Origin of the sequence: Legionella qingyii, assembly GCF_003990155.1 — a bacterium.
In the GTDB taxonomy this organism is placed as follows: domain Bacteria; phylum Pseudomonadota; class Gammaproteobacteria; order Legionellales; family Legionellaceae; genus Legionella; species Legionella qingyii.
Genome location: NZ_RZGX01000022.1, coordinates 1 through 57,671, shown reverse-complemented (window position 1 = coordinate 57,671; position 57,671 = coordinate 1). Strand labels below are relative to the sequence as shown.

Sequence of the window (57,671 nt, the reverse complement as noted above, 5' to 3'; positions counted from 1 at the left end):
TTATGACTGAGTATGGTTCAACTCATGTGGTGACATTTCACTCATCAGTTAAAAAAGCTCATGCATTCAAAGAAAGACATAAGAGGGACTATATTAATACTTTTTCTTATCATGTGAATGGGGGACAAAGCACTAACGAGCGTAAAGTTATTATGAATGACTTTGTTAGATCACCTAAATCGATAATGACGAATGCACGTTGCTTAACTGAAGGTGTTGATGTTCCATCAATTGATGCTGTTTATTTCTGCGATCCTAAAAACTCAAAGACTGATATTATTCAAGCTACTGGCCGGGCACTTAGACGTGCTGATTTTAAGAATAAAAAATTTGGTTATATTATTGTTCCTATTTTTCATCAAACAACCGAAGAGATAGAGGATGTTATTACAAGCAGCCCCTTTAAAAATTTAATGAGTATTATCAGGGCTCTTTCATCACACGATGAAAGATTAATTGATGAGATTAAGAAAATTAAGTTTAGTAAGGGAAAAAATATTGCTGTATCTGAACATATCGTTATTTCCGAGCAACTTAAGTTTATTAAGTTAGATGGTTTTCAAGAGAAGTTATTAGAAAGTCTATACTTACAAATAATTAATAAATCCCCCATTGTTTATAGAAGTTTTCAAGAGGCAAGAAAGTTTACCCAATCGCTTAATTTAAAAGGACAACATGATTGGGTCGATTATTGTAGGAATGGCTTGAAACCTGTTGATATTCCGTCTAATCCTGATCAAGTCTATAAAAATCATGGATGGAACGGGATAGGTGACTGGTTGGGAACCGGTAATGTAGCAAATAGCCAAAAAAACTTTCTTTCATTTGATTTAGCTAGAGCTTTTGTTCATACCTTAGGTTTAAAAAGTGCTAGAGCTTGGTCAATGTATTGCAAAAGCGGAAATAAGCCTCCAAATATACCCACAGCACCTGAAAAAACCTATGAGCATAACGGATGGATATCCTGGGGAGATTGGCTTGGCACAGGAAGTGTATCTCTTCAAAAGAAACAGTTTCGATCATTTGAAGAGGCAAGAAGATTTGTGCGCTCTTTAAAATTGAGAAGTCATGCTGAATGGTTGAAATTCCGTGAGAGCGGTCAAAAACCAGACGATATCCCAGTAAACCCTAATAATACTTATAAAGATGATGGTTGGGTATCATGGCCTGATTGGCTTGGTACTAACAAGAAACAACGAAGCAAAATTTTTCTTCCATTTGAATTGGCCAGAATGTATTCCCGCGCATTAAGTCTAAAAAGTCGAGCTGAATGGAACGTATATAGTAAGAGTATTCAAAGACCAGAAAATATTCCATCGAGTCCTGATAAGTTTTACAAAGATAATGGTTGGGTATCATGGTCTGATTGGCTTGGTACGGAGAATATTTCGTCGAAAAAAAGAGTCTATTGGGATTTTACTTTAGCAAGAGAATTCGTTCATTCACTTCAGTTGAAGAAATTTACAGAATGGAGAGTTTATTCTCAAAGTGGGCAACGCCCAAATTATATTCCTTCAAGTCCTGACGAAGTATATAGAAATAAAGGATGGGAATCTTTTTCCGATTGGTTGGGAACGTAATACTTAATAATTCTGTTTCAATTTGGTGATATAAAATTTTTATTTGAACATTTTATTCTTTGAGATAGATAACGTACCTTATCTATCTCATAGAGAGAATTCTCAATAATAAGAACCCATGTATTGTGTTTGCATAAAGTGAAATAAGGTGGAGTTTGGGATAGATAAGATTTTTATATATCTTCTTATATTTTGAGTTTGCGTGGACAAATAGAGATGACCACGCAAATTTAGTAAAAACGCTATTTAGTGAGTGCTAATAATAATCTCTGCATTTGTTTAGAATCCCAAATATTATTTAAACTAATAATATTTCGAGTTCGAATTTGATCAGCTAAGTCTTTTTTCTCAGGCGTCCATTCTTCAAAAACATATTTATCTAAGGCGATTGGAATTAAGATAGCGCTGGCTCCTTCTCTTGCTTCTCTTTCTAAAATTCTTTCCAGTTCATTAAGAACCCCATTTCTATGTAAAGAACTTTTAGAGCACAGCAATATAACCCGATCTGCTTCATTAATCATGTTACTCATCATTCTATGAAGCTTTTCACCTGGCAATGAATGCTCAGGATAAAACCAGGTTTTCACGCCATTTTGTATTAGAAAATCATTAAGTTTATCTGCTATATCTTCATCTAAGCCCCCATATGATATTGCAACTGAGTGATAATTAACTTTGTCGTTTTGTGCTGGTAACATGGGAGTAGGAGGTTGTAATTCATCAGTACTACGGTTCATTGGAATTCCAATATTCTTTATCATAGAGGAGATGCTATCAATGTGTAGTTTCCTTTTATTACAAAGACGTAACACAATCTCTTTAAGCGAAACATTGTACTCATTTAAATCATGATTTAAATAGTTGATGTGTTGTTTAATCCAGTTTATATAGTTTTCAAGGGTCTGTTTTGTTTGATCTGGATTAAATGTATCAATAACTACCTCAAAACTTAGGGTTTCATTACTAATTTGTATTTGAGGCAACGAGGCTAACATATTGGTATTGGGAGCCATATTCAGAAGTGTAAGATCTCCAGTGCAGGGAACTTTATAAATTAAAATTTCTTGTTGATGCGACTTATTTTGAAAAGGGCTCATTCCAAATCTCATTGCTGATATAGGATCTAATTCATGCGGCGAGATTTCTTTTTGGGCATGAGTTATAGAGTGACGATCCCATTCAGGTGTAAGTAGCTTAATAGTATTTTTTTCAATACAGGCATTGATGTAAGCATGTTCGTTTGACATCTGTTGTTCTGTTGCGGTGTCAATTTCTAGAGAAATAAGTCTTGTTTGTTCACGAAGATACTGACTCAAGTATAGAGCCATAGGAGCCCTGACTAAACTTCCATTTCTAACATTAATCATTTCAGAAAAATCCTTACTTACTTTAATCCTGAGCTCCCTCCAAATAAATGAAGAGAAACTTGATTTTTTTGATTATAGGGTATGATATTCGCGCAATTTTCTTTTATTAACATAGGTATTAAGGCCAATATGATTGGTATATCCCAGAAATAAAGCTATTTTTCTAACCGATAAGCCAAGAATTAATAATTCTTTGATTTTATCAGTATCTTTATCAAACTTACTTTTCTGAATAGTACCCTTTGGCTTACCCAATTTAATACCTTGGGATTTTTTATTTGCTAGAGCCTCTTTAGTTCTGAGGCTGATAAGGTCACGTTCAAGTTCAGCAAAAAGTGAGAACAATGTAATCATAATTTTAGAATTCATGTCATATTGCTTCATATCAAGGTTTTGCTTTATAACAATTACTCGTACTTGTTTTATTATTAATTCATTAATTAATCCAATAACTTCAGCTGTACTTCTACCCAATCGACTTAATTCTGTAACTATAAGAGTATCTGCATCTTTCAAAACGGCGAGCATCTCATCAATTCGTCGTTCTTTACTTGTTTTTCTACTTGAAATAGTCATCTGGATAAAATCATCCACTTCGAGTTTATTTTTTTTGGCAAACTCAAATATTTCAAGTTTTTGATTGTTTAAATCTTGTTTATCAGTTGATGCGCGAATATAAGCAATTGTTTTGGCCATATTTTACTCAAAAAATTGTCCGTTAAGTTTTAACATTCAATTACAAGATTAATTATACAGTTTATTATAAAAATATAAAGTGTAATACATTAACATTTTATATTAATTAAAACGGTCGTTATTACTTATACAAAAAAACAAGTTAGTGGGGCACCGAATATCCCTTAATAACGTCTCCTAAATCGATTTGAAGATAGAGGTGTCCCTTTAATATGAAAATGCGATTTAGGAGACATGGAATGAGATTCAATTTTTACCTCTAATAACTTATAAGTTAATAGACAAACTTTATATTTAATTTTATTTGATGAAGCTCATTTAAGATTTTTCGAAATTTGACGACAATACTTTAAAGACAACTTTTGCTATTTTTTGAAACTTTCACCTTAGCTAAATGAGAGATTATTGGTCTTATCTTTGATTTAATGCTCTGTATGAATAAGTACCTATTTTCCAAAAAATTTAAATACCTATATGACAATAGATAATAAGGATTATTATGAGTTGGAATGATAATTTAGATGATAAGGGCTTGGAAATAGCAAGTTCACAATCCACGCGGATTAGAATTATGGCTGGGCCAGGAACTGGCAAATCTTATATCATGAAAAAAAGAATTATGAGGTTAATTGAGAATGAAAAAATTAACCCAGAAAAAATTCTCGCAGTCACTTTTACAAGAACAGCAGCTAACGATTTAAAAAAAGAATTGCAATTAGGGATTGTTGGAGCAGAAAAAATTCACGCCATGACACTACATTCTTTTTGTTTTGGCCTGCTAAACCAAAAAGAAGTGTTTGATGGCCTACAAAGAACTCCTCGTCCTCTTAAAACTTTTAACTCAAAAGGGTCTCCACAATTTGAACTAAGTCCATTGCTTGCTGATTTAGATTTAGTTCATGATTTTGGCAATAAAAGAGAAAAATTTAAAAGAATCAAGGCTTTTGAGGCGGCTTGGGCACGAACACAAGAAGAAAAATTGTGGCTTAAGGATGAGGAAGATAGATTATTCCAACACGAGATAGAGCAATGGCTTAAGGTGCATAAGTCCATGCTTATTGGTGAGTTAGTACCACTTACTTTGCGATATTTACAAAATAATCCCGCTAGTAATATTTTTGATAAATACTCTCATATAGTTGTTGATGAATATCAAGACCTAAATAAAGCTGAGCAAACACTTATAGATCTATTAGGTGAGAGAATTAGCATCAGTATTGTGGGTGATATAGATCAATCAATTTATAGTTTTCGTTACGCTAATTTTAATGGTATTGAGGATTTTTCATCAAGACACAAGAGTGTTGAGGATAAAACGCTTAACAAATGTAGACGGTGTGATAAAAAAATCGTGGATCTTGCTGATTCATTAATCCGTTATAACCATCCAACAGGAACTTCAAATAAATTAAATTCAGATCCTGATAAGGAAGATGGAGAAGTCCGTATTGTTCAATGGAAAAATGCAGTTGAAGAAGCAGATGGCATTGCACATTTTATCAAATCATTAATTGATCAATCACGATATAAAGCAGGAGATATACTTATACTCTCTCCTCGTAGATTATTAGGATATAGGTTAAGAAATGCCATTCAAGCACTGAATATCTCTGTGCATAGTTTTTTCCATGAAGAAGCTGTCGAAGATATTAAAGCCCAAAAGGCTATTACCTTGCTAAATCTTCTTGCTAATCCAGATGATGCTGTTTCTCTCCGTTTTTGGCTAGGAATGAATAGCTCTACTTGGCTGTCTAATCAGTATAAAGTACTTGTAGAAATAGGTGAGCAAGAAGGGAAAAGTGTCCGTGAAGTATTAGATGAATGCATAAACGGTCGAAATATTAATAAAATTTCTCAAATTAAAAAGGCTTATATTAGTTTTCTATCTGCAAAATCCGATGTTTCAAATCTCTCCGTCACTCAGTTAATTGATTATCTTTTTCCAGACAAAGAAGAAGGAACATTGATATTGAGAGAAGCTTCACTTTTATTTTTAAATTCTAACCCTCTCGCGATAATAAAAGATCTGTGGGATTGTTTAGAAAATTTGATTACTCAGCCAGAGATGCCAGAAGAAGGTGATTTTGTTCGTATAATGAGTTTACATAAATCAAAAGGACTTACTTCAAAGGTAACTATTGTAACCAGTTGCGTACAAGGGTTAATCCCTAATATTGATAATGAGTTGGAAGGTTATGAAAAAGAAGAGTTTTTGCGTGAGCAAAGAAGATTGTTTTATGTAGCCTTAACACGGGCTAAGGAATATTTAGTAGTATCATCGTTTAATACAATCGAAACCAAATTAGCTTATACTTTAGGCGCTAAATTTTCTCATAGAGGATCTTTACCAGAGACTATTGCAAGCGTTTTTATACAGCAATTAGAGGGTCGGCCGGGATTCTGACGGAAAGGTCCGTTTGATGTTCTATTTTAATTCAATTTGTATTCAACCATTAATTTGTCTCTATCCATGCTCAATGGAAATACACCATACCTATTAATATGCCCACCATGATAGGGAGATAGACCATTTCGCATATTTTCTGTAACCTCAAGACCTTCTTCAGTTAATTCATTAATAACATTTGTCATGTTTGCCACAACATGTAACATGACAGCATTCGCAACAAGTCGACCAAAATTAATAGTCTTTTTCTGGTTAACTCGCAAATTATCTTCAATTGTTCCATCCCGGCCAAAGGAAACCCAGTCAATGAAATTGTTAAATTCCTCACTTTTACAAGTAGCGGCCTGAATTAAACGCCTTAAATCAATATCATTGATATAATTGAGTAAAAACATGGTTCTAACAACACGCCCCAACTCACGAAATGCCTGGTAAATTTTATTTTTTCGGCTTTGAGTGCATAATTTTCGTAAAATTGTAGAGGCTTTTATATTACCACTCCGAATGGACATTACGACGCGTAGCATGTCGTGGTAATGCGCCTCTATCAATTCCCAATCAATCTTATCATTAGTAAAAATACTGTCGATATGTTCAAATATAACACCATCACTCATAATGGGCCTGTAGTATTTTAAATGCTTAAAATTTCTAATTCTCGGCATAAGCTGTATAGCGAGAAGGTAAGCAAAAGCAAATACCACTTCGCTTTGTGCACCAGTATCTCCATGGATTGTAGTAGGTTGAATATCAGATTCATTTTCAATAATACCATCAAAAATGTATGTTGCCTCATAAACTCCACAGGGAATAAAATTGCTGAACAGCGCAATATATTGATCCGAAACATGGTAATAACCTATCCCACCGTACTGGCCATAACGAATGTGGTGCTCAGCAAGTAAATTGTTTGTGTAGACATTCCAATAAGTACCATCGACAGATCCAGTTTCACCAGTTCCCCATGATTTTGGCAGATCAAATTGATTGTAGGCATTAATTATTTTTTCAGTTGCCTTACTTAACCTATAGTCTGTGATGTGGTGGTTAAATAGCCAGGCAATTTGTTTACGACTGTACTTTTGTAAGCATCGCTCTGCTTGAACTGGACCCACGTTACACCCATAGGAAAAAGAAGTGGCAACAAACCTCATATCATAGTCTTTAATTTTAGAATCAAAACCAGACAATGGTTTAAAGTCTTTACTGATACTGAGCCATTGTTCAATATCAATAAACACATCTACAATATTTGTCAGCGGCAATCGAGTAGAAACTTGTTCAACAAAAGACATTATTGCCTTATCTTCTTTTTTACTGATGGCACGTTTTAAAACAGGTTCGCAGTTTTCAATACTTAGGTATTCATTAGCCAAAAAGCCATCATTTGTTTTTTTTGCTGCTGCATAATGTTGAATTTGGAGTGCGGCAATAAAATCAGAAGATTTACTCGGTTGTTTAATTAAATTACAATACTCTTCAAGTTGTGTGTCAAAATCATCCCATGAAATAAGGGGCTTATTAGGATCATCATAGTTGTTAGCACCTGGTAAAAACATATCAGCACAATTAATTTCATCAGCTAATGCATTAAATACTGCCAATTCAAAATTCTTTTTATTTACTTCCATAATTTCATCGTGCCTTTTTTGGCTTGTAACAAAACTGAACCATTTCTCACTAAGCCAGCTTAACTGATCAAAATCATGGGCGATGATTGACAATGTTTTTTGCTTACTATGACGATTTTTAATAATAAAAGTAACCGCCAATTCTAAGGACTTGTCCTTTGAGGCTGATTGCAAGCTAATCTGTTCAAGCAGCTGAAACAGAACGTAACGTTTATTTTGATAAAGCTTTAACATAAAAGGCAAGTAGTTATCACTCGCATAAGCTAAATACTTCTCACATTGATAAATAATTCCATTTTTATCTTCGGGTAAGCTGCTTTCAATAGCGGCTAGTCTCTCGGAAGGAGTACCTAGGTTATTAGATGCAAGCAAAACTCCAAGTAAAGTATTAACCAAACAATCAGTCTCAGTTTTCTTAGATAGCGTATATTCATCTAGTGCTACCTTTGCCTCATGCCTCATTTTCCGCATCCAACGAATCATAACCATAGCGATATCATCTAATCCTTGAGCAAGTTTAAAATGGAGTAACGTTGCTGCTAATGCATATCGTTTTTCTGGCTTAATATTTTTCATATCAGAGCTATCAAGGGCTCTCGCTTCATCTACGAATTGTTCGAGTCGATGGGCTGGGAGCTCATGAGTTGACGCAGGAGCTTCGGCCTTCCATTTTTTTAACAGTTCTAAATTAGTGACAAATAATTTAACATTATTTGTGGTTGGGCTTTTCATTTCCTGTTTTAAAAAGTCCCAGCCAGTTGTTGCTTTATCAGGAGCAAGTGATGTATCAAATAGGCTATCAAGAAGAGTTTTAGATTTATCATCAAGATTACTAGTTATTTCCTCACAGAGTCTGGTGTTAACAATAACTCTAGCTGCTCGAGCTAGCCGCTCTAATGTACTAAACCCAGGTAACTCGAAGCGCTCCTTAACTAAGGTTTCAATCATATCGTTAATAATATCGGCGAGACTTTCTTTAAATGATGCTGATTTTAGCGCGCACTCCTTTAAATAAATTCGCTGTTTTGTTCTATCATCTGAGATATCAAGATATTTTAAAATGATCTTTCGATGCCGCTTTTTCGCAGAAGAAGAATAGGTGTTTAAATCGAGGAGATTTTGAATTCCCATTGCTTGACTAATATAATTAACAATGACCTCTGGTATTTTTTGAATGTTAATCACATAACCGAGGCATTGGAAACATTTTAGTGTCAATATGAATCCTAACTTATAAACGTCCGACAATGACGACTTGGTACTATCTTCCATTAAAAATATTTCGTCATAGGTTGGCTTAAAATTTTTCTCAAGTTCATCTGGGCTCGGATTAGGTTTTAATCGAGGATAAGCTGTCTCATGGATTGCAGTCATGTCTAATTTTGGTTATCTTATAAGCGGCCGAAAACAGTAGTTTATGGCCATGTAAAAATCAAGACTTTTGATCCTTATATTTAAAGGCTTTGCGATAGACGAATTTCAAGGGGTTTTTGGCCAGGTATGAAAGTAGGAATTTATGCCCGAGTTTCAACGCATGATCAACATACGCTCGATTTGCAAATTGAGGCAATGAAAAAATATGTCAAAGCACGCGATTGGCAAATTGAAACTGAAATAGCTGAAATTGGCTCTGGTGCAAAAGAAAGGCCAAAGCGCGATGAACTTCTTAATCAGGCAAGGCGGCGGCAGGTCGATGTCATTATTGTTTGGAAACTTGATCGATGGGGCCGCTCTGTTAATGATCTTTTTCACACACTAAATGAACTCAATGGTCTTGGCGTTGGTTTTATTTCGCTAACAGAAGCTTTGGATTTAACTACACCAACAGGTCGAGCAATGGCAGGATTGCTGTCAATATTTGCAGAATTTGAGCGGGAAATTTTACGCGAGCGTGTTAAAGTAGGTATTGCTCATGCTAGAAGTAAAGGTAAATCACATGGACGGCCTGCAACAACAAAAAAATATTCAGATGAAGTTATTAGATTATTTAAATCAGGTCTTAATCCATCTGAAATTGCAAGGACGATTGGCATTGGACGCACATCGGTCAGGAGAATACTAGGCCTAATAAATGATAAATAGAAGTTATTCTTCTATCATTCATGTTAATTTATAAAAGCCAAATATGGCGCATTATAGACACTATTCTATTTACGCGAGGCACCCTACTAATTTATATACATTAGTGATAGATTACTTTACGTCCACGCCCTGAAGAGTGGAAGTATCTAATTATGTAAGGAAGCAAAATGAAATTATCAACTTATGGCATGTGGGAAAATCCTCGCCTTGATTTAGTGAATGCTCTTTTTAAAGATTTAGAGCTTAATTGTAGTATGGAACAAATTGATAAAGCTTTACTTGAACCTGTGATAACAAAAATTATTGATACATCCTATAGCTATCAACAAAAACTGCAAATAGAACAACCCCAACTTAGCTTAAAAGAAAAAACTCTAGCCACTTATAAGGTAGCCTTATCCACAATGTTATCAACTTTAGCGGAATCGTTGGACCGACCTGAAGAGCTGTTACACTCTTATGTCGAAAAATTTATTTCTGAATCTTTGGCTTTGTCTAACCAAAATATTGATTATTTAATGCAGTTGGCAACAATAAGTAGGCAAATCAAAATAAATGGAGTTACCGAGCTTTATGGGGATAATTTTTCTATGTCTTATCCCATATTAGCGCAAACATTACCTTTTAATGATGTTCAATTAATTGAAAAAGCGACAAAAGCCGTAACGGAGGCAATTCATAAGGATTGTCCTACTGAAATTTATCCAATAATGGCAGAACATATAAAATATATGAATGAAATTACTGCTCAAAAATTGGCTGACCCGCAATTTGCAGAAAAGTTCAAAAGTGAAACAGGTATGACAATGGAAGAGTTTAAATCTCAAATACGATTGAGTAAATTCACAGAAATACCGTCAGTAAGTTTGGTAGGGCACTTTAAAATGAGAAGCCAATTAAAAGAAACAGTTGAGGAAAAACCAGCAACAACTTTCTCAGGCCCCTAGTCAGACTAAATACTTAACCTCGTTTACTTTGGCAAAACGAGGTTAAGTATTATAAGGATAAAATATCAATCTTGGTTTCCGCATTAAATATTGAATCGAAATTAAACAATAAACGGCCCTTTTCGTCAGAATCCCGGCCGACCCTCAATTAGGTCAAAATTGTCCTTCCACCAAATTAGGATCGAAATGGCAATTAGATGGCTTTGGATGAATGATTGAAAAATTTTGTGCTTAGCCCGCAAAAAACGCAGTAACCGAGTATTTAAATTATAAGGAAAGAATCCAATAATTTTTGAGTAATGAAAATTCTAGGCTCATATATTTATTTAACCCTGAAAATTTAACTTAGTTTTTTAACCAAATTTTCTTGAGTTTCTGGTGGACGACAGAGAAGAGCGAACCAGTAAATAATCCTCCCCATTTTTTTACTTCACATTTAACTACATAAGATCTCTCATGAAAGAAAAGGGGACTGAAAGATTTTCGAAGTCATATATATTAAAGTATGAAATTCTCATTTCATCGCTATTTGACTATTTTTTTAGTACACTTCATTATTAAATGTTAATACATCTAATTAATAAGTTAGATTAATAAACTTTATTAACAATAAATTTGATTGTCCTATTTAGGAAATATTTATATCTATTCTTAGAAACGTAGAGTAATTATGTTCGCATTATCTCCTTCTCTCGAAATTGGCTCCTATGAATATCTTTTAAATGAGAGAGTATCTTCCTATAAGCAACTTGTTGATTTAATTGAAAAATCACATGCAACTAGCTTGAGTGATTTAGTTGAAAAGGATATTGCACAAAAGTATTTAAATCTTGTTTTGGAAAAATTTAATAAAGCCCCTATTCCTAATCTAAACGTATTTATTAGAGGTACTATAGATTATTTATCTAAATTGAATGATGCTGAATATCCTCTTCCTCTATTATATTATCAAGGTAATCTTGATTATCTATATACTAGGGGAGTTGCTGTTGTAGGATCGAGAAAGCCCTCTGAGACTGGTATAAAAAGAACACAGAAATTAGTTAAAGAGTTAGTATCTGAGGATTTAACAGTAATTTCTGGATTGGCGTCGGGAATAGATACTGCAGCCCACAAAACATCTATAGAGTTAAAAGGTAGAACTATCGCTGTAATAGGCACACCAATTACTCATTTTTATCCCCCTGAAAATAGATCTCTTCAACAATTGATTGCACAGGATCATTTGTTAATCTCGCAAGTTCCAATTATTAGATATGAGAATGGAAATCCTAAAAGTAATCGCTTTAATTTTCCAGAAAGAAATAAAACTATGTCTGCAATCAGTGAGGCAACAATCATTGTAGAAGCGGGAAATACTTCGGGCTCATTAACACAAGCAACAGCAGCAATTAAACAAAAAAGAAAATTATTTATTCTTAACAATAATTTTGAAAATAAAAACTTAACATGGCCTGAAAAATTTGAGAAATTAGGCGCCATTCGTGTTAAAAGCACCAACGATATATTGGATCATTTACTTTGATGTATAAAATACTTGCTTTAGAAAATTGGGAATTAGAGAGAAATCGCTTTGCCCTAGAAGAAAAGGATAAATGTTATTATTATATGACATATGATTCATGGTCTAGTATATTTGATAATGAACAAAAACAGATCGTTTCGAATTTAAAAATTTCCCCCCAAGATATTCGTAAGAATCCCCTGAGAGAAAAGTACAAAACAAAGAGTATAGCGACTATTTCTGAATGGTTAATACAGACAATTAAGAAACATCCTGAATTAACTAATTTTTTATGGATCCCTGCTCCTCCATCAAAAGCACCTGGGGATGAAAATCATGATAATAGGTTAGTTAGAATATTAGAGTTGGTTAGTGCTGCTATTCCTGAATTTATTTTTTTTGACGCACTTTATGTTAAAAAATCTGTGGACGAAAGCCATAAGACAAATGAGAGAGATGTGCAGAAAAAGCTACAGAATTTAGGAATTGACGAGAATTTTATCAATAAACTTAAAAATAAAAGTGTTGTTATTTTTGATGATGTATTAACTACCGGCACAACATTTAAAGCTGCACAAATAAAAATTCATGAGATTGATAATGCCTTAAAAGTTATTGGTATTTTTATTGCCAAAGCAATAGCCACTTCGAATAGTATTATGTAATGTTTATTCTATTAGCCACGGTGAATTAAATATTTTCTAACCACGTGAGGACTAAATCTGGATAAAACCACTAATAATTACTATAAAATCTGATTAATCTCAAAATCAATTATAAAGTAGCTCTTGCTCATACCTAATAAGTAGTACTATTTCTGCTTTTGTTATATTATTGCCCACATGATAAAAATTCAGGCATAAAACAATCGAAAATGATTTTCTTAATAACAATCCTGCCTGTTGAAACAAGCTTTAATAACGCGCGCAAAATAAATACAACTTAATAATAAAAACCAAAAGAATATTAATTATGAAGTTCAACTCTTGAAACGCCGGTTTTTGATCTCGGCACTGGAAAATGGCAATAAAATGGTGGATTTTAGGTTCGCTAGTTGTTTTTTTGATTTTTAATGTCATTAAACAAACTCTGCTGTACATCGTTTATGGTAAAAAATTTACTTTAGGTTGGTGAAACGATTCATGAAAAATAAATTCATTTATATAGTTCTTAGCTTGATATTTGCACTATTTATAACAATTATCTGGCTTTATCAGTTCGGACCACTTTTAACTACTAATGCATCAGTATTTTTAGATACAAGTTTTGGTATGTCTCTTTCCGAAGTTCAGCGAGCGCTGAAAAAAAACAATGTTGAATTGGTTGATGGGACTACTTTTGAACACCTTAAATCAACTCCGGAAAGAAATATTTTTTGGGGTAAATATCAAGTACCTTTATTCCATGATAGTGAGTTTAAGAGAACACTATGGTACATGCCATCAATCGAAATGTATAATTCTAGAGTAGTTGCAGAATTTGAATTTATTGAAGATAAGCTTACTAGTATAGAAATTCAAATTTTTCCAATTTCTGATAAAAACGTCGTCCATATCATTGATGCAATTACTGAGTCACTGAAAAGTAGATATGAATTTAACGATAAAAAATTTAATCAATGGATGAAAATTATAAAGAACCGTTATAAAACTCTTAAGTTATCAAGTAATACAACCATAGATCGTTCTGGGGCTAAGCGACCCATAGATCTTCTTGCCGACCGCCCTGAGCTGAATAAAAATGTAAAATTAGCATATAATCTGATATTAAAAAATAAATTATCACGATTGAATTTGTGGCTCAATTTATCAGATCAGTATAATCCAATAATAAAAGTTAGCATTTTTCCTACTAAAACAAATAAATACAAAATCAAACAAAGAGAAAAAAATGCATTTAGTTAACTAGCTGTTGTTGATCGCACTTATGATTTTACTTCAATCAAGAAAATATCGATGGTCTGATGGAAAAGTAATTTACCTAAATGTTGGTACACCATTGTTAATAAGAGCAACTACGTCTAGAAAAAGATTGATTGATTTAGAGTTAGTTTGGCATTCAAATTAACAATTAATAGAAACCTATTCTTTTATATTAGACAAATAAACAGAGTAATTTCGGGCTCTTTCAGTTAAACCATCTAAATTCATATGCGACAATTTTTGAACAATAGATTTTTTTTCTAAATTTTGATCTAGTTGAGGCTTTACCCAAAGCATAAATAAGTCATCTTCTGATAATAGGTTATTTACATCATTTCCTTCATCAAGAAGCAGCTCAATAGCGCAGGATACAAGCCATTTTGACGGATTGCTCTCGCCACTAGCCATACTCTCAAGAGCTTTAGGCGAGTAGCTTTTATCTTTTCCAAAAAGAGATTTTGCCTTTTCATATAATTTTTCTGATCTATTATGAACATGCAATAATTCTGCAAATACACCTTGTATTTGGGAGCTGTAATCAATTTTCTTATACTCAGCTATGTTTGCCTTTTCTAATATTGAAAAAGCCTCTGTTTTGCTCTCATTGCTTAATTTTGCGGTACTGATTTTCATTTGTTGGATGATATTCAGAATAATAGGGTCATAAACGTTAAGCTCCACGTTTTCCTTATTGCAAATAATACTTAATTCATTGAGAGCGTGGATTAAGCTTATAGGAAGCCTTAATCTGAATTCAGTGAGCACATCATTGATTTCTGGCTTTATATGTTTGTTCACAGCATCAATATTGTGAATAAACTGTTTCAATTCTGTTTGTTGCGCTACTGTTAACGCCTCCCAATTTTCAAAGGCATTTGTATTGTCCAAACTAAAAGATCCATAAATAGTCTTCAAATCAGGCGACTTAACATAAACTCGCGCAGGCCGACGTAAATTATGTTTTATTTCAAATGCTAATAATTTTTTCATTAAAGTATTCATCTTTTTTATTACTTAATGATGATGCTAGAGAATCAAATCAAAAAAGTCAAATAAAAAGATATAATAAAAACATCTAATTATTAGATATAATTAATTGACAATTTCTTGGGAATTTGCGATACTTATCTTGTCCATTAGGGACATCAATAACCAAAGGAAATCATTATGAAAAATTTTATTAGTATGGATGTGTTACGTTTTAAAGCCCCTTCCATTTTTACTCAAGCAAAAGCTGAATACACCAGTGAGAAATACCAGCATATTTCTACGAGCAATGTAATTGATGGGTTAATTGCAAAAGGTTTTTATCCCACTTGGGCAGCTCAAAGTAATTGCCGTTTAGAATCTAAAAAACCATTTACTAAGCACATGATTCGTTTTCGTCATTGCAATACAGCCCCGTCATTTTCAATGCTTTTCCCAGAATTGGTTTTAGTCAACTCTCACGATGGATTATCCTCGTATCGACTAAATGCTGGATTATTTCGTTTGGTCTGCAGTAATGGTTTAGTCGCTGGTCATTCCTATGAAGAAATTAGAGTGCGTCACCAAGGGGATATTGTGGGTAACGTCATTGAAGGCACTTATCAAGTCGTGGAAGAAACACAAAAGATGATTGATGCAGCAGAAAAAATGTCACAAATTAAGCTGAGCAATGATGAGAAATTATATTTTGCCGAAGCTGCTCACTCACTAAGATTTGACGATAACCCTATGGGGCAGATCGTAACACCTGATAAATTTCTTAAAGTGCGCAGAAGCGCAGAAGCCAACGCAAGCGATCTGTTTTCTGTATTCAATGTTGTTCAAGAAAATGTGATAAAAGGCGGATTAACTGGCTATGCAAGAGAACGGGGACAGTTTAAAAGAGTTCGTACCCGTGAAGTTAAGGGAATTGATCAAAATATTAAACTCAACAAAGCTCTATGGACTCTCGCTGAAAAAATGCTGCAATTAAAGCAATAAAATAACTACCATAAAACGCCTTGAGAATGCCCAAGGCGTTTCTTATCTTAAAAGTGCAACATAATAATGCTTGTATCAATTTCAACTTTTATTTTTTTCAGGTTGGTTTACGTTCCGTAATTCAAGGCATCATATTCTTTTTTAATATTATAAATTCTTAACACAGTTACTATCTATTCCAATAATCAAATGAATTAAATTGATTATTGGAATGCATATTGCTAAAGCCGGAAGGATTATTAATATGATGATGTATTGAGTGGTTGAAATTAAAACCAAATGGACTCCCTCCCGCATCATACGAACCTATCATGGGCAAACCAGTAACAGGATTTACTCTAAAAGTATCATGTGGATTATTATTAATTAATTGCTGGTGGTTAATAGAAAGATGCTCACTCTGATTTAATACACCATGCCCTTTAATATTAGGTAAAATATGTCGTTTAAAAAATTCATTTTCCATGTAATTAAAATTAGCATCTTTTGATGTAATGGCTTTTTGATATTCGAGATAACCTGGCGGTGGTTCTAATACAAAATCCTTAATTCGAATAAGCAATTGTATTAGTTTTTTTATATGGTCAATTAACACATCCTTTTGAAAAAATAGTTTCATTTTTTTATCCCACTTTACAATTAATCCCTTCACAAACGCGCAAAGCTTCGCGCTCTTTATTTATTCTCTAGTCCAATATTCTAACCATACTAATAGTAGTACTTCATAAGGATTGTGCCTAGTTGTATTTTCTGACTCTACACACACCACGCAATGTAATTGCTTTAAAGAATTTGCACATAACCATATGATTTATATATAAATAATTCAATAATCCTTTAATAACTAGTAATTTAAAGTTCAACCCCAATGTATACAATTGTATACATGAACCCCTAATAAATCAAAGGGTATCAAATTAAAAATACAGTTGTATACATAAATAATACTATTGTATACTTATATTGATTCAATAAATGAGCCCCTGTATGAAAGAAAATGATGTTATTACCTTGCGTATTTCAGAATATGAGCGAGAGTACTTAAATAAAATTGCACATCAATTTGATTTACAAAAGCGTGGCTCATCAGACATTTCGCCTGCAAAAGCATTAAAATTTCTTTTAGAATTTTGCTTACATAATGAGATTTCACCACAGAGAAAAAATGAAAATCCATTACAAGATATAAGAAAAATGATTGAACAAATTCATGCATCCATACCCCATTTGATGTATCACAATCATTATCAAAGTTTAGTGATTTCATCCAAAATTAATGACGATTCTTTGAAAGAAATAAAGCAAAAAACCATCGAATATTTAAACGATAACTTCTCGGGATTTCAAAATAACTCTTACAAAGAAGTTCGATTTAAAATGAACGGAATAGGCCTTAAAACAGTACCTATAGAAGAAGGTGTGTCGTTATGGAAATAACTATTGATATTGGCGCAGATACGCGACATTCGTTGAATAAAATAGCAAAAATGAATAGTACTGAATTAAACGTAACTGCAGCAGAAATGCTGTCATTTGGTGCACGTATTTATCTACAATCTTTAGAAAAAAAGACAGATGAATCGACTCAATTACTACTCGAAAACAGTGTTCGTTCAGTACAAATTATTACTGAAGTTTTATACAGCGTATACAACAAGGAATTGTCAAAAATTGGGGCTTATGATGCAGAAACCGCATTAGCAATGATTGAACGAATGCTTCCAAATTTATTAAAGAGTATTTCTTAAATCTCACGCTCCATTTCTCGATTAGGCAGTGGTTTATTAAAAGTACGATTACATTCTACAAACTCCCTCTGATGCACACGCTCTTTAATTCCATTAATTAACCCTTGATTGAGCCGTATAAACTCATTGTCATTTTGTGTATTTAGTTTGCGATCGTGCTTTATCAACGACTGGATATTCTTGTCTTGATTGATTTTTTTGAGCTCTAGTTCTTTGTTTTCTAAAGCACATTGTTTTTTAAATTCATCTAAGCTCATGAGCCGGCTTAATTGTTTTTTAAGCTCCTCCCTTCCTTCTTTAACAAGCACATCATTTAAATCGGTATTTTCTTTTTTAGGGATCATAAGGGATACCTGGATACCATAGTCATGTAATTTTTCAGCGGCTTTTATAATCGTATTAGTTTGTTCATTTTTTGCATATTTATAGGTATCTTTTCCATCATTATCCAGACAAATAACCACATGTTTAGGACTATCTTTTGGATCAATATTTGAAAAATTGGCTTTCCCCAAGACAGCATAGACACGCGCATGTTCATTGGCTTGAAGGATGCTTAATCCTGTCTCTACACCTTCGGTAAAATACGCAATATCGCCTTTGCCTTGATGATTTAAATTGACAAAATAATTATTGATTAAGCCAAATGTTTGTTTTACAGAATCACATGACTTATCTTTATTAGCAGAATTAGGATCTAATTTGGTGATCTGAACATGGTGTATATTGCCCTGCTCGTCTTTACTAAACGCCAATAGCGCGGGAACATGCTTTTGCCCATCCTGAGTCTTGGTGTATACAGAACGACAAAACCGTAAATCTGCATGCTCATAATGAGCCAGTCCACGATGAATAATTAAGTACTTTTCGGCGATGGTGCCTCGAATAGGTTGTGATTGTTGAAATAACCTTTGAGCCAGTTGACGTTTCCCTTCTTTGACTTCCCTCTCTTTTTTCTCATCCAATTTTTGCGGTACTTTACGTTCGTATTCAGGAATATAATGAATGTATTGCGCTGCATGCTCTAGGGTTTCCTTAAAATCGGACAAACCCTTCTCACGTTCAATAAGATGAAATAAATTACCCGACTCCCCTGTCTCAAAATGATGCCAAAGGCCTGAATCAAGATCAATTTTCAAGCTTCCTTTGGCTCCATATCGATATTCAAATTGGGTTGATAATCGATAATTCGGCTCTCCTAAAAGGCTTTTTACTAAAGAATCAGATACGTTCAATAATCCTTTATACAGTTCATCCGCGTTAATAGACGGCTTTTGAAAGGACTCATATTTTTTTACGGGTCGAGAATCGTTTCGCTGTGCCCTAGCTTCATCCAAAATGGGTTCTTGAGCACGATCCATGAGCTGCGTACTGATTCGTTGCTGTTTCTGTTGCTTCAAGTGGTAAGCCTCTTCAGTCAATACAGCAGAGGTTTTATCTGCATCACGTTGTTTTAAGGGATCCTCAAGTCTATTGACCAACCCTTCAAAATTATCGGTATAAAAGGTTGCTTGATGACTGGCGCGAGTTGCATCAATTTCATGAGATCGGTGGGTGGTTACCACAAGTCGATCTTCCAATTCCAAGGCAATCATGAACTTGGATGTAGCGCCCTGGCTAGAATAGGCTGTATTTGTATAAGCGTAATCCCAATGAAGATCTGCTTGTTCCTTTAAATTAAGCGTGACCTGATTTTTATGGTTGCTTAAACCTACTGACTCACCAAAAACCTGTGTGACCGTATATTCTTCATTGGCAATAATGCCGCGAGCATCATCATTTCGTTTTAATCGAATCCGATCCCCTGAGGCTAAAGGCCGTTCGTGCAATTTGTAAAAGGAAGGCATTGTTTTGGGTAAAATAGAAGCACTGATTGTAAACGCAACCTGCGACTCATCAACACAGAACAATTTATTTGATTCACTATCAATGGCTTTGATAGTGAAATACTCATCCTTTTTAGCCACTGAATAGTTTTTACCAAACCGAATGACATCACCTGGTTCAAAAGAATGCGCCTTTACTTGGTCCGCTTGATCCAGGCTGATTGGAAATAAGCGCTTACACAGTACATCTTGACTGTGTAATTGATGTTGTTTGCGCAAACCATCACGGAGTAACACTTCAATGGGTGTTCTGTCCTCATGAGCATGGGCAACTATTAGTGTATTTTTTTGACACTCAGGGGTTCGGCTGAGAAAATCGTCAGCGATAGCGCGATAAATGGATGTGTAGTCCTTTTTTCCTTCCTCATCAATACAATTAATTTCAACCAGTGATGAATGGTTCAATCCATGTATCGGTGTTTTTCGCTGTACATACTCTTCCGGAGCGATGTTTTTTATGAGCTCAAAAGCCTGACCAATTTCTCTACGTGATGCAAACTCTGCTGCTTTTTTTAATTCAGGATTCGGATTTTGGCGCACAATTTCCGTCATAAACGCTGTTTTTTGCGATTGGCTTTTGATGGTAAGCTCATGAGGAATCCCTGAAGCCAGCGATTGCAACTGTGTAATATCCCCTGTAAATACCATACGAGATTGGGTGTCAATGCACTTTTGCTGCAAAGCATGGTACTTCTCATTATCAATCATGGAACTTTCATCCACAATGACTAAGTGATTAGCACCTAACCCACCGTCATTGCGTAAAAAACTATCCACGGTCTGCGCCTTGATGCCATTCACATTAAGCTCTTCTACAGCCTTATGCGTCGGTGCAACTCCAAGGACTTGAAACTGATTGCTTTGCGCAATGTCTTTCACATGCCGCATCATCGTGGTCTTGCCCACACCAGCAAGCCCTTGAATGGATACAAAGCGGTCGGAGGTACTCACCACCAATGTGATGGCATCTTTTTGCCCCTGCGTTAGGGTTTCAGGTAAAGATAGTAGCTTTTGTACAGACGGCTCAATAGGCTGTACCGTATTTTGCTCTTGGTAATTAGCCTTAAGTATCGCCGCTTCAATGTGTAACGCTTCTTTAGTCGTCCAATAGGTATCCAAATACACCAAAGAATCGGCCATTCTCGCTTTCAGTAATGGGGCAATGTCTTCGAAATCTGCTTCTCCTAATGCATGCATTAACGCATGGGTCATTAAATCACTGTGTTTAAAGGCTGCATTGCGTTCGGTGCATTTAGCAAGCGCATACGTGAGCGCTGTAGCTGCAATGCCCTCTTTGTCTTCTGATTTAAGCTCAAGATGGTGACTTAACAAGTTGATTTCTCGTGCCAAAGCCTTATTGGCATAGGCTATATCACGGTAGACTAAATCGGGCTTTTTTTGTTGCACCTCATAGGCAGTCCATTTCAATTGCTCACGCTCTAAAAAACGCTGCGCCTTTGGTTCGTCATCCGTAAATAAGAGTACCTGTTGCGCGTTTTCACCAATTTCTCCGATGAGGTTACGATTGAGCTGGTACGGTTTTGCCGCCACAAGCACTTGAGTGGTTTCTGGTTTTATCTCATGCGGTTTTTTACAATAATCATAATTAAAATGGTGTTCGGACAGCACTTTATTAGTCAAAAATATGGTGTTGGACTCATGGCGTACATAAATGCCTTCTTCAGTAATTTTTGACACAACAAAGGAACTTTTGGGCGCATATTTAACGCGCTGATGGTATAAAGACTGTTCATTGATTAACCGCTCCCCAACAGCGACTTCCAATATTTTTTCTCGTGAGACACGATAGTCTTCTTTGGTATCATAAGCAAACAAGCTTGTCTTGCCCTGGGCATTTTCTAACTGCAGCCCATTGGCATCAACACCACATACCTTATAATGTTTCGGTGCTCGCCCTTCGTTATAAAACGTAATGTTATCGCCCACTTTATAAGAGTGGGCGTATCCTTTTTCCATTTGAGTTAAGGAAACTGTCGCAAGAACCGCTACCTTTTTCACTTGCCTGGATAACTGCCCTTGCTGCACCAGCCCTTCTCGTATCTGGCGCGTTATGGCCTCTTTTTGTTTGCTATTCAAAACAACCAGCGCACTTTTTTGTTGCTGTTCTGGCGACAACTGAAGCCAAGCGGCACTCATGGATTCATTGACTTGTTTCCCAACTGAGAGCTTCAGTTCTCCTTTAATAGGAGTTGTTAACGATTGATACGAATGAATGCCCTGCTCTTTTAAAACCTTAATGGGATTTCCTGCACTAAAACCCAAGGTTCCTGCCGCGTTATTCAATAAAATGAGTTTACTTTGACTTGCTTGAGTAATATCGCTTAACGCAGATAAATCATCAAAAGAAAGTTTTTGCGCATCATGAACAATCACTAAATCTTGCTTTGCTTTCGTAAACGGTGACGTTTTGATGCGTTTTCCATAATGATATTGAAACCCAGATACCGTATGCACAATATCGTCTTTAAACAAATTTTTAATCCTGGAAATGAATCCTGTATCTAAATGTTTGATGTCTGGTCGAAGTTGCTGTGTTTTTAGGCTACCAGGATGCAACACATAGGAATTGAGTTGGTTGGCTTCTGCAAGATGCACCATGTCTTGAATCAGCTCTTTCTCGCACCGAAAACCGGCTACATCAATGATTTGAATGCGCTCGTCATTTTTAAATACCGAAGAGCTGAGCCCTTGATTAGGCACTTTAATCGAAAAACTTGCTTTTAATTCGTTGGTGGTTTTTGTAATAAAATTCCTTTCGCGGGCAAGAAGAGACGCCGTTGTATAATACTCCAGGGATTTCCCCTGGATAGTCTCTGTAGATAGCAGAGATTCAATTTCCTGTTCAATGTCCTCATGCCCCACAAGACCTGCTGAAAAAGTCATAGCCTGGCGCACCAAAGCCCCATGCTGGATTTGAGTGGAATATTCTGACAAATGAACCAGTGCATCATTCACGGCCTTTTGCGCATCAGGGCTTAAAGGAGTAATGTGCGTGTTTTTAACCGCTCCTCGTCCAATATTTAATTTGGAGTCCTGGATTATCCCCCTCAAATCAATACCAAGCTCTTTAATTTCTTCTACCCACTGTTGATGCAGTGCTTGGCTGTCTATTTCCATTTTTGGGTTGCGCGTCGATAAATTAGATTTCTCGGCAGCCTTTGCACTGTTTGTGCCGCGTTCCTTCATATCATCAAGAATCTGTACACGCCTTTTGGATGTAGCAGTAATAGCTTCATCACTAAAACCTACCACTTCAAAATTACCGTACCTGTCTTTAATGCGAATATCATAGCCCAGCTCCTTAACTTTTTTCGCTAAAGAGGACATGTACACCAATCCCAAATAATGCTGATTGGAATAAATTAATTCACGAAAACCATGATCCAGATGTTCTTTATCATTTTTTGCTCGCGAGGATAAAGAACGCCATAATCCATCCGAACGTTCGGTCATGTTGAGTATGGGTACATGCGTGTGCAAATCAGGATCTAATTCACGTGACGTTGTATGGACAAACATAGCTGCTACTAAATTACGGGTTTTTTCAAAGGTGGTTTCACCATTAAATGTAATGCGTGCTTCTGCGGCGAGTTGTTCAATGCGACCAAAGGTAATGTTCACAGATTCTTGATGGGCTTGAAGCAAGCGCTCGTCCTGTCCCACCAAGGCTAAAATGGATACGGACTTAGGTGCAGATAAAGTCACATCGGTTCCAGGACGATGCTGACGCTCGCCCTTATCGATAATACCCAGTAATTGCCCACTGGGTAATTGTCCGTCTAGTAATTGCAGAAATTGCGACGGCTCAATTTGGCCGGACAACTGTAACTTTTGTGCGCCATTGCCTATCCATCGTGAAAGACTATTAAGCGAATCCCGATCGCTTAAATAATAATTATCTTGATCAGTGTAATAATGCACCGCGTCTTTGGCTGTACTTATTTTATTTAAGGTCAGCATCATACCTCCCTGGATGACTTAAAAAATTTCTTTTATAACAATGGACGCCTCACGCAATTCAATCGTATCGGTGTCGTTTTTATTCGCTGCAGATTGATCTTTGGGTTCCGCATATGGTGATTCAGGAGGCACTAAATCCTTATCTGATACCTCATGCGCCAGTGTTTCAAATTGATGGATTTTTTTAACGTCATCATTTCTTTGAGGATTATTTTGAACCATCAATGCACGGTGATTTACTTTTTCCAATGCATCAAAATTGATAGTTCGCTCAATAAGAGGTACGCAAATTTCTTTACGCTCAATGTATTGGTTTTTCAAACGGGTAATGGGATGATTGCCTACCAACCGAACATAGCACTCCATATCATCAAGAGTCATAATATCGCCCTCTTCGACCGTATTTCGCTTGGTACGTTGCGAGCCCACCGTATTCCCATCACGAACAGAATCAGGACCATAAGACTGACTTTCTTTCATCTCATTAATCACTTGTGGGCCTAAGTCTTCGGAAACCCACTTAGCGACTTTCGATTTTGGACTCCTAAAATAAATGGAAGTATTGAGTAGATCCGCAATGGCTCCGGCTTCATGGGTTCCATAAATAAAATCTAATTGCGCAATGGATTGAATGCCGATGGCAACACACCCACCAAATTTACGAATGTCTGCCAGAGTGTCTGAAATGGTTTCTAAACGATGCAGGCTCGCTAATTCATCCATGACAAGCCATATACGCCCTTTATTATTAGCCACCAAGGATTGCACTCCTTGCATAGCAAGTCCTAACCATAAAGAGATTAAAGGCTTTATTTCTTTATGGTATTTGGAGCGTGACGTAATAAATAACCACCCTTTATTGTACTTTTTAGGATCGGCTGTATTTTCAATCCACTCTTTAATCGAAAAATCTTCTTTACCCGACTTTTCAAGTCCCTCAAGAAAGCGCAGCGCCTTTGTGTACGTAGCCAGAACCGATTTGATGGAAATGGCCGTTTTTTCAATTTCCTTACTCACCAGATTTTCAGATTCAGTCCCTTTGAGAATATTCCTGATTTCCTCCAAGGAAGTAGTAAGTAATAATTGAAGAAGAAACACGGGATCTTTTTCTGCATAATCCCTGATTTTCCATGCCATCGAGGTGAAAATGGTTCTTGCTGAGTCTACCCAAAACGGATCGCTGCCTTGAACTGATTTAGGAATTAAATAGGTGGCAAACGAACCAAACTCCAACGGATTAGCACATTCTCGCCACATTTTCCAATTGGCGCATAATTTTGAAACGGGATTAAGTTCCACATCAATGCGCTCATCAAAGAAATAAGGTTTAATGGTGCATTCTTTATCATAAATGATTGCCGGTTCGCCCAGTGCCCTAATTTGCTCCAAAAGCATCATCATGGCTTGGGTTTTTCCAGCACCTGTTGTGCCGTGAAACAACATCCCTTGCTTTTCAGAATACTTAGGCATAGGTAAGCGATTCAACAGTTTAATTTCTGAAGCACCACGTTGTGATTCGTTGACTGATTTGATGGTTTCTTTAGGCGAGTCAGCCAAGCGCGTACCGGAAACAAACTGATCTTTGGTGTATTTTTCACCTAATTTAATAAAGAAGCGAGAAAATAACAGCGTAATCAACAGATACACCGCCCCACCAAAAATCAAAGAAATTTGCGATTTTCGCCAAAGAGCCTCTTGAGCCAGATGTACAGAGGCTTGAATAAGAGGGCTTTTTTGATAAAAAAGCGCTGTGATTTTACTCCCATTGAGGTTAGTCCATAACACATACTCCCCATTATGGAATTTCACGAGAAACCGTGAAATGTGGTGAAGCGCCACCAGTTTTAATTCAGAAGAGGCATAAAACACCATAATCAGCGAAAAAAGCACGACAAAACCTAAGACAGCCCAGTGAAAAATACGGTTACTCACCTGAATCATCATTTTGGTTTTATAATCAAAAATCTGTCCGCCACTCATAAATTGCCACATATTTTGCAAGGAGCTTTGTTTCATGATTCTAAATCCGCCCTACTAAGTACACGTGTTTGCTTATTCATAACGCCCTTCCTTGTACCAACGATCATTGTCCACATAATCCTGTTTTTGTTGTGCTTGCCGATGTGCTAAGTCCGCTTCAGATGTCTTAATCTCCTGTTTTGTACTGCTCTCTTGGTGTTGGTAGGCTTTCGATAAATCTTCTCGATTATCCATACGCAGATCGTGCGCTTGCTGGATGGTGTTGTCTTGCACCTGGCTTAAATGCCGCTCTAGCGATTTATTTAAAACGCCTCCAGAACCCTCCTGATGGGCTTGTTTGATGAGTGCTTTTTGATGGGTATTCATCGAAGCACGTTGCGCTTCAAATTGGTTTTTCACCTGCTCAGGTGATGAGTGCATCATACGGCTTACTTGCTCTTTGACTGCCGATTGTCCTTGGGAAGAGCTCATAAATTGATCGGCCAATTGTTGTTGTGCGCTCAAACTTGAAGTATCGGTTCCCATCAATGCTTTTTCTACCTGGACCCCATGATGCTGCACCGCCCAATCATGAAACGCCTGATCCAATACTCTATCCATACCGTCGGAGTGTTCTTTCACACGATTAGCCATGTGCTGATAATGTTCACCCTTACTGTATTCAGCTGAGGCCATATCCGATAAAGCATGTCCTTGGGATAGGTTGGCTGCGATTTGTTCGGATTTTGACAAATTAAACGAATCATTGGCATCCAAATGGTGCGTCTTGGCTGTAGACTCCATGTGGCTCCATGCGCTAGAGAATGATTGACCTTCACTGGAGTTAAAAAAGGCTTGCACCGAGTTAGAGGCAGACAAGCCTGTTTTCAAACTCGTGCTCGCTTCTCCAGAAATGCCCGTGACCGCATGGGTAAACGATCCAAATACCCCTCTGCGTGTATCAATTCTGGCCGAAACCGCCGCATCCCAAGACACCTGCCCAGATTTGTCATGATGTTGATTGTATTGGTTAACCGCATCGTGCATTTGACGAATATCTTGATTCAAAGCGTTACTGAGAGTTCTATTAATCCCCGTTCCTTCGCGCACCTCGCTGGCATCGCTTTCATTAAATTGAGAAAGCCCACTCAAGGCTTGCTGGTAATGAGAATCAGCACTGGTTCGATGCGACTGGGCATTTTGGAAAGATTGGCTTGCACTGTCTTGTAATGAGGAGCTGATTCTGTCGGATGCGTGTAATCGCGTTGCCATCTGACTCATCGCAGACTGTGCGTTAATCACGCGTGACCCATCCATTCCTTGCGAAAGCAAGGCACCGTTATCCGCTTGAACAGTAGCTCGCCCTTCCATATGCTGATAATTGGTATCCCATTTGTTCGCATGCGTGTTGTTGTAGTTCATGTTCCAACCACTGTAAGAGGCCATCGAAATATTACCTTGTGTGACTGATTGCGCTTCTCCTGTCGATAACGATTGCGCCATGCCTCCCAGATGTTGAGACGCAGCACTTAATAAATTAGGTAAGCCTTTGGCAATAAACAGGGAAATCACGGGCACACTAATAGCCAAGCCCCCTGCCGTATACGCAAAGCTACTTTGAATACTGGCGATGGAATCAATGGTTGAAAAAGTGACCCCACCATTTTTAGAACCAAATAAAGTTAGTGTGGTAGAGGACGCTAACGACACAAAAAAATGAATAATGATAAACATCGGAGGCCAAGACCATAAAAACACTTGGGTTTGCATGTAGATCATGTATACCCCATGCATGGCGGGCACCAGCGCTAATAACATCACTAAAGGGAAAATACACAGTGTCAGCATCCAAAAGACGGTCATATAATAAGGAAGCCGATATCCAGCAAGCCAAAAACTATTCGCTTCAGCCACATGCATTTTTTGCAGACTGGAGCTGTTGGTATAATTCATCAGCTCCGCATCCGCACCAGCAAAAGCAAAGGCATCAAGGGCTGATTCTCGGGTGGCATTGATTAAAATATTTTGCGTAAGGACATTGGCCGCATCTTTGGACACGTTCATAAAGTAGGAATGGGCGGCCGCCAAACCATCACTAAACTTTTCTTTATCACCCTTGGTCATAATATTCGATAAATGAACGAGTTGTTTTTCTATTCCCTCATTAAGTTGTGGTTTTAAACGTGCTGCTGCCTCAATACAGCTCAAATTAGTACCATCATGAAATAGGACACGATAAATGGGGGATGGATGCTCAAAATAAAGGCGAATTAAATCGGAGCTGTGCTTCAATTCATGAGGTGATATTTGTTGGCTGCCTAAAAGCTTTGCTGAAAAAATACATTGCCTGATGTAAGTGGATAAATCACGAGAAAGCTCTGGTGACAGAGATAAATCAGAACTAGTCGCAGCCAAAAAAGTGCGCGATCCGAACAACATTCCTGTTCTTGTATAATCTAAATCCTGGGGCATGTGTAATATGTTGCTAGATACTTTAGTAAGCCCATATCCGATACCACTAATTAGTGCCGCAGGCAGCCCAACGCCTAATGGCACATTATCTACGGTTAGTGCAGGTCCCGCCGAATCAGCCGTTTGCATGTCAATGATAGCAACCGGCGTTTTGATGCCTAAAATGCAAAACAAAAAGACAAAAGTACACAAAACATAACGACTAATGGCTTGAATTCTTTTACCACTGACGTATTGAAACCCGACCACTCCTACAGCAAGAATACTCACAATGTCCTGAGCCGATTTGTAAGTTGAGGTGCCAAGCAGCGTCACCATAGCATCCAGCACTGTTTTGAGATACTCGCCATTTTGTGGTGTATAAATGGTTAAAAGACTCATTGTGCGTCTCCATAATAGGCAGTTCTTAAGGTGGGTGTTAAAGCACTTAATGCTTGTTTGACGTTATTGCGGATTAATTCATTCGTCTGTAAAGCCGCATTAAACCGCTCACGACTTTCCGTGCTAAACCGCGCCACAAACTGTTGTGCCGTCTGCAGATTTTTATATAAACGCTCTTCATTGTGAGCGCCGAGTTCTTTTCCTGAGAGCGAAGCGCGAATAATATCGAGGGAATTGGAAAGGTATTGCGCCAATAAATCGGTTGCAACACTTTGAGCCAGCTCATAACTGCCTTGAATACCTGTGTTTTGTTGCGCATTGGCAGAAATAAGATTAAAAACTGCAGGTTGTGTTAACTCAATCAGCCCCTTTTGCTTATCTGATAACTCTTTTCCCATTTTAATGCTGTCATAAATCCCTTGCAGTAATTCTTGGACTTGAGCCACTAAGGCTTTTTTGGCACTGATTTCTTGTGTGCTTGTAGCATCAATGGATAAGCAATGCGACTGTGGCCCTGTATCAGTACAGTGGTAACTAGGTAACTTTCCTCCATACAACAAGACTTTAATAAAATCTTGATTGGTTGCAAGCGATGGGTAAGTCATTAACGCCCCTTTCGCGTTAAAGACAATGGTTCCTGAAATGGACATGTACACTTCGGCTAACTTAGGATCTTGTGCAATAAACTGATTAATTTGTAAGGAGTCCCAAACAATATTGGTGTTAATTAACACACGGTCTTTATATTCAGGATTATTTTTAGCCTCAGCCAATATGGAATCAGCTTCACCACCTGTGGAACATTTCTGACGTGCCATGGCCCAATCCGTAAAGGTTCCTTTGTGGCGACCCAAATCTTCGCAAAGACGCTGTTGTGCCGCCCTATTTCGCGGCCACACCGCAGCACTTAAATTTTCACCCATTTCACAGGAATTAAAATTGGTGCCATTAATTTCATTCGCCAGTTTTTGCATAAACTGCATCGCATGCGCAATTTCAGGAAGCTCGGTTTCTAAGGCCAGGTTTAATGCGTAACCTGCTCCTCCCGATAAGATATTTTGCATGAACTTCACAATCTGATCCGACTTGATGAAGGAAAAACCGCCTGCGAAGAGATCAATACCACCACAACCAGAGCGCATTCCAGGTACATCCACATGCGCAAGACGGATGGTACGTACTTGATTACGGGCATACACCGAACCAAGAGCCGCATAACCCGCTGCTTGAGTTTGATAGGCATGTGAGCCCGTCACATTGGCATCAAACCCCAAATTATTAAAAAAATGGGATAAATCGGATTCTGCGTTCGCAAAGAGCTGACTGGTTCCTAACAACAATAAGGCAGCAACAGTTTTTTTAAACATATTCATCTCGCAAAGTAGTGAATCTATTCATCATGAAATTTCTCCTCCAAATGCGTCATGAGTTCATCCAAGCGGTTTGCAAGTTGTGCAGGCTGTGCCTCACCAAACAACACAGCATACGCTTGGTTCGTAGGACGATTCACGAGGTACAGGGCAGGCACTACGGGCTTGTATTCGCCAGATACATATAAGGTTTGAAACAACTCAGGCGTTAAATTGGCTGAATCAAATCCATCTAAAGACTCGCCATCCAAACTGTAGGCCTCCACAGGAATATGAAAACTGGATGCAAAATCACGAAGTATGGGCGCAAATTGATGGCAATGAGGGCAGGTGGAGCGGTATATAAAAATAAAGTAATGTTGCTCCGACAGCGCATTGATTCTTTTGTTCTTGGTGCGCGTCAATTCCTCTTGCTCTTGTTTTTTATTTAAAAGTTGGGTTAATTCATCCAATGCCACATTTGCAAAAGAATGCGTACTAATAAGGAATAGTAGAATTAAAAAGAATCTTTTTTTCATTCAATCACTCCTTCATAACTAAATCGTTTAAACTGCGTCATCACATCAAAAATGCGCTGTTTCAACTCTTCTAAAGATAAAAACCCATAAGACACAGGCGACATCTTATTGCTCTTTAAATCCACGAAATAAAGCGCAGGCATGTACTTCGCCTCAAGTGCTACTTGTTTTTGAACCGTTTCCAAAGGAATTGATTTAGGATTAGGAAGCCCATCAATGAGTTGGCCATCCGTACTGACTGAAATCATGGAAAAACCATATTCTTTAATAAAGGGCAGTAAATGCACGACCATTTTTTGTGAAATAGAGCTCGTGCCACGATAAAATAAGATAAAACCGAAACGCACACTGCTTTCATGAATAACTTTGTTGATTAATACTTTTTGTGCATCATTACGTACCGCAATCGCTGAGTTATCGGTTGGAAAATTCAGCGTGCTATCCAATTCAGGATGGATCAATAAGACTTGTTGCCAATAGCGCACAAATTGTTGATTATTTTTTGAATAATCCATCTGCGCTTTCATATACTCGTGCGTTGCATTAAAAGATGGCGCAATCAAAGCCTCTGCCAGTTTATTCAGAGTTTCCTTACGTTTATCCATTAAACGCTCATAAGGAGATTTCGCAACCGTTGCAGGTCGTGGCTGTACTATTTTTTTAATCGGTTTGGGCTGTTCTTCAACGCTATACCAATGAAAGCCTTTTGCATGCTCCTGAACAATATCTGCATGAAGCGACGTCCCGACCAACCCCCATACCAACAGCATCAACAGGCGACTCATAATTCACCTGCCTTTTTTTGCATTCTTCGGGTGACTTCATCAATGGACTTTTTAGGATCTTGAGATTTAATCTTTAGATCACCTGCAATCCCTGCCGCTTTATTAGGTATCCCATGACCAAAGGGATAAATAGGTGTTACAAAATCAACCCGCCCCAAATCCATTTTCTGCAGTTCTGCCACACTCATTCCTGCACAGGTTGGATGCTCTGCATCACCCAAACCACGGGCATTCACTTGTGTAAGACGGGCCTCTTGGATAATTCGGGCCATTTTGCTTGGAAAGACACAATAAGAGCGTTTATGTTCTAAACAAACCCCAGCCACTTTTTCACTACAATATTCGCCTAGATAATGAGCCACATAATTTAATTTAGCGCGCCCCAGCGCTTTATCTTCCTCACGACAATGAAGCAAATCAATGTCTTTTCCCCATCCTTTATCATGGCAACAATCAATAAGATCCAAGGGCCATATTTTGCATTGCACGGCTTGTCCGCCAAAAAGAGACGCATTCGGTTGTTGGCTTAATTCATGCCCCGCTTCTCCTACAACTGCTAAAGAAGAAACGCTTTGCCCAAAATCACTGTTTTGAGTTTGGGAATGCTCCGTGCACTCACCATCAGCGCAAAATAAGTCTTTAATGCATTCAATAGGGGCTTCACACACATTTTCCTGGCAACTGTACGTCTGCTTATACAAAGCACAAGTTTGCTCATCAAAACGCGCACATTCTGATGCTGTTTGGAAACACCCTTTGTTTTTCTGTGCGAGGCATTCATCAGCGGCAGCACTGGAACAAGAATACGTCAATTCTTTTGCCCAACACGCACGAGATATGGGAAGACCATCAATTACTTTAGGGGACTGAGTATCCGTGCATTTTTCTTTTTTGATTCGACACAGCGACCCCTTATTTTCAAAGCTCGTACAATGATTATCCCAATACTCTTGACTAATGTAGGGTTTGGAGTGTGCTGTGACCGTCAAAGCAACTTGAATGGGATAGACTCGTCCCCATCCTTTATTAATATAAAAGGTCAATAACCCATTATTCGCACACGTTGGAGTGCCAATTACCTGAACCCAATAAGCATTCGCACCATTATTTCGTATCGAATGAATGGTGACACTCATGCCATCACAAGGATGCTTCATTCGAATGGGATAAGGAACCGAGCCGCCCACAGCATTAGTGATTGCTCCAGTCACCAAATTTACGGTAATCACTCCGGTCCATTTTTTAGCAACATAAAACGAAAAATCAGCGCGTTGCACTACTTTTTCAGAAGCCACCAGGACCTTAAGGTTCTGGGAGCAAGTTTGATCGGGCAATGAACGAGAGCTGAAACATTGTTCTTCATGCGTCTTCATCGTGCAGAGAGGCTTTTGATTCGAGCATTGAATGCGATCATTGGATTGTCCATGCGTAATCGCATAACTTTCAGCCTGAATCAACTGGGATTGAGCCAATACGGAATTGGCTTGATTGAGTTCAAATTTGTTTGTTCCAAAATGATCAATAACGGTTTGAGCACCAGGATCATTTTTAATCGCCGCATTAGCCTGAGTTGATAAATCCGTTTGTTCCTTTTGAACCCCTTGATAATATCCTTCTTGTGCGGGATGCTCTGAATACTTTTCAAAAATCGCTTGAGGTTCAAACCCACGCATAGCCTCTTTGGGTTGGGCATTTAACGATTTAGCATACTTTTTAAAACCGTTAAAATCGGTCCCTGTTTGATTCGCAAAACAACCCATAGAAAGTAGTGCCATCAACACACCCCACTTAAGCATTAGCATTCTCCAAAAGAGCCTGCGCCACCTCATTGGCACTATCACCTTTCTGCGCTATGAGTTGTAAACTGTTTTTTATAGACGCATTGCCATACACCACATCATAAGTCTGTTCAGGACAAAGTAATTGCTGCCCACAAGAGCTAGGCCTTTTACTTACAACCAATGCAGGTACTGCAGTAATATGAAATTGTTCAAACCATAAAGGATCAACCGACACCCCATTAAATGCCCATTTGGATTCTTTTGCCTTAGCATGAAGCTTAGAAAACGCCGTAATGGTTTTTTTAAAATCCCCATCAATCAAACCATTAATCACTACTGGAATTTTATAAGAAGCTGCCTCATCGCTCAGTGAAAACAACAAAGATTCGGGCATGGAAAAAGAAACAAATAATACTGCTCCATCAACAGTTTGGCCTTTTTGAGCAACAGGAGTTCCATCGCGTGATTGCTCAATAATTTGATCAATCAAAGTCTTATTTTGGGCAATGGATTGATTGGATGCTGCATTCCAATGCGCCAACGTATCCTGGCTTACTGAATCGTGTGCTGTCTTCCCTGTTGCCGATGCCTCATTAAGAAAATCATTCACATTGGCATGACTTGCTGTGGCTAAAAACAGGCTACTTAAAAAAACTCCAAATGCATTCATGATTCATCCCCATCATTTAAAGAAAACAACAGTTTCTTTTCTTCCAAATCAAAAACCCAAAATTGTCTCCGTCACCTGGATAGGTGTGCCCTGCTTCCCAACTAATCACTGATTGCCCAAACGGATGACATTGACGCGCCTCAGGCAAGGTATTCACTAGCTGATAGCGATAACGATCTTTGGGCATAATGCTCGATGCATAGGTGTGACATACTGCAGGCCAATCTTGGCCTATTGAATCGCGTATCGCAGGTGTTGGTGGTCGATGCAATTTAAAATCAACGCGTTCGGCAAGTAAGGCTGCGGTACTTATGGGACTTGCCTGGTGTGCAACAAAACCCGTTAATGGATACGTAGAGCCTTGTGCACCCTGACACCAAAAAAGGCTGTTCACGGCGGTGCCTGCAAGTGCTTTACTCGCATCAAAGGCACAAGAAGCTCGTGCAGGAGGCGAAGTAAATAAAACAGCTTCAGGATTTAGAACAAAAGCCAGTTCGGAGTCATTCCAGGTGGGGTCTAACTCTGATGGATATAAGATGTCAAAATCTTCCGTTTCCATACACCCTAAGGACGTTAACACCTGCAGCCAATACACCAGAGGGTATTTGTACCAATGAACGTAATAGAACGCACCTCGCCCATCCACCTCTGGCATCTGGGAGCCGCCTAACCCTTTTTTTGTAACATTCAGCTGCACACCTAAATTGACCATGCACCAGGGTTTCGGTGTCACATCAACCAAAGCAGCAGGCTCCCAATAACCAGTGGTGACGCCTAAACGCTCGCCAATGGGCGTGGGGCATAAGCACAAAGGATTGCCTGGATTGTTTGTATCAGGATAACTGCTCTTAACCACCTCACTGCTGCCAATGGTGAGTGGAAACAAACAATTCCAGCAGACATCAGTAATTGGATTAACAAAGTGCCCTTTGCATTGAGACGCATAAACAAAGCTTGGCGAGCTCAATAAAAACAGCACCATGAATCGAGCAATCAACGTTTTTTTATTCATAGTACTTACTCCTATTTGCGTAACTCGTGTTGTCCAATTTCTTGAATACGCCAAACCAATCTCTTCTGGCTGACCACAGAAGGCACATGCTTTAAGTGAAAATAACTACTCAAGCGTCCTTCCAAATCAAAATATACCGAACCCAAAACTTCGGAAGCCGCCTTAACATCCCCTCCGGTTAAAATAAATTTAACCTGGTCAAAATGCGTGTAATGCGCTTTGACCCAAGCAAGTTGCTTTGGATCATCGGCATCGAAAAAAAACAGCGTTTTAGAAAAAGACACATGTTCAAAAGGATTAAGATGCGTCCCTTTCTTAGCAATCACCGTCCCATCATGGGCATAAAGCGTTTGGTTCACGACGATACTTGGATCTAATTCATGCGTTTGAGGAGTCGTTGTCGTGGGTAAATGAAGAGGCTTGGGTCTTCTTACGTGCTCCTCCACTCGCGCCACTATTTTTTGTTGATGCTGTTTCAAGGCGCCTGATTGTTCTAAGCGATGCAGCTTCGTCATGATGACCTCGCGGATGTCTTTCTCAACCACAGGAAAAAGCTGGCCGTAATTGCCTAAGTTTTTGGCATACACCGGAGCAACGTTCATTAAAATTGCCACAACCAACCCCGCTACGTTCTTCATAATGCACCCTGCTGGTCCAAGGTTGCGGCAATCACCTCATCCGTCACATCAAACCGTCCACTGGAAATCACTGTTGCAGTGATTAGGGTTACATGATGAGAAGCCCCATACTGTGATAAGACCTGAGGCAACAACGACGAATACTGCTTTAATATCTTTTTTTGTTCCTGTTCTGATAAGTTACTTTGACTCAATAAAACTGCAGGCTGATTAAGTAAGCGCTGCATATCCACGACAGCAATCAGTGTAGGCTTGTGCAAGCCCCATAACACCATGCCAGACAAGATTAGAACCGCTAGAATTAAGAGTTGAGCCTTATAATTACGCAGCATCGGCAAGCCCTCCTTCTACCAACACGTTTTTGGATAAATCATAATGTTTGTTAGCTACCAGCATCGCGGCATGAATGTATGAATACCCTTGCTCGATGTAATTCATTACTGCTTGATAATCACGTCCATCAGAAGACAATAAGACCTTCGTAAACGGATCAACAAAAAGCCGATGAAAGGAAGAAATGCCGTCTGCACGAACAAGAACTTGCGAAAATCCAGCATCCTTCGCTTTAGGAAAACCAGAAAGTAATTTAAATTCAAAATCAGAAAACGTGTTATGCTCCTGTTGGTGCTTGATGAGGGAGTCTCCATCTTGAAGAAAAATGAGTTTGATTGCCGAGTTTTCCCAAGCAGCACGTGCTTCAGGAAATGCGTAGTAATCATCAATACCTTGCGTGATTGTTACAAAGGACGCATTATGCCGCCGTCCAGTACGAAACCCTCGATTAATGAAATTCACTGCAATTTGATCACCAGAGAATAAAGACCAGGCCTCATCAATAATGCACATTTTTTGACGGCTGCGATCGGAATTAAACATCCGGCCTTGAAACTGAGACAAAATAGACAGCAATACCGGTGCACGAATGTGTTCATCGTCCTCAATTTCTTTTAAATCCACGACAATAATGCGGGCATCAGGCGCTAATTTAGAGGGTGCATTAAAAACAGTACCGTGCTCTGAATGAGTGCAATAGGGATCAAGATTTTTCGCCAGAATTTTCCCTGTAGGGTATTTTTCTCGGTCGTTTTGATGCAATTCCAAAAGCTTACTTTGAACGTTGTCAATTAACGTGGTTTGTTGATGTTCAGAAAACGCCTGCAGTATGGCCTCACGTAACGTCCCGCGATCATCATCACTGGCTCCATCCTTAGCGCACGCTAATAATTGAAACAAGGAAAGAATATGCTGTATTTCTTTGCCAATATTCGTGACATGAGTAAAGGGATTCATTGCCAAATTGGAGTATTCCAAATACACGCCACCTAAAGCATGGCATAACTTCTTATAACTTCCTCCAACATCGACAATAAAGAGATCCCCTCCGTTGAACAGCACGTTGAGCATCAGCATTTGTATAAAAAAACTCTTTCCCCCGCCTGAGGTGCCGGTCACAGAAATGTTGTAGTTTGTGCCTAGCTTCCCTGAGAACGGATCAATACAAGAAAATTGATTACGTAATGTCGGCAATAAAATACCCGATCCCGTCCCTGACCAATCTGACAAAAGTGGCATGTATTGAGTCGCATTCCATGAGGAAATAGGCCACATCATCGTGGGTAGTTGAAATCCTTTTTGGAGATGGTTCGTAAATAAAAAAGGCAATGTTGCCAAAAAATAAGGGGTTTGCATCCTGCGGCTTAACGCAAGCTTAATACCGTTATAAGAAAAACAAGTACGGGCTGCCTCCACATCTCGGGCATATTCAGCACGTCTGGAAAACAACACGACGTTATAGAGCATCTTACAAGAACGTGTCTTTCCTGAAGCCAAATCATCACGAAAATGACGCCATTCACGTGCTTTTCTTTCTGTCCCTGCCACATGCAACGCATAATCGCTCTTCGCTTTTTTATCCAAATCACTCGTTTTGCGATTCGCACGCCCTTGAGCTTTATTTTGTTCGGCAACCAGGTAGGTCACAGAAATAATGTGATTACAGGGAATGCTTTGCTCAGGATTAAAAATATTGGCGCTGTTATTAATATTATCCCAAAGATGGTATTCACCTGGTAAACCATCGATGGTCATCACGGAAGCCACCGTTTCAAAGGCCATTCCTTGATTATTAACCCCTTTAAAAAGTAAGCCTTCTTTGGCCACCTCTACATCAAAATCACGGCCAACCACCTGATGTTGAATGAGTGTTTTTGGATCATAAGAGGATATTTTTGGGTAAATATTATCGGGTTCATGAGCCAGATAAAAATGAAGTAAACGTAATAACTCTTCAGCATTACAGGTTCTAAAACCAATTTTGGCTGACATGAGCGAGGCTTCAAAGGCAATACGAAATTGAGCAAAGCAGGCTTTAGCGTCTTCCTCATTTTTTCCCTTGATTTTATCAACAACGATATAACATTCGGTTTGTGTAATTCGAGGATTGACATTGGTATTGGTTTTAAATCCATGAACTGCCGCCTCACCATAAAACGAACGCAGACTTTTACCCATCACACTTAATTGCTCAAAATCTGGATTCATGAACTGCTTTGAAAAAACATCCAGCTCAGGCCCCACTTGATTGTGTTTGACTAAGATGAGCTGCAAGGTAAATTCATCAGAAACCTTGGTTCTTAAAATTGAATCCAACTGCTCTGCAATTTTTTCATTCGCACCGGTTAACGGGGTAATGCGGTACAATAAGCCTGTATTCCAGCGATTAATAAATAAATGCGATTCCTCATCATAATATTGATAAGGAAGCTCCTTACAAAAAAGAGGATATTGGTGATCGCCTACATTTAAGGTATTTTGAGAAGACGATTCCTCTTCCCCGTCCACCAAATAATCATCAATTGAATTCCTAAAACCCTGGACGTATTTTTTTAGTGTTGCGAACATAGTTAATCCTAAAAAAGTTTCCGTTTCATTTATTTTGAATAGGCGCTGCAGCCTACACATTGCTCTTGTTGCACGTATTGCCCATCCGGTGTAAATCGCCGCGCATCCACCATCCGATTCACCTGCTCCATGCTTTGGCACCCACCACGCTCGACAAAGGGACAGCGAACATCTTGATGATCAAAAATGGATCGAGAACATCCCGTAAGTGCCACTGCCGAACAACAGAACAAAACAAGCCATGCCTTAACCATGTATGTCTCCTGTAGGATTAACTGTTGAAAAGAGGGGTTGATTAGACATCCCATTCTGATTTAAAAATTGCTGCGCGGTTTGCGTATCGGATTGGAACGTGGACTGTGGGGCTGAAGGCTCACGACTGCCACTCTCCCCTGCTTCACCGCCTGCTCGGCTAATGGTTGTGGTAATTGCAGCCTCATTTTGAGCCGATTGATTATCAATGGATCTACCCGATTCAAACGATTGGTGCGCCCTATCAATCCAAAAACCTTTGGTAAACATGATGGATACACGCCGCCCTGCACGCGCCACCACCAAAGGATGATAAATATCAGCGATTTTCATGATATAGTCGGAGATTTTATTGGCCGGATTACTCACCGCCCCTCCTGCTGCGGATTGCATCAACGTGGAAGCCTGACCATAAGTCGTAATGGTACCTGCGCCTGGATTAATAGTCTGCGCTGTATTGAGGTTTTTAAGCCCATCCCCAAAGCCTGCTAAAATTCCTGCAGCCGCACTGTATTCTAAAAGAGGTTTAGTTTTTAAAATGGATGTACCGCGTAAGTCTTGCATCGCATCCAGGTCATAAACCGCCCCATACACCTTTTGCTCAAAGCTTAAATTAGGTTTCGCACACGAGAGAGTTTCAAGGTGCATCACTACGGCATCATCGGACAAATCCCCATAAGTAGAGACAATAGCCAGACAACCGTTAAGGCGTGAATGGCGGTTATTGGGCATAATGCCATTAGAATCCAAGCGAATGAGTGCCGTTCCCATATTTTTAGCACCATTAATCCCAGCATCCCCTTTAGCTCCGCTCAGTAAAATGCCTTCAGCATGAGTTCCTGCCCAGACGTAATTATCCGGTGTGCGCTCTTCTTTTTGTTGACGGCGGTAATTAAAGTGAACTGTTTCAAGACCCGCTTTGCCATAATAGGCTTTTTCGTCTTGTATGCGTTGTTTATGACGTGCCTCGATTTCTTCACGTGTAGGCGGTCTTGCAGCCACTGCCGCTAAACTGGTTTGGGAGTTTTTAAGCAACGCCACCTGTAGTTTTCCGTTGATTTCCTTATTTTCAAGCGCAAGCTTCTCTAATTGTTTTTGCATGGCGTTTAATAAGGCTTGGTTCTCCGAAACCAAATCGTTTGATTTATTAGGTGTACTCTTTTTATTTTTTTCTACCACCGCTTTAAGTGCATCAATTTGGCGTTGTTGTTTTTCAAGTACCGCTTCATCACTTAATTTGCTAAAGGCACTGTCTAACACCCCATCAAACACCGGTTTTTTATTGGTAGGAAGTGTAGGTTGTGGCTTTGACGAATACAGATAGAATCCATAACACAATCCACCCAACAGCAAAAAAGCCAATCCATTACGAAGCTGCTCTATTTTGGCACTCTGATTAGGATTGGCTTTTTTATTCATTAACTTTTTAAACGATTTCATCATGACACGCTTCCTTATTACCCGATGTTGGATTGTTCACGGTAAATGCCATACAAATAGGCGGTTTGACTGGGCTGCAGCATTTTTTCGGACAACTCCATCGTCATCAATTTGGGGTGTTCGAATAATGTTGGTGTTAATTCCATGGGTTTATTGGATTGATTTTCAATGCGATACACATAGCCAGAAGACTCTTTGCCTCGGACTTGTTTCACCAGGGTTACTTTTAACTGCTTATGCAGCCGAAAGGTTGTGGGTTTTATGCCCACTTCTTGAAAACCGGAAGGTGTAGTTCCCTCCATAAGCGCCGTCATTAAATCACTTTGTTGGTATTGGATCTGCTCTTGCGCCTTTGCATAATCAAACCCTTTTAATTTTTTAGATACTAATTTAATGGTTTTACCTAAATCATCAGTCGGAGAAACGGTGGCTGAAAAATGATGATTGAGATTGGTGGTGAAATAAACGGTTAAGGGAATATGCGCTAAGGGCTTTAAAACCACAGCACCATCCAAATCATCCTCAGATTCTTTGCTTTGTTCTACGATAAAGGAGTGTTCAGGGAAGCTGACTTTAACAATGCGCTCTCCTTCTACATCAATGCGATTAAAATTAAGCGAAGACAAAGACAGCGTAAATCGCTCCCCTTCCTCAAATTTAAATGTGTCTACTGTATTGCCAGCATGCAATGAGGTAGTAAACACGCTACTTAACATGAAGAGTCGAAGTGCGTTCATTGACGGATCTCCTTAATCGCTTTAGGCCACATCATCCCGTTTGAATGAGCAAACTGGACTAAATAAATTTTCTTTTGTGGTTTCACTTCAAGACCATGACTGGTTCGATTTAACGTTCCGTCTACCTTGGCTTGCAGGGTGGATTCATCAATGTGAATGTTCTTTTCATAAAATACGGAACTAATGTTTTTTTCTTTCACAACGGCTGACTCTGAGTCCAGAATGTTTTTGAATGCCTCTTGATGAGATGCAGGAATTAAATGGGCTAGTGAGGCAAATCGGGCAGCAACTGTATCTGGATTGTAGGTTAATCGTAATTGAATGACCTTCTTAGTCATGTCTTTAATGTAAGAAGGAGAAAAAGAAGAATTACTTAAGAAGTACCCGTCCTCGGTACAAATGGGCAGCCAATGCGTTTCTTTATTATTAACGACATGAACGCAAAGCCCACCTAAAATTAACACAGCAAGAGTAGCAGTGACAGCCCAAGCCAATGTCAGATGAAGCAACACTTTATTTTTTGAAAGCACATTGTCACGAAATACACTGTTCATAAACTCACCCCACGTAGATTCGATGCGCGGAATTTGGGAATGACCTAAAAAGAGCTGTCGTCATCGCATGCGGTAAGGACCAATAAATTATTCCCAATAAAATTCGTAGGGGCAGCCCGCCATACTGAACATGCATGATCAAACTTAAAACAGCCCCAATTACAAAAAGCTGCGGCCCTAAACCCACCAGTAATCCGATACCCGTGAGCAAATACACGGGTAATCCTGTGGTCAAAGGAATCCCTGCAATGCGCGGTTCCTCTGACAACATAAAAGTGGAATAGTTATGCGACATAACTTAAGCCCCAATGCGTGAAAATCATAAGTAAAGGCAATCCAACAAACACCCAAGGACTTTTAGTCTTCATCCAGGTAACACCAGCCACGAGTGTTTCACCCGCATATAAATAACCAGGCAAATCCGAGTTTTTACCGAAGGTAGCGCTGACATCTCCTTTCATCGCACTTAAATAATTTTGACCTTCTGCATGCCCCGTGCTGGTAAGGCATAAAACAACAACCCAGCTTAAGACCAACAATGGGACTGACCACTGTATAAGTTCATGAAGCTTGATACTGCTTTTTCTGATTACTGCACTGACATTCATAATGCTCTCCTTTAGTTTGATGAACGTTGATTGAGTGAATCCAATTCGTGAATTGAATGATTTATTTTTTGTGCAAAAGGCCGTGTCATTTTTAATGAACCTCCGTTTTTGGGTAAAGAAATCCCCTGAGCCCCAATTTGTGCTCATTTTTTATTCTTTTTTATTTAATAATTCGCGGTTTTAAAATGAGTTCTTAAACATGAATATTTGAATTGCGCTCATTAAGTACTCCTCTTCTATTGGCTTATTTCTATCTGTCAATGCACTGTTTCATTCTCGATCGGATACATTAAAAACAACTGCTGCCTTCTTAATAATGAATAAGCATATATAGCTGCTTGTGCATGTTTATCAAAATCAAAGCCACCTATGTTTAGAGCTGCCTGCTGCAAACAGGAAATACAACTCTCTAAAATATCAAATACTTCTTGCTCTACATTCATAATGGATTATTTTGATAAGTAATATGGTTATTGAACCATCATTTAAATAAAGGTGCATTCACCTAGGTGCAAGGATAAGAAAAAAGTGAAATTTTTTTTTAGAATGAATAGGCTAATTAAAATAACTATTGAAATCGTAGGTAATTATCAAATATTTCATCAATTTTACATAGTCGGTAAAGAGTTGTTCTAGGTTAGACTCATGCAATGCCATATCCTTTAACCAGTTAAAAAAATCCTCTCCTTTTAACAAGTTATGCTCCTCTCTAAATTGTTCGACTTGATATATAAGCTCGTATTCTGTAATTGTGTACGCTTGTTGATCAAGAAGAGACAGTAAGTATTGATAATGGAGCCTATTCTTTTTTGTTTCAGGAATTGATAGTAATTTAAGAATATTTTCCGCCCTCTGTAGAGAAGACGAACCTTCTATCTGCTCATGCGCCGGAGCACGCAACCAAACAGGAGACAAGGTAGACTCAATTAATTTTTTTTCAAAAAGAGTAAACTCTCTTTTTTTTCTATTTAAATCAAAAACCGTAGAAGGAATGTGTTGTTGGCTTAAAGAAAACAATAACGACTTTGCATCCTCTTTTTTTGCGTCTATATAATGAGATTTAATCAAATGATAAAGATCTTCTGGCACGTATTGAGCGATTTTCTCCCAAGTTCTTTCAGCATAAAAAATGGAGCGTATTGAATTTAAAATAGTTTCATTATTAATACTATTTAGTCGTTTAAGCGTTATGCGGATATTGATTAAAGGAATAGTTTGCACGTTATTGAATTTAGAATAAGCAATAGCCACCTCATCGTCACCCTCTACTTCTTCATTCTTATACATCTCATATATACGTCCATGTCCCCTCATCCCAAACGAATTCAGCTCCGCTGCTCTCAAAGCACCCATTGAAGCTGCCCCCCAAACCTCAATACCGTAGTCTAATGCTGTTAATATTTCTTTATGCCACACAGAAGGAACCCAGGAAAAATTTCCATCGATGATAACTATCCGTTTATACCCTGATTTTATTGCTTTAAGTACATCTCCCTTTTTGATTGAAGGGAAATACGCCGCATCGGGAAGTAGATGCATCGCCTCTTGATGGGTTAACGAAGTTTCTAAAAAAACTACGGTTTCATACATGACTTATCAAATCCATAGAAATTAGTTTTACTTTTAAAATGCATATTTCTTTGTCATAGTATTTATAAACTAAAATATCCTGATTGTTTCCTTTAATTTTTTCAAACAGAACCGAAAGTGCATCTTCTATTGTCTTTACCGAATAATTAGGCAACTCAGAAAAATTATTTTTATCTTTGACGACAGGAAATTCACTAGTTTTAAAATCATACTTTGTATGAATCAAGTCATCACGGGAACCTGCTATTGTAGTTACTCGCGATTGAATAGCCTCAGTCAGTGCACGATTTAAAGCTATTTGTTTATCGAGATGACATCCGCCACCTTTGAATAGAATTTGATTTTCAAAAGGATTTTTTGATTTAACACATACATCAAACGAAGGAATTTCATAAATATTTTCATGAAAGTAAATATGACAATCAAATTTTTTTGTTATATTTTTGACCACTTCGCCATTAACAAAAGCAGTATCAGATATCTTTAGAGCATCTTGTCGTTCTATTACCTCTAGAATTCCGTGTAAAAGAGCCTCGTTATAGTTATTCCCCCCAGCAAGTCCAGTTGTATCAGGAGAGTAAATCAATACTTCTGGCAAATAAGAATTTAGTGAGAACTCAGCAAAAGGCACGAGAATGGATTTTTCTGCAAATATTAGTTCAGCTTGTACCCAATTCATTGGCCGTGATGAATCATTAAAGTGTACAGACTTTGAAAGATCGTTTAGTGGTATAAAAATAGCTTTTTCTTGATCTAGGTCAAGCTCTGACTTATTAGTCACTTGAGGGATTAATTCTTCGGCAAAATATACTTCAATGGACTCCATCAATGCCGAGCACTGAGCTGCTTCTTTTGTTAATCCTTTTCCCTGACTCGTGGTTAACGATTTTGCTCTAGGCCTTATCGCAGTATAGACAGGTAGAGCAGTGTAATCTAAATGGGTTAAATCAGCTAACCGTGTAATTCCCGCCAGTTTCTTGAGAGAAGTCAATACGCCTAGTGTTTCGCAGTAATTGCGAGCTCTTAAAGACGTTTCTTGATGCTCAAAAATCATTTAAAAAGCCTTTCATTAAGATAATAGGCATCAACACCTAAGTTTCTCAGTTCTGATACAAACAATTTACTTCGATATCCTGATGCACAATAAAATACCAACTTCTTATCTTTATAGGATAAGAAAAATGAATAATCAGTATTCTCTTTAACAGGAAAAAATAGATCATCTTCTAACTTAGTAATCTCTCGTTCTTCTTTTTGCCTTATATCAACTAGAAAATGCTTGGTTCTATCAAGTTGCCCCAGGGTAATTCCATAATCAGCGCCTTGATTCTGTAGATAATTTAAGCTTATTTTTCTTTGTTTACATGCAAAACAGTTATTATTTTGCTTTATAGGCATGGAAGAAATATTGAAGTTTTTTGCATCTATTATTCGTATTTGTGGTACTTTCTCATTCTCTATATTGAGTAAATAATTTAATGCCAGATTAGCAGCCATTGTTCCTGCCATTCCTGTCACAGTGCCTAACACACCCGCTTCCGAACAATTAGGTATTACACCTATAGGTGGTGGATTGGGATATAGACAACGATAACAAAGGTGCTTTGTATCAAATAAAGCAAGCTGAATGATATTGACCAAAATACTACAGCTGATAAATACTTTATTCTTTAAAACACAAATATCGTTAATAAGGTATCTTGTTTCAAAATTATCTGTTCCGTCAATAATCAAGTCGATATCAGATACTAAGGAATATCCTAAATCCACATCAAACCTTTTAGTGTGAGCCTCTATAACAATATTTTTATTAATTTTACTTAAAACATCCCTCGCCTTTTCTGCCTTATAGAACCCTATATCGCATTCATTAAATAAGATCTGTCTATGCAAATTAGAAAGGTCTACTTTATCATCGTCGACAAGAATTAACTTTCCAACACCAGCTGCGGCAAGATACTGAGCTACCGGACTGCCTATCCCGCCGAGTCCAACGATCATAATTGCTGTGTTATTTATTATTTTTTGACCCTGCTCTCCAATAACGGAAATTTGACGTTTGTATCTATCCACTCACCTACCCCCCTGAAATAGAAGTCACAATACACACTTCATCATTTGGGTTAAGAATAATGTCTTTAATGGATGAGATCTGTTCTGAGTTAACGAATACGGAAATGTATCCCTTTGAACAACCAGAGTCGTCAAACATCTTTTCAAAATTTTCTTTATAAAATTCTGCTAATACTTGTTGCAAATTTGATTTACTAGAAACCAATTGGATTTGTTTTCTATCTGAATTAAACTCTATTAATTGATATTCATGCATTCTCATAACCTGTAGATTTTTGTATAAACGACATATATAATTTACTCATATTTTTAACAATTGTGACGAAAATATGAACGAACAACTGTTTAAAGACCTTACTAAAAACTCATCAGCAGCCAAAATGAGGCTATAATCGGTTTTTAGAATTAATATATTTCTACAATATCTTGCTCTGCAAGAAAGCTACCTGCTTTATTTATTTCAGTAATAGAGTCATCCCAACAAATCACCATCGCTGACTTAGACATATGCGCCATTTGCTCACTGATATCATCAGGCCTAACAAAAAGTATCCACTCGTTTTGTACAGAAAGTTCTGGCTTATGAATTCTTTTTATAACACCGTTCTTTCTAGGAAAATAACCACAAATGTAATGACTTTCATTCTTTACCAAGCGAGGAGGCTCAACCTCACAAACAATACAACATAAAATTGTTTCAAGACTTATGGAATATTTCTTCTGGTATAACTTATTTAGACCAATACCTGGAGGTCTAGCATTTGTTTCAATAAAGTGAATACAACCATCCTCACTCATGAAAAACTCAGTGTGAAGCACCCCATTATTGAATTCTAATAACTGGCAAATCTTAACTGAAGCATCCAAAATTAATTGTCGCTGATGCTCATCTAAAATATTCAGACTAAATATAGGCAAATTTTTGCTGACCATTAAATGATTTGGATGCGTATATTTTCTAGCTTCTACAAATAATATATCTCCATCAAATACTGCCAATTCTGAATGGTATAAATCATCTGCAATATAAGCTTGAGCAATATATTTTTCCTCATCCTCTTTTTTATTGGTCAAAAAATCACAAAAATCCTTCTCGGTTTTAATATGATATGTCTCATAAGAACCAGATGAATTAATAGGTTTAATAAATATCTCTTGATTACCTATCCTTTCTTTGATTGATTTTAGGTTTGAAGATTCAATCAATGTAGTTGTTTTAGGATATAAAAATAAACCATCCAATTTTTGATACATAAGATTTTTATGACTTAATAGCATCGATGTATTCAAACCCATGCCTGCAATATTTTGTTTTTCCCTGACTTTTGCTACATCAACAAACATATCTTCCGAAAAACAGACAATATAATCAGGGCGAATCGAATCACAAATAGCGAGCAGATCTTTAAATGAAAATGAGCTTACTAATACATTTTCTCTGTCCTTAACAAACTTAGATGCATCTTTAATCAAAAAAATGGGGGAAATTCCTAGCTGAACGAGTAGATCACAATCAATTAGTTCATAATCCTGGAGGGGATCAATGCATAACAGTTTCTTTATTTTCATTGTATTTAATACCAAAGCATCCTACTAAAAATGTTGTTTTCGAAGGGAACTGATCCACTGAATAACCAAGTTTATCTGTTACTTCTAAAAACCGAGAATCGTAAGAAAAAATTGTCTCTCTAGGCAATTTAAATAGGTTATTAGTCACTTGATTATTTTTTTCGTGAAAAAGTGTTAAATCCAGATTAGTAGCACTTTCAAAAAACGGGGTACTCTTGAAATGACCTAACTTCTTTATATGATCCGCATATTGCAAATAAGTATCGTATATTAATTCACAGCGTTGTGGTTTATTTGAAAATGATGTTGGTTTAAAAGCCATCTCTTCTTTGAGTATTGAATAAAAAACAGGATTGTTTTTATTTTTATCAAAATGTACTGGCTCCATAACAAAGGGAGTGTATTTGGATTTATATATATCGCGATACACCTCAACAATGAAATCTAAAGGTAACAAATCATCACCAACAGCTAAACCGTATCCAGGAACTTGGCCAGTTCCTATAGTAATCAATTGACTAATCGCATTATTAGTGAATTCATTTTGAGATATTTCAGGATTATTTGCACGAACATAAGCCATTAGATAATTATAAAAAGGCAGATTTGCATAATATCCTGTCTGATTGGAATCAAACTCCATCACCAAGCTCAAAAGAGCAGGTAATTTATTCTCTTTTATTAAGGTTACAATTTCAGAGGGAAATACCAATAACCTTGAACGCCAGTTACAATTAGCCGCATTGCATAAGCTTTTGAAGGTTAAATAATGATTTCCAAGATCATCTGGAACAGGAATATCTGCCTTAAAGTATTTTTCTAAATTAGCATGAGGCCTTGCATCTGCCACTGGACACAATAAGAATGTATTCCTTGCACCTGATGAAATCTGCAATATATCTGTGGGATGATGGGTATTTGAAACATTATAAAGTGAACTAACACTTAAAAAATCGCCCTCTCTATAGACTTGGTGTGTACTCGACTTCCCTTTAAATTCAATAAACATTTCAAGATTTTTTTCTAAAACCATTGAAAAAGGAACTGAAGGTAGCTTCCCACCAGTATTAGGTAAATAGAAATGGTGTTCATCTGCAATTATTTGCCCATACTGATATTCAAGCACAGTAAAAAGCATATTTTGAATACCGTCGATGGTTTCTAATACTTCATAGAGGCGCTTGTTAATCCGAGCTATATCCGTTTTTACCTTATCCCACGATAATTCACTCATATGGCATCAATATAAAATCCTATTATTTAACGGAATCATACAAGAGAACAATAACGTATTCAATAAACGTGTATTTCATGTAATAAAATTTATTGGTAAAAACAGTTATTTTTATTGCATTAATGCGTTTCAAGTTATAAATTATGTCACATGGAATGCGTTTTAAATAAAAACGGAGTTTTAAATGACAATCGACCATGTGGATAATCAAATCATAAAAATGATAGTCAACGGCTGCCATGTGAATGACATTGCTGAAGATACAAAGAAGTCAAAAAGGTACATTCTTTATCGACTTAGTGACCTAAAAACAAGTTTTAATTGTAAAACCACCCCTCAGTTAATTTATATGCTGACCACATCGGGGTTAATTAAGTAATTTTTTTTCACATGGATGTATTATGAATAATTCGATTTATTATTTAGGCTTTAACAAGCTTCTTTCATTAACAAAATGCCCTAAAGAAGCTCTTCTCTTAGATAAAATAATCTTTCATCATCAAGGCACTCTTTTAAAGCGTGAGAATAGATTATGGTTTACAAAAAAAATTCCTGAACTTGCAGCAGAGCTTGGGTTTAGTGAAAGCAGAATATATATTTATCTAAAGAATTTAGAAGAAAACGGCTTCATTATCAGAAAGCGATTTAAATATTACGGTGTACCTCGTTCCTTTATTGCCATTACAGAAACGCTTCAAAAAAAATTACAACTGATCCCCAAAGAGCCCCAAAACACTATAGAGATAAAAGAAAAGGAGTTTGTTCCTGAGCCGGATATAAACGAGAGAATGGATTATCTTGTTTCAACAGATATCATTAATAAAGAAAATAATAGAGTAATTAATAATATTACCATTTCTCATTCAGATACTAAATTACCACTAAACGAGCTCAATATTGCTAAAGGGATGTTATTGAATGTCCAAAAGCAACACGGAATAAAAATATCTTCACCACAAAAAGTCTTGGATGAAGTTGTATTTTCATTAACTAACCAAGAACAATTTCAAAATGTTGGCACTTTTCAACACAAAATTAATATCATTTCTCAACTTCTTCGCTCAAATCGCTGGAGAACACCCAAAGGATTTAATCAATATTCTCCGGAAGGGAAACGTTACAAAGAAGAGCAAGATCAGGAAAATGCTATTCGACTGCTATTAAAGAAAGAGGAATGTGCTTACTCTGGATTAGATGAGATTGCTACAAATAAACGTTTATCCAATGTTTATGAATTAGCCGATCCCCCATGTACTAACATGAAATTACAAAAGTCACTTCAAATTCAACAAAGTCTTATAAATGGCATTAAAAAGGATATCAAAACAATAAAAAACCCTAATATATTGAAAAATTTTCTAACCATATTAGTTCAAGAAGAAACAAAGTTATCCAAATTACAGGCTGAATTATCATTACAATAGATTATGCCATTCCTTTGATCGCTTCGACCGACGTTTTTTGTATACTATTCTCAATCGTTTTAGAACAAAACCAGAGAATGAGCGCACCAAAGATGGCATAAAGACCTAGCTGGGTAAATGCGCTCATATAATGTTCATTGCTAACAAGTGGATTTAATGATTCAGATTGAGTCATTAAATTAGAAAAATAATTGGATAATGTGGCTGCTATTCCTGAAGCCATCATCCATATCCCCATCATAAGCCCTTGCAGTTTTTCTGGCGCAAGACTTCCTATCATCGCGTAACCAACTGGAGCAATAAGCAACTCCCCTATCGCTTGAAGAAGATAATGCGCGATAATCCAAACCATACTAGTTAATCCCTCAGTGCCACAATTCATTATGCCAATAGTCAATGTCAAAAAAGACATTGCAATAAATACTAAGGAACACATAAATTGTTTAGATATCGAAATGGTGATTTGTTTCTTTCTTAGTTTATCAAATAGAGTGATTGCTATGGGTGAGCCGATAATTACAAAAATTGAATTTAAATTCATTAACCATTGCGGAGGAATATAATTAGAAGCTATATAAATATTCACATTATACTTCAGAAACTGAGTAACCCCCATAGGCCCTACAAAATAGAGCATCCAAAATACAATTGAACTTCCCGTTAAAAATACAAAAGAATAAATTTTTTTCCGTGCATTATGCGTACTTAAACTACGTCCAAGTAATGTGATATAGAATAAAGCCGCAGCACCAATAAAGAGTATGAGGCCATTTGCTAACCAAGAACAATAAAACCCTGCCAGAAGGATAGGTATAATAAGTATGATTAATGCCAGCCCTAGTCGACCCCTCTTTAACTCATCCATGGTATTTACTTTATTTTTTGCGAAATATCTCCACGACTTAATAATGAAAAACACTGTAATTAGATTAATCAAATTACTTACTTCAAATAAACGATCGTATCTATCGTGAATATCAATAAACCCGCTCATAACATAACCGGAGAGAAATCCTATATTCATCGCACTGTAATTATGAAAAAATGCTTTTTCTCTTAATTCATTTTCGTGACCTGTAAATTGTTGGGTAATAAGGCAGTTAATACATGTAGATCCTAAACCACACCCTATAAGAAACAAGCTTAACCCTAGATACACAAAAGAATCCGAAAAATTAAGCACTATTAAACCTAAAGTTTGTATGAGTGTTGAAATAGCAAATAGCAATCGATTATTTAAAAATCTATCTCCAATATAACCAGAAACAAAATGCAGAATAAAATTCGAGGCAAGAAAAAAACCTACAATTCCATTAGATTCTGTTTGGCTCAACCCAATTCTTTTAGTTAAGTAAAGCGACAACGATGAAAATAAGATAGCGAAACTAAATGTTGTTATTCCGTTTAGCCAATGTAAATATGCTATCCCTTTAGAAACCCTCTTTCCAACATCCATTTAACGTCCTAACACTCTATTATTGTAAGCCCACCCATGCTATTTAATTTTGTAGGAAGAAAGTTGCTTAACAAATTTATAGTGACGAATAATATCGCAATCAAAAGTAAGTAATTATATGAGAAAAAGCAATAAACAACATCAATTAAATGCAGCAAAAACAATTCGATGTTATAACTTAATAGCCAAATCACCATAGATCATTTAACCATAATCCTGCAAACGTCACATTTCCCTCTATACGTCACATTAAAATCCCGCAAATGTCACAAATCCATCCTGCTTATGTCACTTACCCCCCTGTAAATGTCACATCAAATCCCGTAAACGACACCTTTCAACTAAAAAAAACTTTTAAAAACAATTAGTTGAATTGGGTTAAACAATTTAAACTACTTAAACAAAAAAACAAACTGTTAGTTGTTGATTTTATATTGCATATAACATGCAAATGCATATATTATGTTTTTACATAACCTACTTAATAGTAACAATATGGCAAAAGTTATTGTAAATGCAACCCACAAAGGTGGGGAGGGAAAGACAACAAATTCAATTGTACTGGCTGAGTATTTGGCACTAATACAAAACAGAAAAGTATTATCAATGGATCTAGATCCACAGGCTAATTTTTCTGGCCGGTATCTTCAGATGACTTATGATCCAGCTTATCAAGGAGGAAAAATCCCCCCTTTGCATCCAGATTATGAGCCTGACATTGATACAGACTGGGATGGTAGAAGTGGCATTGCAAATATATTCTATGGCGAAGGAGTTATCCCCTACCCTACTCAAATTAATAATCTTGAAATTGCACCTGCACACTCAATTAAATTACAAGAAGCAGAAGCAGTCACGAAAAATGAAGTTAAAGAAAAAGTACATTTGCAAATTAAAAAATTTGTAGAAGATCCTGAGGTACAAAAAGCATATGATGTGATTATTATTGATACACCGCCATCAAAAGGACCTTTAACAATTTCAGCAATAAAAGCTGCCACTCATTTAGTTATTCCAGCACAAATGGAGCAATTTTCTATTGAGGGAATTTATGGGATGTTGCAACTTTGGAAACAGGAAACGTACGCAAGATCCAAAGATAACCCCATTGAATTGATCGGAATTTTACCTAATCAAGTACGAAATATTAACATTCATAAGCATTTTCTAAACGATCTCAGAAATAAGGAATTTACCTCTAAATATGTTATTCCTCATGAGATAAAGAAAAGATCTGTCTATACAGAAATACTTGCTGAAAATGCAAATCCTAAAAGTATTTTCGAGCTTTCAGAAAATAGTATAGAACGAATTGAGTATGAAAATGTATGTCAATATATAACGAATAAGGTATTTAACAATGGCTAAGAGAAAAGTATTTTCTATAGGAAGTTCTTTATCAGATGGATTAGAACAGACTTTTGCTGCAGCTCAAAATTACTCAAATCAATTACGTATTGATGTTATTCCATTAAGTAAAATAGAGGTTGATCCTGATAATCCAAGGACATTAACGATCTCAATGAACGATCTGCTCCATGGAATTTCTGACAACGATCCTTTATTGGAAATAAAAACTACAGAAAAAGAAGAATTACGATCATTGGCAAATTCAATAAATGAGCATGGCATTCTAAATCCGGTCATAGTGTATGAATCAAATGCAAGTTATCGTCTAATTGCTGGTGAACGTCGAACATTAGCCTCTATTTTAATTGGCAAGACAGATATACAAGCCAAAATAATAGATAAAAAACCTGATGAGCTTAAAATTAGATTATTGCAATGGGTGGAAAATTCCGAACGGACAGACCTTTCCTTGCACGATAGACTTCTTAATTTTGAAATGATTGTAAACGCTTATGCGAAAGCATCAAATTTTAATATCAATGATATAAGGCCTGTAGATATTAGTAATTTAATAGGCTGTTCAAAACCTCATGCTTCAAATTTAAAGTTACTTTTGGCTGCAGATCAAGATATTAGAAAGATAATCGCTGAAAATAAGATCTCTAATATTGAGAAGATAGCTATATTGTGTCAAATCAAAGATTTAAATCTTAGAAATAAGGCGATACAGGACGCTATAAATGGAGCAACACTTGTTGATTTAAAAAAATATCTTGAAATAAATTTTGAAATAAATCACCAACATGAACATGTCATGGTTTCCTCTTATGTAAGAGGAAAAAAAATTAGTTTGGGTTCAATAAATAATATTAATGCAGCAAAGAAAATATTCTGTATTTTATTAGATCATGTTGAAGATAGAATGTTAAAAACAAATCTATCCAAAGTTAATATGGATAATCCAAGAGATATTTCTAGAGCACTAAAAACTATTATTTCAAGTTTGGAACAAGTTAATGATTAAGATAGATACAAAAAACACTAAAGCTAGGATAAGTTACTTTATTTCTGAACTAATCTTATCAGACTTAAAAAACGATATGATAAAGAGCGGATATGATTTAAAAGGCAAGAGTAAATGGATTTGTGAGGCAGTACTTGAGTTGTTAAATATGAATAATTATAAAGAACTTGTCATGTTAAGTGATCAAATGCAGGGGTTTGAAAAATTAGACTACATCTCTGTAGATAGATCTTTTAAAACATTAATTAGTGATGCTGTAATTAATATAAGAACAGACTACCCTTCTCTTGAAGGTGTTCAAAGTAAGATATTGAGAACAGCTATTTTACAAAGATTAATTAAGTCTTAATTTTTACTTTTGAAATAAGAATTTATAGATTTCTAGTTATGTTAAGAAAGCAAATGTGACGTTTGCAGGAAAAAGTTAAGTGACTTAACTTTATGTTTAAAGCAGCTCAATTTTTATAACATACATAATAAATTGCCATGCTTGCTAGATAAGACTAATTAATTTTATCTTCTAGTTGGCTCAGTGGCATAGGTAGATTAAGGCAAATTATTTAAATGTGACACTTACGGGAGAAAGTTAAGTCACTTAACTTTCCTATTAGACCGATGAATTTAAATTTTAAGAAGATTTGACGAAATGTGACGTTTGCAGGAAAAAGTTAAGCCACTTAACTTTTCTTGAGCTGAAGTCTACAAAGGACTTGGAATGACAATAACAACAATAAATAAAGAGAAATTTGAGTTAAAGAAACATATAGCAACAATCCACTGTCATGGGAAGATAACTTTACTACAGAGAAAAATTGCTAATGCTTTATTATTTCATGCATATCATAATTTGATGACACAAGATGATCATGTAATCCAAATTTCCGAACTAACAAAGCTTGTCGGATTCGATAGTAATGATCATCGAAAAGTTAAGGATGCTTTATTAAAACTTTTATCAACTGTAATTGAGTGGAATGTTATTGACGAGCTATCAGAGGATAGTGAAACATGGAACGCAAGTTCAATTATTTCTGATGTATCAATTAGAGGTTCTATATGTAGATACTCATATAGTAATAAAATGAGAAAATTATTATATCATCCAGTGCGATACGGTAAAATTGATCTTAATATCCAGACAAAATTTCAATCAAGTTATGGATTAACCCTATATGAGAATTGTAATAGATATAAATCCATTGGAAATACGCCTTGGTTTGATCTTGAAACATTTAGAAAGTTAATGGGTGTTGAAGATGGATTGTATAAAATATTTAGGGATTTGAATCATAGAGTCATAAAAAAGGCGGTAGATGAAGTTAATCAATATACATTAATGTCAGTAGAACCTGAATTTAGGAAGCTTAATCGCCAAGTTGTGTCGATTAGATTTCTTATAAGAAACAAACAACAACAAAATGCAATCTTAGGTCAAGATACATTTAATGATTTAGTAGAGAAGTTAAAACAAAAATTTGGCTTTTCATCAAAACAAGTTGATGAAGTGCTTAAGCAATTTGATAAATCTTACATAGAAGAAAAAATCAATTTAATAACTAGTAGCGAACCATATAAAAATGGTGCGATTAGAAACTTATCAAAATATTTAATGGCAGCATTAAAAGATGATTACCAGTCACCGGTAAGTTCAAAAGAACATATAGTTAATCCCAAAAAGGATGAGATCGCTAGTAAAAAAAATATAGAAGAATACGATCTGTTTAAGCGCAAGCATATTGAGACTATGTTCAACAACTTATCCGAATTTGAAAAGAACAACGTAGTTCAGCAGTTTCAAGCAAAGATAAAAAAGACGGTCTATTATTCGTTATTTGAAAAAAATGGAATGGAAAACGTGCTTATCAGAGATAGGTTTTATCTTTTTCTAAAAGAAGTGATGCAAAATACAGAAATGCCTTCGATTGAAATGTTCCTACAGCAAAAGGAGGAATTAAATATGGAAGAGGTCGTTGAGTAAATATTGTTCACTTGATGTATTCTAAAAACTCAGAAAGATTCAAATTGTCTTTGAAACTAACCATAAAGATAAAGCTATTTACGTACGTGAGAATGAGAAATAAAGGTTAAGTTAGTAGCTGTCGCAATGATATGGACTCTCCTTTTCTTTTTGTTTTTACACAAAAACAGTTTGGCTCATCTAATAGCCGTTTAAAAGGGAGGATGAGTCCATATCATTGCGACAGCGACAAGTTATTCACATTTTCTGTTGATAACTCTGTGGGATAACAGTGGAGTTGCGATATGGAATATACGAAACAGATATTGGCAATGTTAAGAGAAGGGGACTTTGCGCATCCTAGTGAAATTGAAGCAATCGAGGTTTCTTTATCACCTATTGCTAAAAACAGCGAAAATCGTTTACTTAATGTTGGATGTGGATTAGGTGGAACTGCTCATTATGTACAAAAAAAAGGATAGGGTATAGTTACAGGCGTTGATATCGATAGAAATCTTATTGATCTTGATCGCGCAAAGACGAGCTATCCTGACGTTAAATTTATATGCGAAGATATTTTGAGCAGCACAAAGCTTTCTCACAAATCATTTCAATGCATTTATAGCTGCAGTGCCTTTTTTTGTTTTGAATCTAAAGAAATTGCGTTAAAAAAATTATGACAGCATTCAGATTCTCACGGGACACTCGTTTTAATCCAATTTATTTACCTGAAATAAAGAAGCAGCTCTCTGCAACTGGATGGACATTTAAAGAAAGTGTTGATCTCAGCGAGCACTTTATTCACTGGTATACAATTTTATTAGATTCTTTTGAACAAAAGCGTGAGCAGGTTAAGCAGCAATTTGGTCAACAAGCTTGGGATATTCTGTATTCAGGATACAAGCAATTATTGCTGGGTCTAAATACAAAAAAAATCGGTGGTATTGTGGTGTATGCAAGCCTGAATCACACTTAACTTATTTCAACCACTGATATTTTCTAAAAGGAGCGAGGCTACTTTAGAGACTTATGCTTGGTTTATGTATGCATTCAATGCTTATTATTTGATGTTTTTATCCGTAATATTTTTTCTATAGAAGAAACAACGAACTATCTTATAATGACGCCTATTTTTTCCTTCATGGTATCTTATGTATCGAATTTTAGTTTTATTGTGCTGTATCTCTCTAAGTTATGCTCAGACTCCAGGCTCTTTTTCACAATCCAAGAAAATTGCGGCACAATTATTTAAGAAACACCCACATACCATATATTGCCAATGCAGTTATGAAGAAAAAGAAGTTAATCTAGCCAGTTGCGGCATGCTAGCTGCTGATTCAATCAAACGAGCACATCGTATTGAGTGGGAGCATATTATGGCTGCCGAGCATTTTGGGCGGCAATTTGCGTGTTGGCGAGAACCAATGTGCGAGGATAAACAGGGAAAACCCTATAAAGGGCGACGATGTTGTGAAAAAATCGATGAACAATTTCGCCATGTGGAAGCCGAACTTTATAACTTATGGCCAGAAGTAGGGGTGGTGAATCAAGCCCGTTCGAACTATCGATTTAGCGTGTTGCCTACACAACCCGATTATCTAGGATGTCCCATGAAAATTGATAAAAAATTGCGGCGTGCTGAGCCGCCTGATTCTGCCAAAGGAGTGGTGGCACGCGCTTATTTATTTATGGCGAATCATTATGGCTTATCCTTAAGCTCATCGCAAAGACAATTGTTTATGGTCTGGAATAAAACATTTCCTCCAAGTTCTTGGGAAAAACAATGGGCATTGCACGTTGCTTCAATTGAAGGATATGAAAATCCTTACATTATAAATTGGCATGAAAATGTATCGCTTAGGATGGTTTCTCAATAAGAAAAATCACTTTGGTGGTTTCTTTTTCTATCACTAGTACCATCCTGCGATAAAAAGATTGATTATGTAAATAATGAACAAAAAAATTTCCCCTTTAGTAACTCAAATTATTTTGAGCTGTATTTCAATTTACTGAATCAAAAAAAACGTACAAATTCTCTTTATGATTAGTTCACGAGACTATTCTCATTAATTTCGATTGCGTATTCCGGAGGACTTGATCACTAATTCCGTTAGTCATTTGATCACCGATTCCGGAGTATTTGATCACTTCAACGCCTCACGCAGTGGATTATCTTTTAAAGGGGTTTAGTCTGTAA

50 protein-coding genes (1 of these 50 running past the window's edge) are annotated in these 57,671 nt (G+C 36.9%); 20 read left to right on the top strand and 30 right to left on the bottom strand.

Annotated features, from left to right (window positions below):
- A protein-coding gene (locus ELY20_RS14420; protein ID WP_110143555.1) for a DEAD/DEAH box helicase family protein crosses the window boundary here: on the top strand, positions 1-1,580 show its 3' portion. Its footprint begins 1,354 nt before the window's first position; only the last 1,580 of its 2,934 coding nucleotides appear in the window; its start codon lies off the left edge, out of view; it ends in the stop codon at positions 1,578-1,580.
- 242 nt (positions 1,581-1,822) lie between these two features.
- Here the strand turns inward: ELY20_RS14420 and ELY20_RS14415 are convergent, their stop codons facing one another.
- Together ELY20_RS14415 and ELY20_RS14410 are read right to left on the bottom strand one after the other, a co-directional pair.
- Complete coding sequence (locus ELY20_RS14415) at positions 1,823-2,947, bottom strand: toll/interleukin-1 receptor domain-containing protein (RefSeq protein ID WP_110143554.1); 1,125 nt, start codon at positions 2,945-2,947, stop codon at positions 1,823-1,825.
- 72 nt (positions 2,948-3,019) lie between these two features.
- A complete protein-coding gene (locus ELY20_RS14410; RefSeq protein WP_110143553.1) occupies positions 3,020-3,643 on the bottom strand; it encodes a recombinase family protein in 624 nt (207 codons plus the stop codon).
- A 499-nt stretch (positions 3,644-4,142) separates the two neighbouring features.
- Between ELY20_RS14410 and ELY20_RS14405 the strand changes: the two genes are divergently transcribed.
- On the top strand, positions 4,143-6,047 hold the full coding sequence (locus ELY20_RS14405; RefSeq protein WP_110143552.1) for an ATP-dependent helicase: 1,905 nt from the start codon (positions 4,143-4,145) through the stop codon (positions 6,045-6,047).
- Between the two features lie 26 nt (positions 6,048-6,073).
- On the opposite strand, the gene ELY20_RS14400 is transcribed toward ELY20_RS14405, so the two are convergent.
- A complete protein-coding gene (locus ELY20_RS14400) occupies positions 6,074-9,055 on the bottom strand; it encodes a Tn3 family transposase (RefSeq protein ID WP_110143551.1) in 2,982 nt (993 codons plus the stop codon).
- Positions 9,056-9,181: 126 nt separating this feature from the next.
- On the opposite strand from ELY20_RS14400, the gene ELY20_RS14395 reads away from it, so the two are divergent.
- The 5 genes from ELY20_RS14395 (at position 9,182) to ELY20_RS14375 (ending at position 14,118) form a co-directional block, all read left to right on the top strand.
- A complete protein-coding gene (locus ELY20_RS14395) occupies positions 9,182-9,763 on the top strand; it encodes a recombinase family protein (RefSeq protein WP_110143550.1) in 582 nt (193 codons plus the stop codon).
- Positions 9,764-9,930: 167 nt separating this feature from the next.
- Positions 9,931-10,710, top strand: coding sequence for a hypothetical protein (locus ELY20_RS14390; RefSeq protein WP_110143549.1), 780 nt, complete (start codon positions 9,931-9,933; stop codon positions 10,708-10,710).
- Positions 10,711-11,380: 670 nt separating this feature from the next.
- A complete protein-coding gene (locus tag ELY20_RS14385; protein ID WP_110143548.1) occupies positions 11,381-12,235 on the top strand; it encodes a DNA-processing protein DprA in 855 nt (284 codons plus the stop codon).
- Positions 12,235-12,879, top strand: a complete 645-nt coding sequence (locus ELY20_RS14380) for a phosphoribosyltransferase (RefSeq protein ID WP_110143547.1) — start codon at positions 12,235-12,237, stop codon at positions 12,877-12,879. Before ELY20_RS14385 ends, ELY20_RS14380 begins: the two co-directional genes overlap by 1 nt.
- A 477-nt stretch (positions 12,880-13,356) precedes the next feature.
- Entirely contained in the window at positions 13,357-14,118 is a 762-nt protein-coding gene (locus tag ELY20_RS14375) for a hypothetical protein (protein ID WP_110143546.1), read from the top strand.
- A gap of 177 nt (positions 14,119-14,295) precedes the next feature.
- On the opposite strand, the gene ELY20_RS14370 is transcribed toward ELY20_RS14375, so the two are convergent.
- A complete protein-coding gene (locus ELY20_RS14370; RefSeq protein WP_233590609.1) occupies positions 14,296-15,051 on the bottom strand; it encodes a hypothetical protein in 756 nt (251 codons plus the stop codon).
- Between the two features lie 252 nt (positions 15,052-15,303).
- Between ELY20_RS14370 and ELY20_RS14365 the strand changes: the two genes are divergently transcribed.
- Positions 15,304-16,104, top strand: coding sequence for a DUF932 domain-containing protein (locus tag ELY20_RS14365; RefSeq protein ID WP_110143544.1), 801 nt, complete (start codon positions 15,304-15,306; stop codon positions 16,102-16,104).
- A 169-nt stretch (positions 16,105-16,273) separates the two neighbouring features.
- On the opposite strand, the gene ELY20_RS14360 is transcribed toward ELY20_RS14365, so the two are convergent.
- Entirely contained in the window at positions 16,274-16,723 is a 450-nt protein-coding gene (locus tag ELY20_RS14360) for a hypothetical protein (RefSeq protein ID WP_110143543.1), read from the bottom strand.
- A 368-nt stretch (positions 16,724-17,091) separates the two neighbouring features.
- Between ELY20_RS14360 and ELY20_RS14355 the strand changes: the two genes are divergently transcribed.
- Together ELY20_RS14355 and ELY20_RS14350 are read left to right on the top strand one after the other, a co-directional pair.
- Positions 17,092-17,541, top strand: coding sequence for a hypothetical protein (locus ELY20_RS14355; protein ID WP_110143542.1), 450 nt, complete (start codon positions 17,092-17,094; stop codon positions 17,539-17,541).
- Positions 17,532-17,852, top strand: coding sequence for a hypothetical protein (locus ELY20_RS14350; protein WP_110143541.1), 321 nt, complete (start codon positions 17,532-17,534; stop codon positions 17,850-17,852). Before ELY20_RS14355 ends, ELY20_RS14350 begins: the two co-directional genes overlap by 10 nt.
- Here the strand turns inward: ELY20_RS14350 and traI are convergent.
- The 24 genes from traI to ELY20_RS14225 form a co-directional block, all read right to left on the bottom strand.
- A complete protein-coding gene (gene traI / locus ELY20_RS14345; protein ID WP_110143540.1) occupies positions 17,849-23,719 on the bottom strand; it encodes a conjugative transfer relaxase/helicase TraI in 5,871 nt (1,956 codons plus the stop codon). The genes ELY20_RS14350 and traI overlap by 4 nt on opposite strands.
- An 18-nt stretch (positions 23,720-23,737) precedes the next feature.
- Positions 23,738-25,735, bottom strand: coding sequence for a type IV conjugative transfer system coupling protein TraD (traD, locus tag ELY20_RS14340; RefSeq protein WP_110143539.1), 1,998 nt, complete (start codon positions 25,733-25,735; stop codon positions 23,738-23,740).
- Positions 25,736-25,771: 36 nt separating this feature from the next.
- Complete coding sequence (locus ELY20_RS14335; protein ID WP_110143538.1) at positions 25,772-28,531, bottom strand: conjugal transfer protein TraG N-terminal domain-containing protein; 2,760 nt, start codon at positions 28,529-28,531, stop codon at positions 25,772-25,774.
- A complete protein-coding gene (locus ELY20_RS14330; RefSeq protein WP_233590608.1) occupies positions 28,528-29,898 on the bottom strand; it encodes a conjugal transfer protein TraH in 1,371 nt (456 codons plus the stop codon). Before ELY20_RS14330 ends, ELY20_RS14335 begins: the two co-directional genes overlap by 4 nt.
- A 23-nt stretch (positions 29,899-29,921) precedes the next feature.
- Positions 29,922-30,419, bottom strand: a complete 498-nt coding sequence (trbB, locus tag ELY20_RS14325; RefSeq protein WP_110143536.1) for a type-F conjugative transfer system pilin assembly thiol-disulfide isomerase TrbB — start codon at positions 30,417-30,419, stop codon at positions 29,922-29,924.
- A complete protein-coding gene (traF, locus tag ELY20_RS14320) occupies positions 30,416-31,204 on the bottom strand; it encodes a type-F conjugative transfer system pilin assembly protein TraF (RefSeq protein ID WP_110143535.1) in 789 nt (262 codons plus the stop codon). The genes trbB and traF overlap by 4 nt, the downstream gene beginning before the upstream one ends.
- Positions 31,201-33,000, bottom strand: a complete 1,800-nt coding sequence (gene traN, locus ELY20_RS14315) for a type-F conjugative transfer system mating-pair stabilization protein TraN (RefSeq protein ID WP_110143534.1) — start codon at positions 32,998-33,000, stop codon at positions 31,201-31,203. Before traN ends, traF begins: the two co-directional genes overlap by 4 nt.
- The gene (trbC, locus tag ELY20_RS14310; protein ID WP_110143533.1) at positions 32,993-33,655 is read right to left on the bottom strand and encodes a type-F conjugative transfer system pilin assembly protein TrbC; all 663 of its coding nucleotides are present in this window, start codon (positions 33,653-33,655) and stop codon (positions 32,993-32,995) included. The genes traN and trbC overlap by 8 nt, the downstream gene beginning before the upstream one ends.
- A gap of 16 nt (positions 33,656-33,671) precedes the next feature.
- Positions 33,672-34,667 (bottom strand): conjugal transfer pilus assembly protein TraU, encoded by a 996-nt coding sequence (traU, locus tag ELY20_RS14305; protein WP_110143532.1) that lies wholly within the window; start codon positions 34,665-34,667, stop codon positions 33,672-33,674.
- A gap of 11 nt (positions 34,668-34,678) precedes the next feature.
- Positions 34,679-35,305, bottom strand: coding sequence for a type-F conjugative transfer system protein TraW (traW, locus tag ELY20_RS14300; RefSeq protein ID WP_110143531.1), 627 nt, complete (start codon positions 35,303-35,305; stop codon positions 34,679-34,681).
- Positions 35,302-35,637 (bottom strand): type-F conjugative transfer system protein TrbI, encoded by a 336-nt coding sequence (gene trbI, locus ELY20_RS14295; protein ID WP_110143530.1) that lies wholly within the window; start codon positions 35,635-35,637, stop codon positions 35,302-35,304. Before trbI ends, traW begins: the two co-directional genes overlap by 4 nt.
- Entirely contained in the window at positions 35,627-38,347 is a 2,721-nt protein-coding gene (traC, locus tag ELY20_RS14290; RefSeq protein ID WP_233590607.1) for a type IV secretion system protein TraC, read from the bottom strand. Before traC ends, trbI begins: the two co-directional genes overlap by 11 nt.
- 105 nt (positions 38,348-38,452) lie before the next feature.
- Complete coding sequence (locus ELY20_RS14280; protein ID WP_110143528.1) at positions 38,453-39,901, bottom strand: TraB/VirB10 family protein; 1,449 nt, start codon at positions 39,899-39,901, stop codon at positions 38,453-38,455.
- 14 nt (positions 39,902-39,915) lie between these two features.
- On the bottom strand, positions 39,916-40,635 hold the full coding sequence (traK, locus tag ELY20_RS14275) for a type-F conjugative transfer system secretin TraK (protein ID WP_110143527.1): 720 nt from the start codon (positions 40,633-40,635) through the stop codon (positions 39,916-39,918).
- Entirely contained in the window at positions 40,632-41,189 is a 558-nt protein-coding gene (locus tag ELY20_RS14270; RefSeq protein WP_110143526.1) for a TraE/TraK family type IV conjugative transfer system protein, read from the bottom strand. The genes traK and ELY20_RS14270 overlap by 4 nt, the downstream gene beginning before the upstream one ends.
- Before the next feature lie 4 nt (positions 41,190-41,193).
- Entirely contained in the window at positions 41,194-41,484 is a 291-nt protein-coding gene (gene traL, locus ELY20_RS14265) for a type IV conjugative transfer system protein TraL (RefSeq protein WP_019235301.1), read from the bottom strand.
- The gene (locus ELY20_RS14260) at positions 41,474-41,797 is read right to left on the bottom strand and encodes a type IV conjugative transfer system pilin TraA (protein ID WP_110143525.1); all 324 of its coding nucleotides are present in this window, start codon (positions 41,795-41,797) and stop codon (positions 41,474-41,476) included. Before ELY20_RS14260 ends, traL begins: the two co-directional genes overlap by 11 nt.
- Before the next feature lie 257 nt (positions 41,798-42,054).
- Positions 42,055-42,240: a hypothetical protein gene (locus ELY20_RS14255; RefSeq protein ID WP_004450445.1), complete on the bottom strand. Its 186-nt coding sequence runs from the start codon at positions 42,238-42,240 to the stop codon at positions 42,055-42,057.
- Between the two features lie 112 nt (positions 42,241-42,352).
- Complete coding sequence (locus ELY20_RS14250) at positions 42,353-43,387, bottom strand: TfuA-like protein (RefSeq protein WP_110143524.1); 1,035 nt, start codon at positions 43,385-43,387, stop codon at positions 42,353-42,355.
- Positions 43,380-44,441 (bottom strand): YcaO-like family protein, encoded by a 1,062-nt coding sequence (locus ELY20_RS14245; protein WP_110143523.1) that lies wholly within the window; start codon positions 44,439-44,441, stop codon positions 43,380-43,382. Before ELY20_RS14245 ends, ELY20_RS14250 begins: the two co-directional genes overlap by 8 nt.
- Entirely contained in the window at positions 44,438-45,460 is a 1,023-nt protein-coding gene (locus ELY20_RS14240; protein WP_110143522.1) for a HesA/MoeB/ThiF family protein, read from the bottom strand. Before ELY20_RS14240 ends, ELY20_RS14245 begins: the two co-directional genes overlap by 4 nt.
- Positions 45,461-45,464: 4 nt before the next feature.
- Positions 45,465-45,716, bottom strand: coding sequence for a MoaD/ThiS family protein (locus tag ELY20_RS14235; protein ID WP_110143521.1), 252 nt, complete (start codon positions 45,714-45,716; stop codon positions 45,465-45,467).
- A 149-nt stretch (positions 45,717-45,865) separates the two neighbouring features.
- On the bottom strand, positions 45,866-46,933 hold the full coding sequence (locus ELY20_RS14230) for an ATP-grasp domain-containing protein (RefSeq protein WP_233590606.1): 1,068 nt from the start codon (positions 46,931-46,933) through the stop codon (positions 45,866-45,868).
- A gap of 67 nt (positions 46,934-47,000) precedes the next feature.
- Positions 47,001-48,263, bottom strand: coding sequence for a hypothetical protein (locus ELY20_RS14225; RefSeq protein WP_110143519.1), 1,263 nt, complete (start codon positions 48,261-48,263; stop codon positions 47,001-47,003).
- A gap of 184 nt (positions 48,264-48,447) precedes the next feature.
- On the opposite strand from ELY20_RS14225, the gene ELY20_RS14220 reads away from it, so the two are divergent.
- Both ELY20_RS14220 and ELY20_RS14215 read left to right on the top strand, forming a co-directional pair.
- The gene (locus ELY20_RS14220; RefSeq protein WP_058533776.1) at positions 48,448-48,642 is read left to right on the top strand and encodes a hypothetical protein; all 195 of its coding nucleotides are present in this window, start codon (positions 48,448-48,450) and stop codon (positions 48,640-48,642) included.
- 22 nt (positions 48,643-48,664) lie between these two features.
- Positions 48,665-49,687 carry a hypothetical protein gene (locus ELY20_RS14215; RefSeq protein ID WP_110143518.1) on the top strand — a complete coding sequence of 341 codons (1,023 nt, stop codon included), beginning with the start codon at positions 48,665-48,667 and terminating at the stop codon, positions 49,685-49,687.
- A gap of 1 nt (position 49,688) precedes the next feature.
- Here the strand turns inward: ELY20_RS14215 and ELY20_RS14210 are convergent, their stop codons facing one another.
- A complete protein-coding gene (locus tag ELY20_RS14210; protein ID WP_110143517.1) occupies positions 49,689-51,143 on the bottom strand; it encodes a peptide MFS transporter in 1,455 nt (484 codons plus the stop codon).
- A 495-nt stretch (positions 51,144-51,638) separates the two neighbouring features.
- Here ELY20_RS14210 and ELY20_RS14200 point away from each other — a divergent pair, with 495 nt between their 5' ends.
- From ELY20_RS14200 to ELY20_RS14170, 8 genes are all read left to right on the top strand, one after another.
- A complete protein-coding gene (locus ELY20_RS14200) occupies positions 51,639-52,511 on the top strand; it encodes a ParA family protein (RefSeq protein ID WP_158618891.1) in 873 nt (290 codons plus the stop codon).
- Entirely contained in the window at positions 52,504-53,517 is a 1,014-nt protein-coding gene (locus ELY20_RS14195; protein ID WP_110143515.1) for a ParB/RepB/Spo0J family partition protein, read from the top strand. Before ELY20_RS14200 ends, ELY20_RS14195 begins: the two co-directional genes overlap by 8 nt.
- Positions 53,510-53,866 carry a hypothetical protein gene (locus ELY20_RS14190; RefSeq protein ID WP_085663086.1) on the top strand — a complete coding sequence of 119 codons (357 nt, stop codon included), beginning with the start codon at positions 53,510-53,512 and terminating at the stop codon, positions 53,864-53,866. Before ELY20_RS14195 ends, ELY20_RS14190 begins: the two co-directional genes overlap by 8 nt.
- Positions 53,867-54,232: 366 nt before the next feature.
- Positions 54,233-55,495: a replication initiation protein gene (locus ELY20_RS14185; protein ID WP_110143514.1), complete on the top strand. Its 1,263-nt coding sequence runs from the start codon at positions 54,233-54,235 to the stop codon at positions 55,493-55,495.
- A 284-nt stretch (positions 55,496-55,779) separates the two neighbouring features.
- Positions 55,780-55,956: a hypothetical protein gene (locus tag ELY20_RS16805; RefSeq protein WP_158618890.1), complete on the top strand. Its 177-nt coding sequence runs from the start codon at positions 55,780-55,782 to the stop codon at positions 55,954-55,956.
- A 3-nt stretch (positions 55,957-55,959) separates the two neighbouring features.
- Positions 55,960-56,154: a methyltransferase domain-containing protein gene (locus tag ELY20_RS17205; RefSeq protein ID WP_110143513.1), complete on the top strand. Its 195-nt coding sequence runs from the start codon at positions 55,960-55,962 to the stop codon at positions 56,152-56,154.
- Complete coding sequence (locus ELY20_RS14175; RefSeq protein WP_110143512.1) at positions 56,151-56,450, top strand: hypothetical protein; 300 nt, start codon at positions 56,151-56,153, stop codon at positions 56,448-56,450. The genes ELY20_RS17205 and ELY20_RS14175 overlap by 4 nt, the downstream gene beginning before the upstream one ends.
- A gap of 175 nt (positions 56,451-56,625) precedes the next feature.
- Positions 56,626-57,351 carry an endonuclease gene (locus ELY20_RS14170; protein ID WP_110143511.1) on the top strand — a complete coding sequence of 242 codons (726 nt, stop codon included), beginning with the start codon at positions 56,626-56,628 and terminating at the stop codon, positions 57,349-57,351.
- The last annotated feature ends 320 nt before the right edge of the window (positions 57,352-57,671 follow it).

Excerpts from the sequence above, each read along its gene's own strand:
- ELY20_RS14415 (WP_110143554.1), bottom strand. The coding sequence starts at position 2,947 with ATGATTAATGTTAGAAATGGAAGTTTAGTCAGGGCTCCTATGGCTCTA.
- ELY20_RS14410 (WP_110143553.1), bottom strand. The coding sequence starts at position 3,643 with ATGGCCAAAACAATTGCTTATATTCGCGCATCAACTGATAAACAAGAT.
- ELY20_RS14405 (WP_110143552.1), top strand. The coding sequence starts at position 4,143 with ATGAGTTGGAATGATAATTTAGATGATAAGGGCTTGGAAATAGCAAGT.
- ELY20_RS14400 (WP_110143551.1), bottom strand. The coding sequence starts at position 9,055 with ATGACTGCAATCCATGAGACAGCTTATCCTCGATTAAAACCTAATCCG.
- ELY20_RS14395 (WP_110143550.1), top strand. The coding sequence starts at position 9,182 with ATGAAAGTAGGAATTTATGCCCGAGTTTCAACGCATGATCAACATACG.
- ELY20_RS14390 (WP_110143549.1), top strand. The coding sequence starts at position 9,931 with ATGAAATTATCAACTTATGGCATGTGGGAAAATCCTCGCCTTGATTTA.
- ELY20_RS14385 (WP_110143548.1), top strand. The coding sequence starts at position 11,381 with ATGTTCGCATTATCTCCTTCTCTCGAAATTGGCTCCTATGAATATCTT.
- ELY20_RS14380 (WP_110143547.1), top strand. The coding sequence starts at position 12,235 with ATGTATAAAATACTTGCTTTAGAAAATTGGGAATTAGAGAGAAATCGC.
- ELY20_RS14375 (WP_110143546.1), top strand. The coding sequence starts at position 13,357 with ATGAAAAATAAATTCATTTATATAGTTCTTAGCTTGATATTTGCACTA.
- ELY20_RS14365 (WP_110143544.1), top strand. The coding sequence starts at position 15,304 with ATGAAAAATTTTATTAGTATGGATGTGTTACGTTTTAAAGCCCCTTCC.
- ELY20_RS14360 (WP_110143543.1), bottom strand. The coding sequence starts at position 16,723 with ATGAAACTATTTTTTCAAAAGGATGTGTTAATTGACCATATAAAAAAA.
- ELY20_RS14355 (WP_110143542.1), top strand. The coding sequence starts at position 17,092 with ATGAAAGAAAATGATGTTATTACCTTGCGTATTTCAGAATATGAGCGA.
- ELY20_RS14350 (WP_110143541.1), top strand. The coding sequence starts at position 17,532 with ATGGAAATAACTATTGATATTGGCGCAGATACGCGACATTCGTTGAAT.
- traI (WP_110143540.1), bottom strand. The coding sequence starts at position 23,719 with ATGCTGACCTTAAATAAAATAAGTACAGCCAAAGACGCGGTGCATTAT.
- traD (WP_110143539.1), bottom strand. The coding sequence starts at position 25,735 with ATGAAACAAAGCTCCTTGCAAAATATGTGGCAATTTATGAGTGGCGGA.
- ELY20_RS14335 (WP_110143538.1), bottom strand. The coding sequence starts at position 28,531 with ATGAGTCTTTTAACCATTTATACACCACAAAATGGCGAGTATCTCAAA.
- ELY20_RS14330 (WP_233590608.1), bottom strand. The coding sequence starts at position 29,898 with ATGTTTAAAAAAACTGTTGCTGCCTTATTGTTGTTAGGAACCAGTCAG.
- trbB (WP_110143536.1), bottom strand. The coding sequence starts at position 30,419 with ATGAAAAAAAGATTCTTTTTAATTCTACTATTCCTTATTAGTACGCAT.
- traF (WP_110143535.1), bottom strand. The coding sequence starts at position 31,204 with ATGAGTCGCCTGTTGATGCTGTTGGTATGGGGGTTGGTCGGGACGTCG.
- traN (WP_110143534.1), bottom strand. The coding sequence starts at position 33,000 with ATGCTTAAGTGGGGTGTGTTGATGGCACTACTTTCTATGGGTTGTTTT.
- trbC (WP_110143533.1), bottom strand. The coding sequence starts at position 33,655 with ATGAATGCATTTGGAGTTTTTTTAAGTAGCCTGTTTTTAGCCACAGCA.
- traU (WP_110143532.1), bottom strand. The coding sequence starts at position 34,667 with ATGAATAAAAAAACGTTGATTGCTCGATTCATGGTGCTGTTTTTATTG.
- traW (WP_110143531.1), bottom strand. The coding sequence starts at position 35,305 with ATGAAGAACGTAGCGGGGTTGGTTGTGGCAATTTTAATGAACGTTGCT.
- trbI (WP_110143530.1), bottom strand. The coding sequence starts at position 35,637 with ATGCTGCGTAATTATAAGGCTCAACTCTTAATTCTAGCGGTTCTAATC.
- ELY20_RS14280 (WP_110143528.1), bottom strand. The coding sequence starts at position 39,901 with ATGATGAAATCGTTTAAAAAGTTAATGAATAAAAAAGCCAATCCTAAT.
- traK (WP_110143527.1), bottom strand. The coding sequence starts at position 40,635 with ATGAACGCACTTCGACTCTTCATGTTAAGTAGCGTGTTTACTACCTCA.
- ELY20_RS14270 (WP_110143526.1), bottom strand. The coding sequence starts at position 41,189 with ATGAACAGTGTATTTCGTGACAATGTGCTTTCAAAAAATAAAGTGTTG.
- traL (WP_019235301.1), bottom strand. The coding sequence starts at position 41,484 with ATGTCGCATAACTATTCCACTTTTATGTTGTCAGAGGAACCGCGCATT.
- ELY20_RS14260 (WP_110143525.1), bottom strand. The coding sequence starts at position 41,797 with ATGAATGTCAGTGCAGTAATCAGAAAAAGCAGTATCAAGCTTCATGAA.
- ELY20_RS14255 (WP_004450445.1), bottom strand. The coding sequence starts at position 42,240 with ATGAATGTAGAGCAAGAAGTATTTGATATTTTAGAGAGTTGTATTTCC.
- ELY20_RS14250 (WP_110143524.1), bottom strand. The coding sequence starts at position 43,387 with ATGTATGAAACCGTAGTTTTTTTAGAAACTTCGTTAACCCATCAAGAG.
- ELY20_RS14245 (WP_110143523.1), bottom strand. The coding sequence starts at position 44,441 with ATGATTTTTGAGCATCAAGAAACGTCTTTAAGAGCTCGCAATTACTGC.
- ELY20_RS14235 (WP_110143521.1), bottom strand. The coding sequence starts at position 45,716 with ATGCATGAATATCAATTAATAGAGTTTAATTCAGATAGAAAACAAATC.
- ELY20_RS14225 (WP_110143519.1), bottom strand. The coding sequence starts at position 48,263 with ATGAGTGAATTATCGTGGGATAAGGTAAAAACGGATATAGCTCGGATT.
- ELY20_RS14220 (WP_058533776.1), top strand. The coding sequence starts at position 48,448 with ATGACAATCGACCATGTGGATAATCAAATCATAAAAATGATAGTCAAC.
- ELY20_RS14215 (WP_110143518.1), top strand. The coding sequence starts at position 48,665 with ATGAATAATTCGATTTATTATTTAGGCTTTAACAAGCTTCTTTCATTA.
- ELY20_RS14210 (WP_110143517.1), bottom strand. The coding sequence starts at position 51,143 with ATGGATGTTGGAAAGAGGGTTTCTAAAGGGATAGCATATTTACATTGG.
- ELY20_RS14200 (WP_158618891.1), top strand. The coding sequence starts at position 51,639 with ATGGCAAAAGTTATTGTAAATGCAACCCACAAAGGTGGGGAGGGAAAG.
- ELY20_RS14195 (WP_110143515.1), top strand. The coding sequence starts at position 52,504 with ATGGCTAAGAGAAAAGTATTTTCTATAGGAAGTTCTTTATCAGATGGA.
- ELY20_RS14190 (WP_085663086.1), top strand. The coding sequence starts at position 53,510 with ATGATTAAGATAGATACAAAAAACACTAAAGCTAGGATAAGTTACTTT.
- ELY20_RS14185 (WP_110143514.1), top strand. The coding sequence starts at position 54,233 with ATGACAATAACAACAATAAATAAAGAGAAATTTGAGTTAAAGAAACAT.
- ELY20_RS16805 (WP_158618890.1), top strand. The coding sequence starts at position 55,780 with ATGGAATATACGAAACAGATATTGGCAATGTTAAGAGAAGGGGACTTT.
- ELY20_RS14175 (WP_110143512.1), top strand. The coding sequence starts at position 56,151 with ATGACAGCATTCAGATTCTCACGGGACACTCGTTTTAATCCAATTTAT.
- ELY20_RS14170 (WP_110143511.1), top strand. The coding sequence starts at position 56,626 with ATGTATCGAATTTTAGTTTTATTGTGCTGTATCTCTCTAAGTTATGCT.